Source organism: Peribacillus sp. FSL E2-0218 (assembly GCF_037992945.1).
In the GTDB taxonomy this organism is placed as follows: domain Bacteria; phylum Bacillota; class Bacilli; order Bacillales; family DSM-1321; genus Peribacillus; species Peribacillus simplex_B.
This window is the reverse complement of sequence record NZ_CP150304.1, coordinates 35,001-92,671: the sequence shown is the minus strand read 5'-3', so window position 1 is coordinate 92,671 and position 57,671 is coordinate 35,001. Positions and strand designations below refer to the sequence as shown.

Annotated in this window: 58 protein-coding genes, 2 tRNA genes and 3 rRNA genes (2 of these 63 cut by a window edge); 3 read left to right on the top strand and 60 right to left on the bottom strand. The window is 43.9% G+C overall.

The genetic code is table 11. The features are described 5' to 3' along the window. From MHI53_RS00475 to spoIIE, 17 genes are all read right to left on the bottom strand, one after another. A 16S ribosomal RNA gene (locus MHI53_RS00475) occupies positions 1–91 on the bottom strand (it extends 1,460 nt beyond the left edge of the window). Positions 92–515: 424 nt separating this feature from the next. Then, positions 516–2,000 carry a lysine--tRNA ligase gene (gene lysS, locus MHI53_RS00470; protein WP_061144002.1) on the bottom strand — a complete coding sequence of 495 codons (1,485 nt, stop codon included), beginning with the start codon at positions 1,998–2,000 and terminating at the stop codon, positions 516–518. Between the two features lie 202 nt (positions 2,001–2,202). After that, positions 2,203–3,201 carry a tRNA dihydrouridine synthase DusB gene (gene dusB, locus MHI53_RS00465; protein WP_061144003.1) on the bottom strand — a complete coding sequence of 333 codons (999 nt, stop codon included), beginning with the start codon at positions 3,199–3,201 and terminating at the stop codon, positions 2,203–2,205. A gap of 23 nt (positions 3,202–3,224) precedes the next feature. After that, positions 3,225–3,437 (bottom strand): helix-turn-helix transcriptional regulator, encoded by a 213-nt coding sequence (locus tag MHI53_RS00460; RefSeq protein ID WP_061144004.1) that lies wholly within the window; start codon positions 3,435–3,437, stop codon positions 3,225–3,227. After that, a complete protein-coding gene (folK, locus tag MHI53_RS00455) occupies positions 3,389–3,916 on the bottom strand; it encodes a 2-amino-4-hydroxy-6-hydroxymethyldihydropteridine diphosphokinase (RefSeq protein WP_061144005.1) in 528 nt (175 codons plus the stop codon). Before folK ends, MHI53_RS00460 begins: the two co-directional genes overlap by 49 nt. Before the next feature lie 2 nt (positions 3,917–3,918). Next, positions 3,919–4,278 carry a dihydroneopterin aldolase gene (folB, locus tag MHI53_RS00450; protein WP_061144006.1) on the bottom strand — a complete coding sequence of 120 codons (360 nt, stop codon included), beginning with the start codon at positions 4,276–4,278 and terminating at the stop codon, positions 3,919–3,921. A 1-nt stretch (position 4,279) separates the two neighbouring features. Next, complete coding sequence (folP, locus tag MHI53_RS00445) at positions 4,280–5,116, bottom strand: dihydropteroate synthase (RefSeq protein WP_061144007.1); 837 nt, start codon at positions 5,114–5,116, stop codon at positions 4,280–4,282. Between the two features lie 161 nt (positions 5,117–5,277). After that, on the bottom strand, positions 5,278–6,204 hold the full coding sequence (cysK, locus tag MHI53_RS00440; protein WP_061144008.1) for a cysteine synthase A: 927 nt from the start codon (positions 6,202–6,204) through the stop codon (positions 5,278–5,280). A 129-nt stretch (positions 6,205–6,333) separates the two neighbouring features. Next, positions 6,334–7,230, bottom strand: a complete 897-nt coding sequence (locus tag MHI53_RS00435; RefSeq protein ID WP_081092551.1) for a peptidyl-prolyl cis-trans isomerase — start codon at positions 7,228–7,230, stop codon at positions 6,334–6,336. Positions 7,231–7,248: 18 nt separating this feature from the next. Beyond that, positions 7,249–8,130: an Hsp33 family molecular chaperone HslO gene (gene hslO, locus MHI53_RS00430; RefSeq protein WP_340372565.1), complete on the bottom strand. Its 882-nt coding sequence runs from the start codon at positions 8,128–8,130 to the stop codon at positions 7,249–7,251. Positions 8,131–8,166: 36 nt separating this feature from the next. After that, positions 8,167–8,946, bottom strand: a complete 780-nt coding sequence (locus tag MHI53_RS00425; RefSeq protein WP_061144011.1) for a type III pantothenate kinase — start codon at positions 8,944–8,946, stop codon at positions 8,167–8,169. Between the two features lie 170 nt (positions 8,947–9,116). Further along, a complete protein-coding gene (gene ftsH, locus MHI53_RS00420) occupies positions 9,117–11,177 on the bottom strand; it encodes an ATP-dependent zinc metalloprotease FtsH (RefSeq protein WP_081092548.1) in 2,061 nt (686 codons plus the stop codon). A gap of 117 nt (positions 11,178–11,294) precedes the next feature. Further along, positions 11,295–11,834 carry a hypoxanthine phosphoribosyltransferase gene (hpt, locus tag MHI53_RS00415; protein ID WP_061144052.1) on the bottom strand — a complete coding sequence of 180 codons (540 nt, stop codon included), beginning with the start codon at positions 11,832–11,834 and terminating at the stop codon, positions 11,295–11,297. A gap of 32 nt (positions 11,835–11,866) precedes the next feature. After that, positions 11,867–13,261: a tRNA lysidine(34) synthetase TilS gene (gene tilS, locus MHI53_RS00410; protein WP_061144012.1), complete on the bottom strand. Its 1,395-nt coding sequence runs from the start codon at positions 13,259–13,261 to the stop codon at positions 11,867–11,869. 93 nt (positions 13,262–13,354) lie between these two features. Continuing rightward, positions 13,355–14,338 (bottom strand): protein kinase family protein, encoded by a 984-nt coding sequence (locus MHI53_RS00405; RefSeq protein WP_340372564.1) that lies wholly within the window; start codon positions 14,336–14,338, stop codon positions 13,355–13,357. Then, positions 14,304–15,041, bottom strand: coding sequence for a VWA domain-containing protein (locus MHI53_RS00400; protein WP_061144013.1), 738 nt, complete (start codon positions 15,039–15,041; stop codon positions 14,304–14,306). Before MHI53_RS00400 ends, MHI53_RS00405 begins: the two co-directional genes overlap by 35 nt. Before the next feature lie 196 nt (positions 15,042–15,237). Then, a complete protein-coding gene (spoIIE, locus tag MHI53_RS00395) occupies positions 15,238–17,712 on the bottom strand; it encodes a stage II sporulation protein E (RefSeq protein ID WP_061144014.1) in 2,475 nt (824 codons plus the stop codon). Positions 17,713–18,040: 328 nt separating this feature from the next. Between spoIIE and MHI53_RS00390 the strand changes: the two genes are divergently transcribed. Beyond that, a tRNA-Met gene (locus MHI53_RS00390) sits at positions 18,041–18,114 on the top strand. A 17-nt stretch (positions 18,115–18,131) separates the two neighbouring features. Further along, positions 18,132–18,203: transfer RNA gene (locus MHI53_RS00385), tRNA-Glu, on the top strand. Positions 18,204–18,377: 174 nt separating this feature from the next. Here the strand turns inward: MHI53_RS00385 and MHI53_RS00380 are convergent. The 30 genes from MHI53_RS00380 to metG form a co-directional block, all read right to left on the bottom strand. Next, positions 18,378–18,836: a S1 domain-containing RNA-binding protein gene (locus tag MHI53_RS00380; protein ID WP_061144015.1), complete on the bottom strand. Its 459-nt coding sequence runs from the start codon at positions 18,834–18,836 to the stop codon at positions 18,378–18,380. An 80-nt stretch (positions 18,837–18,916) separates the two neighbouring features. Then, the gene (locus MHI53_RS00375) at positions 18,917–19,303 is read right to left on the bottom strand and encodes a septum formation initiator family protein (RefSeq protein ID WP_061144016.1); all 387 of its coding nucleotides are present in this window, start codon (positions 19,301–19,303) and stop codon (positions 18,917–18,919) included. Between the two features lie 18 nt (positions 19,304–19,321). Next, positions 19,322–19,954: a spore cortex biosynthesis protein YabQ gene (gene yabQ / locus MHI53_RS00370; protein WP_061144017.1), complete on the bottom strand. Its 633-nt coding sequence runs from the start codon at positions 19,952–19,954 to the stop codon at positions 19,322–19,324. After that, on the bottom strand, positions 19,951–20,259 hold the full coding sequence (gene yabP / locus MHI53_RS00365) for a sporulation protein YabP (protein ID WP_061144018.1): 309 nt from the start codon (positions 20,257–20,259) through the stop codon (positions 19,951–19,953). The genes yabQ and yabP overlap by 4 nt, the downstream gene beginning before the upstream one ends. Positions 20,260–20,335: 76 nt before the next feature. Continuing rightward, positions 20,336–20,599, bottom strand: coding sequence for an RNA-binding S4 domain-containing protein (locus MHI53_RS00360; RefSeq protein ID WP_061144054.1), 264 nt, complete (start codon positions 20,597–20,599; stop codon positions 20,336–20,338). Positions 20,600–20,623: 24 nt separating this feature from the next. Continuing rightward, complete coding sequence (gene mazG, locus MHI53_RS00355) at positions 20,624–22,096, bottom strand: nucleoside triphosphate pyrophosphohydrolase (protein ID WP_061144019.1); 1,473 nt, start codon at positions 22,094–22,096, stop codon at positions 20,624–20,626. Positions 22,097–22,102: 6 nt separating this feature from the next. After that, the gene (locus tag MHI53_RS00350; RefSeq protein WP_340372563.1) at positions 22,103–23,710 is read right to left on the bottom strand and encodes a polysaccharide biosynthesis protein; all 1,608 of its coding nucleotides are present in this window, start codon (positions 23,708–23,710) and stop codon (positions 22,103–22,105) included. A 201-nt stretch (positions 23,711–23,911) separates the two neighbouring features. Continuing rightward, positions 23,912–24,448: a stage V sporulation protein T gene (gene spoVT, locus MHI53_RS00345; RefSeq protein ID WP_061144055.1), complete on the bottom strand. Its 537-nt coding sequence runs from the start codon at positions 24,446–24,448 to the stop codon at positions 23,912–23,914. Between the two features lie 191 nt (positions 24,449–24,639). Then, complete coding sequence (mfd, locus tag MHI53_RS00340; RefSeq protein WP_061144021.1) at positions 24,640–28,176, bottom strand: transcription-repair coupling factor; 3,537 nt, start codon at positions 28,174–28,176, stop codon at positions 24,640–24,642. 158 nt (positions 28,177–28,334) lie between these two features. Next, positions 28,335–28,565 (bottom strand): anti-sigma-F factor Fin family protein, encoded by a 231-nt coding sequence (locus tag MHI53_RS00335; RefSeq protein ID WP_061144022.1) that lies wholly within the window; start codon positions 28,563–28,565, stop codon positions 28,335–28,337. A gap of 104 nt (positions 28,566–28,669) precedes the next feature. Continuing rightward, positions 28,670–29,230 (bottom strand): aminoacyl-tRNA hydrolase, encoded by a 561-nt coding sequence (gene pth / locus MHI53_RS00330; RefSeq protein WP_061144023.1) that lies wholly within the window; start codon positions 29,228–29,230, stop codon positions 28,670–28,672. A 248-nt stretch (positions 29,231–29,478) separates the two neighbouring features. Further along, on the bottom strand, positions 29,479–30,117 hold the full coding sequence (locus MHI53_RS00325; RefSeq protein WP_061144024.1) for a 50S ribosomal protein L25/general stress protein Ctc: 639 nt from the start codon (positions 30,115–30,117) through the stop codon (positions 29,479–29,481). 173 nt (positions 30,118–30,290) lie between these two features. Further along, positions 30,291–31,046 (bottom strand): ATP-binding cassette domain-containing protein, encoded by a 756-nt coding sequence (locus MHI53_RS00320; RefSeq protein WP_061144025.1) that lies wholly within the window; start codon positions 31,044–31,046, stop codon positions 30,291–30,293. A 10-nt stretch (positions 31,047–31,056) separates the two neighbouring features. Further along, positions 31,057–31,836: an aliphatic sulfonate ABC transporter permease SsuC gene (ssuC, locus tag MHI53_RS00315; RefSeq protein WP_061144026.1), complete on the bottom strand. Its 780-nt coding sequence runs from the start codon at positions 31,834–31,836 to the stop codon at positions 31,057–31,059. Further along, the gene (ssuD, locus tag MHI53_RS00310) at positions 31,805–32,977 is read right to left on the bottom strand and encodes an FMNH2-dependent alkanesulfonate monooxygenase (RefSeq protein ID WP_340372562.1); all 1,173 of its coding nucleotides are present in this window, start codon (positions 32,975–32,977) and stop codon (positions 31,805–31,807) included. Before ssuD ends, ssuC begins: the two co-directional genes overlap by 32 nt. Next, entirely contained in the window at positions 32,974–33,963 is a 990-nt protein-coding gene (locus MHI53_RS00305) for a sulfonate ABC transporter substrate-binding protein (protein ID WP_340372561.1), read from the bottom strand. The genes ssuD and MHI53_RS00305 overlap by 4 nt, the downstream gene beginning before the upstream one ends. A gap of 304 nt (positions 33,964–34,267) precedes the next feature. After that, the gene (locus MHI53_RS00300) at positions 34,268–35,221 is read right to left on the bottom strand and encodes a ribose-phosphate diphosphokinase (RefSeq protein ID WP_061144029.1); all 954 of its coding nucleotides are present in this window, start codon (positions 35,219–35,221) and stop codon (positions 34,268–34,270) included. A 15-nt stretch (positions 35,222–35,236) separates the two neighbouring features. Then, on the bottom strand, positions 35,237–36,610 hold the full coding sequence (gene glmU, locus MHI53_RS00295) for a bifunctional UDP-N-acetylglucosamine diphosphorylase/glucosamine-1-phosphate N-acetyltransferase GlmU (protein WP_061144030.1): 1,374 nt from the start codon (positions 36,608–36,610) through the stop codon (positions 35,237–35,239). Between the two features lie 623 nt (positions 36,611–37,233). Then, positions 37,234–37,530: a septation regulator SpoVG gene (gene spoVG / locus MHI53_RS00290; protein ID WP_034316332.1), complete on the bottom strand. Its 297-nt coding sequence runs from the start codon at positions 37,528–37,530 to the stop codon at positions 37,234–37,236. Positions 37,531–37,720: 190 nt separating this feature from the next. Then, the gene (locus tag MHI53_RS00285; protein WP_061144032.1) at positions 37,721–38,095 is read right to left on the bottom strand and encodes a RidA family protein; all 375 of its coding nucleotides are present in this window, start codon (positions 38,093–38,095) and stop codon (positions 37,721–37,723) included. Positions 38,096–38,108: 13 nt separating this feature from the next. Beyond that, positions 38,109–38,933: a pur operon repressor gene (gene purR, locus MHI53_RS00280; protein ID WP_061144033.1), complete on the bottom strand. Its 825-nt coding sequence runs from the start codon at positions 38,931–38,933 to the stop codon at positions 38,109–38,111. Between the two features lie 61 nt (positions 38,934–38,994). After that, positions 38,995–39,864 carry a 4-(cytidine 5'-diphospho)-2-C-methyl-D-erythritol kinase gene (ispE, locus tag MHI53_RS00275; protein WP_061144034.1) on the bottom strand — a complete coding sequence of 290 codons (870 nt, stop codon included), beginning with the start codon at positions 39,862–39,864 and terminating at the stop codon, positions 38,995–38,997. Positions 39,865–40,174: 310 nt separating this feature from the next. Beyond that, positions 40,175–40,351 (bottom strand): protein sspF, encoded by a 177-nt coding sequence (locus MHI53_RS00270; RefSeq protein ID WP_155645575.1) that lies wholly within the window; start codon positions 40,349–40,351, stop codon positions 40,175–40,177. A 139-nt stretch (positions 40,352–40,490) separates the two neighbouring features. Further along, entirely contained in the window at positions 40,491–40,742 is a 252-nt protein-coding gene (locus tag MHI53_RS00265) for a Veg family protein (RefSeq protein ID WP_061144036.1), read from the bottom strand. Positions 40,743–41,056: 314 nt separating this feature from the next. Continuing rightward, positions 41,057–41,935 carry a sporulation peptidase YabG gene (gene yabG, locus MHI53_RS00260; RefSeq protein WP_061144037.1) on the bottom strand — a complete coding sequence of 293 codons (879 nt, stop codon included), beginning with the start codon at positions 41,933–41,935 and terminating at the stop codon, positions 41,057–41,059. A 196-nt stretch (positions 41,936–42,131) separates the two neighbouring features. Further along, positions 42,132–43,010 (bottom strand): 16S rRNA (adenine(1518)-N(6)/adenine(1519)-N(6))-dimethyltransferase RsmA, encoded by an 879-nt coding sequence (gene rsmA / locus MHI53_RS00255; RefSeq protein ID WP_061144038.1) that lies wholly within the window; start codon positions 43,008–43,010, stop codon positions 42,132–42,134. Then, the gene (rnmV, locus tag MHI53_RS00250) at positions 43,003–43,566 is read right to left on the bottom strand and encodes a ribonuclease M5 (protein WP_061144039.1); all 564 of its coding nucleotides are present in this window, start codon (positions 43,564–43,566) and stop codon (positions 43,003–43,005) included. The genes rsmA and rnmV overlap by 8 nt, the downstream gene beginning before the upstream one ends. Before the next feature lie 283 nt (positions 43,567–43,849). Next, complete coding sequence (locus MHI53_RS00245; protein ID WP_340372560.1) at positions 43,850–45,004, bottom strand: ubiquitin-like domain-containing protein; 1,155 nt, start codon at positions 45,002–45,004, stop codon at positions 43,850–43,852. A 278-nt stretch (positions 45,005–45,282) separates the two neighbouring features. After that, a complete protein-coding gene (locus MHI53_RS00240; RefSeq protein WP_061144041.1) occupies positions 45,283–46,050 on the bottom strand; it encodes a TatD family hydrolase in 768 nt (255 codons plus the stop codon). A gap of 173 nt (positions 46,051–46,223) precedes the next feature. Next, entirely contained in the window at positions 46,224–48,185 is a 1,962-nt protein-coding gene (gene metG / locus MHI53_RS00235) for a methionine--tRNA ligase (protein WP_340372559.1), read from the bottom strand. Positions 48,186–48,801: 616 nt separating this feature from the next. Between metG and MHI53_RS00230 the strand changes: the two genes are divergently transcribed. Next, positions 48,802–49,086: an AbrB/MazE/SpoVT family DNA-binding domain-containing protein gene (locus tag MHI53_RS00230; RefSeq protein WP_057915383.1), complete on the top strand. Its 285-nt coding sequence runs from the start codon at positions 48,802–48,804 to the stop codon at positions 49,084–49,086. 44 nt (positions 49,087–49,130) lie between these two features. On the opposite strand, the gene rsmI is transcribed toward MHI53_RS00230, so the two are convergent. The 13 genes from rsmI to MHI53_RS00165 all read right to left on the bottom strand — a co-directional run. Next, the gene (gene rsmI / locus MHI53_RS00225; protein ID WP_061144043.1) at positions 49,131–50,018 is read right to left on the bottom strand and encodes a 16S rRNA (cytidine(1402)-2'-O)-methyltransferase; all 888 of its coding nucleotides are present in this window, start codon (positions 50,016–50,018) and stop codon (positions 49,131–49,133) included. A gap of 1 nt (position 50,019) precedes the next feature. Further along, positions 50,020–50,280, bottom strand: coding sequence for a GIY-YIG nuclease family protein (locus tag MHI53_RS00220; protein ID WP_340372558.1), 261 nt, complete (start codon positions 50,278–50,280; stop codon positions 50,020–50,022). Beyond that, complete coding sequence (locus tag MHI53_RS00215) at positions 50,267–51,010, bottom strand: tRNA1(Val) (adenine(37)-N6)-methyltransferase (RefSeq protein WP_340372557.1); 744 nt, start codon at positions 51,008–51,010, stop codon at positions 50,267–50,269. The genes MHI53_RS00220 and MHI53_RS00215 overlap by 14 nt, the downstream gene beginning before the upstream one ends. A gap of 182 nt (positions 51,011–51,192) precedes the next feature. Continuing rightward, positions 51,193–51,567, bottom strand: coding sequence for a DNA replication initiation control protein YabA (gene yabA / locus MHI53_RS00210; protein ID WP_061144046.1), 375 nt, complete (start codon positions 51,565–51,567; stop codon positions 51,193–51,195). Positions 51,568–51,581: 14 nt separating this feature from the next. Continuing rightward, on the bottom strand, positions 51,582–52,412 hold the full coding sequence (locus tag MHI53_RS00205; RefSeq protein ID WP_061144047.1) for a stage 0 sporulation family protein: 831 nt from the start codon (positions 52,410–52,412) through the stop codon (positions 51,582–51,584). Position 52,413: 1 nt separating this feature from the next. Further along, entirely contained in the window at positions 52,414–53,412 is a 999-nt protein-coding gene (gene holB, locus MHI53_RS00200; RefSeq protein WP_340372556.1) for a DNA polymerase III subunit delta', read from the bottom strand. A 14-nt stretch (positions 53,413–53,426) separates the two neighbouring features. Beyond that, positions 53,427–53,867, bottom strand: a complete 441-nt coding sequence (locus MHI53_RS00195; protein WP_061144048.1) for a YaaR family protein — start codon at positions 53,865–53,867, stop codon at positions 53,427–53,429. A gap of 24 nt (positions 53,868–53,891) precedes the next feature. After that, a complete protein-coding gene (locus MHI53_RS00190; protein WP_061144049.1) occupies positions 53,892–54,221 on the bottom strand; it encodes a cyclic-di-AMP receptor in 330 nt (109 codons plus the stop codon). A gap of 102 nt (positions 54,222–54,323) precedes the next feature. Beyond that, positions 54,324–54,965 (bottom strand): dTMP kinase, encoded by a 642-nt coding sequence (gene tmk / locus MHI53_RS00185; protein ID WP_061144050.1) that lies wholly within the window; start codon positions 54,963–54,965, stop codon positions 54,324–54,326. 39 nt (positions 54,966–55,004) lie between these two features. After that, a complete protein-coding gene (locus MHI53_RS00180) occupies positions 55,005–56,459 on the bottom strand; it encodes an aminotransferase class I/II-fold pyridoxal phosphate-dependent enzyme (protein ID WP_340372555.1) in 1,455 nt (484 codons plus the stop codon). A gap of 213 nt (positions 56,460–56,672) precedes the next feature. After that, the gene (locus tag MHI53_RS00175) at positions 56,673–56,891 is read right to left on the bottom strand and encodes a sigma factor G inhibitor Gin (RefSeq protein ID WP_081092550.1); all 219 of its coding nucleotides are present in this window, start codon (positions 56,889–56,891) and stop codon (positions 56,673–56,675) included. Between the two features lie 192 nt (positions 56,892–57,083). After that, positions 57,084–57,199 (bottom strand): 5S ribosomal RNA (rrf, locus tag MHI53_RS00170). Positions 57,200–57,261: 62 nt separating this feature from the next. Continuing rightward, positions 57,262–57,671, bottom strand: a 23S ribosomal RNA gene (locus MHI53_RS00165); it runs 2,523 nt beyond the window's last position.

Below are 57,671 nucleotides of genomic sequence, written 5' to 3'. Positions count from 1 at the left end.
CAGGGAGCAAGCTCCCATCGATTCGCTCGACTTGCATGTATTAGGCACGCCGCCAGCGTTCGTCCTGAGCCAGGATCAAACTCTCCGAAGAAATGTTTGACTTGCTCATTTGCTTTTTTGATAGTGTGTGCTCACTTAAAATTTAACGTTGGCGCTTTGTTTTGTTCAGTTTTCAAAGAGCAATATCTTTCGAAACAGCTTATTTATAATACCATTTTTCATTACTACAAGTCAACAAATTTTTAAAACTTTTTTAAAGTTTGTCATTCGTTTGTAACTCGTTCGTAAGGACAGATATAAATATAACACCATTACGTTAACTGCGCAATACCTTTTATTAAGTTTTTTCGAAATAATAATGTTTTTCTTTTCACCCTGGATATCAAATTAATTAAATGATACGAAACTATAATTAAAAAACAAAAACCGAACTCATTTGCCGAAATCCACGGGCTGCACCCAATCGATTCCAGCATTCCGAATCCGGTCCTGTAATCATCGCTTCTTCTTGCTTATTAGCGGTGTCTCATTAATGGGAATAACAGAACATCACGTATGGAAGGTGAATTGGTCAATAACATAACCAGACGGTCAACACCAATTCCTAATCCGCCAGTTGGCGGCATTCCGTATTCTAATGCTTCCAAGAAATCCTCGTCCATTTCATGAGCTTCGTCATTGCCTTGCTCGCGTTCTTTCAATTGAGATTCAAAACGTTGACGTTGATCAATAGGGTCATTAAGTTCCGTGAAGGCATTCGCATGCTCCCTGCCCACTATGAATAGCTCAAACCGATCGGTGAAACGGGCATCTTCCGGATTTTTCTTTGCCAATGGCGAAATTTCCACCGGATGTCCGTAAATGAAAGTAGGCTGTATCAACTTATCTTCCACTTTCTGCTCGAAGAACTCATTCACGATATGACCAAACTCCATGGAGTCCTTAATTTCGATCCCGTTCTCTTTGGCAAGCCGTTGCGCTTCTTCTTTACTCATGTGAGCCCAGAAGTCCACACCCGTATATTCCTTTACAGCATCGACCATGTGAAGTCGTTTCCACTCCGGCTTTAACTCGATCTCATATTCCCCGTATTGAATGGTAGTCGTCCCCAATACCTCTTGAGCTATATGCGCAATCAAGTTTTCCGTTAAACTCATGATATCCTTATAATCAGCATAGGCCTCGTATAACTCAATCAAAGTGAATTCCGGATTATGTCTTGTTGATACTCCTTCATTACGGAAAACCCGGCCAATCTCATAAACCTTTTCTAATCCGCCGACGATCAGTCGCTTCAGATGAAGCTCGATGGCTATCCTTAAATTCAAAGGCATATCCAAAGCGTTATGGTGAGTAAGGAAAGGACGTGCGGCAGCTCCGCCAGCAACGGAGTGCAATAGCGGCGTTTCCACTTCCAGGTACCCTTGATCATCCAAATATCGTCTCATTGCTTGCACAATACGGCTGCGCATGATCAAAGTGTTCTTACTTTCCTCATTCGTGATCAGGTCCACATAACGTTTCCGATAGCGTTCTTCCACATCCTTAAGACCATGGAATTTATCAGGTAGCGGACGAAGCGCTTTAGAAAGAAATACATAGTCATTCGCTTTAATGGAAAGCTCCCCAACCTTCGTCTTGAAAATCACGCCAGTGACCCCTACGATATCGCCAAGGTCCGTTTGATTAAAAATCTGGTAAGATTCTTCACCTATATTGTCTAAACGAACGTAGATTTGGATTTGGCCGCTAATATCCTGGATATGGGCAAATCCCGCTTTCCCTTTGCCACGCTTGGTCATGACGCGGCCAGCGATGGTAACCTCGATTTCTTTTTGCTCAAGATCTTCTTTTTCCATTTCTCCATAAGCACGAACTAAATCCTGGGCACTATGAGTGCGCTCGAATCTGCTCCCGAAAGGATCCTGTCCGTTATCAATCATTGCCTGCATTTTATCGCGCCTTACTTGCAATTGATCATTCAATTCTTCATGACTCACGAAAATCATCTCCATCTTTATTAATAAAAGCTTTATATAATTAATCAATATTTATTTTGCATACGTATTTATTCTTACATAAAGTACAGGAATTCAACAGCTTTTTATCTTAAAAACTTCTTTATGTATATATAAAAACTGCCAGATTTACTGGCAGTTTAAGATATGCGTATTATAGGAAAACAGGAAGGCGAAGTCAACATCAGACCATTTGGATGTTCATTTCCTTCGCTTCGATTTCATCGACCATCCCATAAAGGAGTCTCACGACATCTTCTCTCGTTTCACAATCGTTGATCCCTTTACGCGCCTTGCCATTCCCTTTCACACCTTTCAGGTACCAAGAAGCATGCTTGCGCATTTCACGAACGGCGACGTACTCATTTTTCAATGCAATCAGACGATCCATGTGAAGGACACATACATCCATCTTTTCTCGAACTGTAGGTTCTTCCATCAATTGACCCGATTCCAAATACTTCACGGTCCGGTATATCATCCATGGGTTGCCTAGAGCTGCACGGCCGATCATGACCCCGTCGACTCCGGTTTCCTTCAACATGCGTTCAGCATCCTGTGGCGTTTCCACATCTCCATTCCCGATAAGGGGAATATTGATGGATTTCTTCACTTCACGAATGATGTCCCAGTTAGCTTTACCTTCATACATTTGAACCCGGGTTCTCCCATGCATGGAAACGGCTTTACCACCCGCCCGTTCAACCGCCTGGGCATTTTCAATCGCAAATACATGCTCTTCATCCCAGCCAATGCGCATTTTCACGGTTACCGGCTTGTCGACAGCATCAACCACGGCGGAAACCATCTCATAAATTTTATTCGGATCGAGAAGCCACTTCGCCCCTGCATCACATTTCGTGATTTTCGGGACCGGGCAGCCCATATTGATATCAATGATGTCGGCATTTGTATTCTTATCTACAAATTGAGCAGCTTCGACCAAGGATTTCTTTTCACCGCCAAAGATTTGCAAGCTTAACGGCTTCTCCCTTTCATCTATATAAAGCATATTCATCGTTTTGGCATTTTGAAGGACGATGCCTTTGTCACTGACCATCTCCGCACAAACCAGACCAGCGCCAAACTCCTTGACGGTCAAGCGGAATGCCGAGTTGCAGACTCCTGCCATCGGTGCCAGCACTACCGGATTCTTCATTTCTATATCGCCTATTTTTAACACGTGTGACCTCCTATAACAACCGTTCATTTATCCTCAGGTGGTTGAAGCTCCTCAATGGACACATGAAGGATATCCGCCACTTCCATTAAAAATGCTTCTGAAGGGTTGCGGTTCCCTCTTTCAACTTCACCAAGCAAGGAAACGGAAACTCCTACTTCTTTCGCAAAGCCTTCCTGTGTATAACCCTTTAACTTTCGAAAAGCGCGAATGCGCCTTCCCCATTTTTCACCTTCCATAATCGAACTCCTTCTTTATCCGGAATCTGTTCAAGCAGGTCGCTCAAAGGTGCATGCATGTGCGGAAGCCTTATATCAGGGTCCACTTCCATTAAAGGCACGATGACAAACGCCCTCTCGTGCATACGAGGGTGTGGGACCGAAAGAATCTCTGTCTCAATATTTTCATGATTATATAACAAAATGTCAAGGTCCAAAGTACGGGGACCCCACCTTATTTCCCTTTTTCTTCCTAACGTTTGCTCGATTTGCATACAAACGTGAAGCAATTCCTCGGGATGCAAGTCGGTTTCCACCTTTAGCACAGCATTTAAAAAACAGTCCTGATCGGCATATCCTACCGGATCCGTTTCATAAAAAGAAGAAGTTGCAACCAACATGATATGCGGGTTTTCAGTCAATAATTGGAAGGCCTTGCGGAAAATATCGAGTCGGTCGCCCAAGTTCGATCCAATTGAGAGGTAAGCAATATTCACCATAATCAGCGTCCTCTTACAATCTCTATAGCTACCGAGTCATAATGCCCCGCTATAGGAGGATCTGGTTTATATACCTTGACCGTGCAGCTATCAATTGAAGGATATCCGCGAAGAAGGTCGGAAGCGATCTTTTCAGCAACTGCCTCCACTAACTTAAAAGGTTTCCCTTCTACAACGCCTTTACACAATTGATATAATTCGCCGTAGTTAATCGAGTCCTTTAGATCGTCACTCTTCCCCGCCTTGGCTAAATCGGTTTCGACAGTAAGGTCGACTTTAAACCGCTGACCAAGCTTCGTTTCTTCTGGGAATACTCCATGATACCCATAAAACTCCATTTTATTCACAAATATTTTATCCATTTCATTCACCTTTTCCTAAAAGCGCATCCATCATTTTTGCAGTTCGCGCCATTTCCTTTACATCATGCACCCGAACCATTTGGCAGCCCTGCTGAATTCCATGGCAGATTGTAGCGGCGGTTCCTTCCATTCGCTCACCTGGAGGCAAATCAAGAACATGCCCGATCATGGACTTTCTCGATGTTGCAAGCAGTACTGGGTAGCCTATTGCTACAAGCTTATCAAGATTCCGCATCATTTCCAAATTAAACTTCAAGTCTTTTGCAAAGCCTATGCCAGGATCGAGGATGATGTTTTCTTCCTTGACGCCAGCCTGCTTTACGATCATGACGCTTTCGAATAAGTCCTCAAAGACATCGCGAACGAAATGACCATAATCCATATTATCCCTATTATGCATCAATATAATCGGCACACCAAATTCCGCTGCAACTTTTGCCATCAAGGAATCGGCTTTGCCTCCCCAAATGTCGTTTACTATATGGGCCCCTGCCTTAACAGCTTCCTTGGCCACCTTTGATTTATAGGTATCAATCGATATCGGAATTTCTATGTTCCGGGAAATTGCATCGATGATCGGAGCGACCCTTTCTATCTCCTGATCATCCGATATCCTCTCATAATTAGGACGGGTTGACTCACCGCCTATGTCGAGAATATCCGCACCGTCGTTCACCATCCGTTCCGCATGCTTCAAAGCAGCATCTACCCGATTATATTTCCCGCCATCCGAGAAAGAGTCAGGCGTAACATTCAAAATCCCCATAATTAAGGTTTTCTTGCTGTAATCCAATTCAAATGAGCCGCATGTAAGTTTTGTCGCTCCAGCTAATGACATCTAACGTTCTCCTCCGCCTATATAAATCTATATTAAGAGTTTACCCATTTACACACGCATAGTGCAAGCCAACGGCGAAGATTAGCAATGGCCCGGACCTTTTTTCTACAAAAATAAGAGCAAAGCCCACCGGGGACTTTGCTTCTCATTAAACGAAAGTATTACTCAAAGTTATATAGCGGTGTACTTAAGTACCGTTCGCCATTACTCGGGATGATGGCCAGGACCTTTTTGCCTTTTCCCAGTTTTTCAGCAACTTTAATGGCTGCTGCAATGGCGCCTCCAGAAGAAATCCCTCCAAGGATTCCCTCCTCTTTAGCTGCACGGCGGGCATAATCGAATGATTCCTCAGTATTGACTTGAATGATTTCGTCATATAAGTCCGTATTGAGGATACTAGGTACGAAGCCCGCACCTATCCCTTGGATTTTATGCGGTCCAGGGTTCCCTCCGGATAATACAGGGGAATCCGCTGGCTCGACAGCATAAATTTTGATGTCAGGATATTTCTCACGCAGAACCTCACCCGCACCAGTGATCGTCCCCCCCGTACCGATACCGGCTACGAAAGCATCCAGGCCTTCATCACCAAAGGCTTCGACGATTTCAGGACCTGTAGTGTTGCGATGAACTTCAGGATTGGCGACATTCTCGAATTGCTGGGGAATGAAGTACCCTTTTTCCTTAGACAGCTCAGTAGCCTTAGCGATGGCACCCTTCATTCCTTCAGGTCCAGGCGTAAGGACTAACTCCGCTCCATAAGCACGAAGTAAATTGCGGCGTTCCAGACTCATCGTTTCCGGCATGACGAGGATTGATTTATAGCCCTTCGCTGCCGCTACCATCGCAAGTCCGATACCCGTGTTTCCGCTAGTAGGTTCAATGATCGTGTCACCTGGCTTAAGGGTGCCATTTTTTTCTGCGGCCTCGATCATCGCAAGGGCGATGCGATCTTTTACACTGCTGCCTGGGTTAAAGTACTCAAGTTTCAAATAGATATCTGCACTGTTTTCAGGTTGAAGCTTGTTCAGCTTCACGATAGGTGTTTGCCCAATCAAATCGATTACAGAATTAGCTATACGTGCCATTTTCTCCACTCCTCATCATTTCAATACCGAGTATTTTTGTAGGTTTTATTATTTTAAAGTTACCAGTTTCATTAGTTCGTTGTCAATGATTATCTATTATATTCTAAATTTTCTTACACATCCAATGAACTACTTTTGTTCCTTCAATCCATAAAACCATTCCACATCAAATTCATCCCAGAAAATCTTTCCGGATACCGGTGCCTGAATCTGTTCAAGAGCTATTTGGCGATGTATCTTATCTTTAACTTCATCGTATTCATACTGCTTGCCTTTAATTTTTTCGTGCAGATAGAGAACGGCCCAGCCATCTTCCGTCTTGACCGCCTCACTCCACTTATTGACTTGTAATTTTTCTGCCACTTCAATGTATTCCTTAGGGACCTGCTCGTTATCCTGTGATATATACCCCATGTCGCCCCCCTGATTGGCCGTGAATTCATCCAGGGATTTTTCCATCGCCAAAACCTCAAAGGAGACACCTTTAGCCAATTCACGCCTGATTTTTTCAGCTTGCTTTTTCGTAGACGTGGTAATGTGGGATATATGATACGTGGTGGGAATCCGATAGATGTCCTTATTATCATCATAATACTTCTCCATGACGGCCCCGGAGACAGAGACGTCCTTGGTGAGCAGCTTTTCAAGCAGGAGGCTCGACTGAACTTCCTTGCTCAATTGATCGGTGCTTTTATTAAGAGTCTGACCTGCAGCTCCATACATCGTCTTCATCATTTTAAGTTCCCGGTCAACCTCTTTATTCGAAATTTTCACTTTGTATTTTTCTGCTGCCTGTTTCACGACCTCTTTATCCACCATTTCCTCAAGTACGTCTTCTCCATATCTCTTTTCGAGCTCATTAATCCATGCTTCCCGGGAAATATCCTTGGATCCAACCCTGGCGGCTGTCTCCTCTCCTATTACGGATTTAGAAGTGATTAATGGTTTTATGACAAAGATAATGATAGTCAAAAGGTTCAGCACGGCAAGGCCGGCAATGATCGCCCGAAGCTTTTGTTTAGGCAAGACCTTTTCCTCCGTCAATTATTTTTCTGTTTCTGCTTCCAGTTCTTCAAGATCTTCTTTCGAGAATTGGTAGGTTTCATTGCAAAAATGGCATTGCGCCTCCGCTTTTCCTTCTGTCTCGATAATATCCCGAATTTCATCTTTCCCAAGGCTGATCAATGCATTGGCAATTCTCTCCCTTGAGCATTGGCAGGAGAATTCGACATCCATTTTTTCTAAAATGTTCACATTGCCTTCACCCAAAATTTCCGTTAGGATTTCTTCCGGCGTCAAGCCTCTTTGAATCATTTTCGAGACAGGGTCGATTGTGCTCAGGCGACTCTCGATTTTGGAGATCGTTTCATCGGATGTTCCAGGCAGCAATTGAATGATGAATCCACCCGCAGCTAGGATCGAATTATCCGGATTCACCAAAACACCAACACCCACTGAAGAAGGCACTTGTTCGGACGTGGCAAAATAGTAAGTGAAATCCTCGCCTAATTCCCCTGAAACAAGCGGAACTTGTCCTGAAAAGTAATCACGCAGGCCAATATCCTTCACGACGGTCATCAGCCCTTCCGTACCCACCGCTTTCCTGACATCAAGCTTTCCGTGTTCGTTCAAATCAAAATGAGTTTGGGGGTGCGTTACATATCCGCGAACTTCTCCCCTTGCATTGCTATCGACCAGGATCGACCCGATCGGACCTCCGCCCTCAATTTTAATCGTCAGTTTTTCTTCACCTTTCAACATGCCGCCCATCATCACGCCGGCCGTCATTGCACGTCCGAGGGCTGCCGAGGCAGTAGGCCATGTATAATGGCGTCTTTGTGCCTCTCCTACAGTATCCGTTGTTGAAACAGCATATGCACGAACTTGACCCTCATAGCCTAACGCTTTCACTAGATAATCCTTCATTTATAGTGCTCCTTCCATGTTGTGCACACATATTCTTTATTTCTTCACTTGCTCACGATTGCGTTTATAGATGAGCTGTAACCCCTTCAAGGTCAAAAATGGTTCAACGACATCAATCACGGTAGACTCATTGGCAATCAAGGTCGCCAATCCGCCCGTAGCGATTACTGTCGGTTCAAGATTACTTTGCTCCTTTATTCGGTTGACGATTCCTTCGACCTGTCCAACATATCCATATAATATCCCAGCCTGCATGGCCGATACGGTATTCTTCCCAATGATGCCGTCTGGCCGGCTGATTTCTATCCTCGGAAGCTTGGCAGCTTTTGAATAAAGCGCCTCTGTAGATATGTTAATGCCAGGGGCGATGGCTCCGCCCATGTATTGTTTATCCTCATTTATATAGCAATATGTTGTTGCCGTGCCAAAATCCACGATGATGAGAGGACTTCCATACTCCTGTATGCCTGCAACGGCATTCACGATCCGGTCTGCACCCACTTCACGGGGATTTTCATATTTAATATTCAATCCAGTTTTGATTCCCGGTCCCACTATTAGCGGTTTTATGCCAAAGTACTTCTTGCACATGCGTTCCAGCGCAAACATGATTGGCGGAACTACCGAAGAGATTATGATTCCGTCAAATTGGTCAAACGAAAGGCCTTCATGCTGCAGCAAAGACTTTATGACCATTCCATATTCATCTTCCGTCTTATGGCGGCTAGTCTCGATTCGCCAATGATATTTTAAAATATCTTCATCGTATACGCCTAATACTATATTCGTATTTCCAACATCCAATACAAAAATCATCGTTTCATCACTCCGGTAAATTATTCTCCAACATCATACCACACTGGTTTTTCATACGCTATTAGTCACACTTTTCGAAAGCCAATAAAACTCCAGACCCGATCCTTTACGTTTTAACGGTTAAGAAAAGGGTATTTCCGAGGCGGAAATACCCTTTTCTGTTAGTCGAATTAAGACTTTTTATTGTCATCTTCGTTAGGGAAGGAAAGCGGCTTATCTTGAGGGGCCCCTTCATTAATCGGAGGTGTATTAAGCCCTTCCTCCGTTATTTCAAGGTCCTCAGGTCCCCTTTTATCCAATGGATCCAAAAGGGCCTCTTTTTCTTCCTTTTTCGTATTGATGTTCACCTTGACATTCTCATCAGTGGTCAAATTGCCATTCAGAGCGGTATAATCCCGGTCTGGCAATTTTCCATTGTGGAATAAACTTCTGATTTGTTCTGCATCGAGTGTTTCCACTTCAAGCAAGGTTTTAGCAACCAAATCAAGTTTTTCACGATTTTCAGTAAGGATTTTCTTACATCTTTCGTACGCTTCCCTGATGATGCGTTGAATTTCAAGATCGATTTCATAGGCTATGGCATCTGAATAATTTTGATCATTATTGAAATCGCGGCCTAGGAAAACCTGACCTTGGGAGTTACCGAACTGAAGCGGTCCAAGTTTGCTCATGCCATATTCCATGACCATGCTGCGAGCTATGCCCGTTGCACGTTGGAAGTCATTATGCGCCCCAGTACTCACTTCTCCGAATGTTACTTCCTCGGATACACGTCCACCCAACAGTCCGACGATTTTATCTTTCAATTCCGGCTCCGTCATGAAGAAACGATCTTCTTTTGGAAGCATCACTGCATAACCGCCAGCTTGACCACGAGGGACAATCGTAACCTTATGAACGACTTCGGCATCATCCAGAACCAGACCGATGATGGTATGGCCCGCTTCATGCCATGCTACAATATTCCGTTCCTTCTTGGAAATGACACGGTTTTTCTTGGCAGGTCCGGCAATGACGCGATCCGAAGCTTCATCCAGATCCGACATGTCAATCTTCTTCTTATCTTGACGGGCAGCCACAAGTGCCGCTTCATTAAGCAAGTTTTCAAGATCGGCACCAGAAAATCCTGGTGTACGCTGGGCAATCGCCTTCAAATCGACGGTTTCCGCCAAAGGTTTATTGCGAGCATGCACCTTCAGCACTTCTTCACGGCCTTTGACATCCGGGCGGCCAACCGTAATTTGACGGTCAAAACGACCTGGACGCAATAATGCCGGATCCAATACATCAGCACGGTTAGTCGCAGCTATGATGATGATGCCCTCATTGCCGCCGAATCCATCCATTTCAACGAGCAATTGGTTCAGCGTTTGTTCACGTTCATCATGTCCGCCACCAAGGCCTGCGCCACGCTGACGTCCGACTGCATCAATTTCATCGATGAAGATGATACATGGTGCATTTTTCTTAGCATTCTCAAATAAATCACGAACACGGGATGCACCGACACCCACGAACATCTCAACGAAATCTGAACCGCTGATCGAGAAGAAAGGAGTTCCTGCTTCACCGGCCACTGCCCGTGCAAGTAATGTTTTACCTGTACCAGGAGGCCCCACTAATAGTACCCCTTTAGGAATGCGGGCTCCTAGCTCGGCGAATTTGCGAGGGTCTTTCAAGAATTCGACGACCTCGACAAGTTCCTGCTTTTCTTCGTCCGCTCCGGCAACATCATTGAAGCGTACCTTTTTCTTATCATCATTATACAATTTCGCCTTACTTTTCCCGAAATTCATGACACGGCCGCCACCGCCGCCTTGAGCTTGGTTAAGTAAAAAGAAGAAGAGGATAAAAATGATTACAAATGGAATGATGGAAGTGAAAAATGTCACCCAGCCACTTGTCTTTTCTGGAGGCTCGACAGTGATGATGTCTTTATCCAGCTTGTTTGCAGCGTCATTGATCCGGCTTTGCGAATATTCACTGAATGGCACGTAAGTCACGAAGTTCTTGTTATCATCATAACCTTTGAGCTTACCAGTGATTTCAAAGACACTGCTTTCGGGCTGCATCGTAAGTGATGTAACGTCCCCACTCTCCAAATGCTTATAGAATTCATCTTGGGTCATTTTTACGTTTGGTTCATTGTTATTATTAAAGATGCTTACAATCCCAATGATGACCAAAAAGATCAGTAAATAAAATATCGTATTACGGAAGATCCGATTCATCCCTTACCTCCTCCCACGGGTAAACAAACTATAGTAAATACTATCATACAAAATTAAAGAATTACAATAATTTAACACCGCTGTTTTAATCTGGTCTTTTCTTTCAAACAGGTACGATCAATTCGAGTAAATTTCAGGCTTCAATATGCCAATATACGGGAGATTGCGATATTTTTCGGCAAAATCCAGACCGTATCCGACAACGAATGCATCAGGAACGATAAATCCGGCATAATCGGGAGTGATATCCGCTTTCCGGCCTGTCGGTTTATCCAATAAGGTGACGATTTTAATCGATTTTGCTTTTCTATAGCGGAACAGTTCCGCAAGATAGCTAAGTGTTAAACCGCTGTCGATAATATCTTCGATGATTAAGATGTCACGGCCTTCCACTGATGTATCTAGATCCTTGATGATTTTCACTTCACCGGAAGATACAGTTGAGTTACCATAGCTTGAAACATCCATGAAATCCATTTCAAGATGTGTATCAACACGCTTCAGCAAGTCAGACATAAATGGCATCGCGCCTTTCAACACCCCGATGGCCAACGGGAACTTGCCTTGGTAATCAGCTTCTAGCTGTGCACCCAGTTCCTTGATTTTCGTTTGAAGTTCTTCCTCTGTGATTAACACTTTTTCAATGTCGTTTTGCATGGTCATTGTAATTGATTGCCCCCCATGAAGAATTAAGCTTTTTTATATTCTAAGTAGATTAAAGATGTTTCATCAGAAAACATTTCCGGCTCAACATCCGATTTCTTTAAACCGGGCAGCCAGATGGCCTTCCCCGCTTGATCGATGATGACCGGCCACACATTTCTTTCCTGCATCGGGATTTTTTCATTAATGAAAATATCCTTCAACTTTTTAGTGCCGCCCAATCCCTTGACTGCCATCCGTTCGCCTTCCTTCCTTGTTCGGACGGTAAGCGGAAGCCGAACAGCGGATTCGGGAAGTATAAAAGAATGGTTTCCACTGACTGTCGGAATTTCTTCTTTTATATAGTGCGCTTTAATCTTATATCCATTCGGAAGAATAGTCTCACCGGGAATTTGTAATATAAGGGAATATCCTTGGCTTTTTGGGCGAAAAAATCGAAAGGTGCAAGTTTGATATGATTTTTCCGCAATCAAGCCCTCCGGAAGATGCAATTCTGCAGATGGTTGAGGATTAAAAAACAAAACTAAAAGTTGATCAATATGTAATGCTGAAAGCGATGAAGGTCTCTCCAAATAAAGATAGTTTAATATTAGTTGAATCGCTCTTCTTTGTAAAGGTTTAGGCATCGCGAGGACCTCATCAATCTTAATAACCGCTTGATTTTCATCCTGCTTGATCCAAACCTCGGACATTTTACCTGAAACGAGGTTCTGCAAAAATGCCTCATCTTCATAAAGCTCTTCACTGAAACGCTGGAAGTGCTCATGAACTTTTCCATTTTCCTGCTTTAAAAACGGAAGGACTTCGTGCCTAAAGCGGTTCCTTACATAGGTATCTTGATCATTGCTCGGGTCGAACCTCGGTTCAATCCCATGAAGATCGGCATACTCCATGATTTGCGACTTCGTGATTTCAAGTAAAGGCCTGATCAGCTGGCCGGAGTGAAAGCGCCGCTTCATAGGGATGCCTGCCCGCGCCTGCCCCGTCGCCCCCCTTGTTAAACGCATGAGCATCGTTTCGATTTGATCGTCTCCATGATGCCCCAGCACGAGTGTATCGGCCTGGTGCTTATCCATCACTTCTTCATAGAAAGCAAAGCGTAACTTCCTTGACGTTATTTGGGAGCTTTCCCCTGTATGCTTCATCCCGGCAGGAACATCGATCCTTTTCCCTTCAAAGGCGATGCCCCATCGTGCGCATATTCGCTCGACATACCGATAATCCTCATATGATTCTTCTCCACGGAACATATGGTCAACACTTGCAACGATCATCCCGTATTGAAAAAGCGGTTGGATTTCCTTCAGGATATGGAGAAGCACCATCGAGTCCGGTCCCCCGGAAACACCTATGACCAATTTCGTCTTTTCCTGGATCAATTCATTTCTATAGATAGTGTCGAGAATTTTTTCCTTTAACATACAATCTTCCTTCTTTATGGACAGGTAATAGTTAATACGGTTCAAAACATGAAATGGTACCAACTATTTCATGATATTCATTAATTAACTATATCATAACAACTGTTCATATATGTAAAGAACATAGAGCATCGATATGATCGCAACAAGTAAAAAAGTCTCAAACAGTCCTCCCCGCTTCTTGTTGGAATGGTTTTGGGACCTTCTTGCCTGCCTTGTCGCAGGCTTGCTTGCCGCCGCCTGGACGGTCCCCGTTTTCTTCTGGTGGCTTTGCTTACTCAACACAGCAACTAAATCCTCCCTCATTTGAAGCGCTGAATCGTACTTCCCGTGCAGCGCTTTATCCAGCATTTTTCTATAGGGGAGCAGTTCCTTTTTCTGCTTAATCAAGTCGTTTAGCTGACTATACCCCTCCCCTTTCTTATGGAAACGTCCCGGGTAGGCTGAATTGATGATGATCATCGCCACAGCGAACAAGTCATATTGCGGATCGGCCTTCCTCGAACCAAGCCCCCAGTAACCTCTATCAAAGAACTCCGTGAATTCCTTGACTGAACGGCCGATCAGGGTCGTTCCCCCTACATCGACGCAGCGCACCTTATAGGCGGGAGAAGTCACGATCAAATTCTCGGGCTTTAAATCACCGAACACCCATCCATTTGCATGCAGGGCCGATAAACTCGTTAACAGCTGAAGCATCAAGACACCGATCCACGATGCTCCCTTTTTTTCGATAAAACGCAAAAAATCGTGTCCATGGATATATTCCATGACATAAAAGGGGAGCTGCTTTCCTGATTTGATGAAATCGTCCGCTTCCAAAAAGGAAGGTCCAAGGGTAGACCCCTGGACCTTTGAAAAGGATTTTAGGATATTCATCTCCGATATAATGGACGTCCCATTATCACTGAGCTTTAGAGCATAATGACGATTTCCGTTTTCCACCAAATAGACGATGCCGTTGGCGCCACACCCCAATTCCTTCAAGATTTTGTACTGGTTTTTATTCCATTTCCCAATGACGGAACTTCCAGGCAGGAGTTTACATTGATTCCTCAAAGTATTGTTCATCATCATGTGATAACAATCCCCTCAATGAACGTTTTTTATTGAAATAGGTCAACGCTTCGCGAATGGCCGGACCTGTCGGAGTGAGTCCGCCCGTACTGAGCTTAGGAAAGGTTGCCGTCAGGGCTTCAAGGTTGGGGGTCCAATCCAGCAACTTTTCTACATCCTTTCTTTTCCCAGGAAATACGAATACGGAAAAACGGCTGTCACCCATTCTTGCGTTCATACTGAGGGAAAGGTCCAATAAAGAATCTTTTACGGTAGGAAGCTTATGTTTCATGCTTGCGCTGGTATCTACAAGGATCAACACTTCAAGCTTGCTTGTTTCCCCAAGCTCGTCGACCACCTCCATCACTTCGCCTCGTTTTTCCGGGGGGAGATCCTCCATCGTGCTTGAATCTCCCAGTATTTGTTGAAGTTCACGATTGATTACTCCCTGTATGGTTTGAGTCATTGCCTTTTGGGTGACCATTTGCACGGTTTGGGACAGCTGCTGGGCATAGACGATTTGGCTTACACCGCCTCCCGAGCCGGCAATCTTCTCGATTTCCTTCAGTCCCTTTTCATCTATCACATCATTTTCCATGACGCCTATGACATTGATGGTTATGCCTTGCTCCCTTGCTAGTTCAGCCATGGCAGATGGCTCCTCACCATGATTCGAACATCCGTCGGTAATAAGCAAAATCTGTCTTAATGTTCCCGCTTTCATGTTTTGCTCTCCCTTCTTTTCAATCTGTTACCATAATTGACTAAAAAAAGGGAATTTATACGCAAGCGGCATACGCAATCAAGTCACATTAACAAGAGTCTCGGGAATTTCCTTTGGCGTTCAACCTTTTTACCTTTTACCCGTCCACCATTCCATCACCTCATTCATGAATTCGTATATTTTTTATATAAATGTCCTACTGGGCCTTTTTGTTTTTCGAGGAAACGGGAATGGAAGCCCATTTCGGCGTATTATGTTTTATTTTTGAAGTTACCACTGTCATATCATCATCTATGATCCCTTTCGTCCGGATGACTTCTTCCAATATTAAATCGGAAATTTCCTGTGGATCGTCCGTCTCCATTTCCTTGATTTTTCGTTTGAGCCAGAACTCGATATTTTCCACATGTGACGGTCCATCGAACACCCCATCGCTCATCATGATCAATATGTCTCCCGCCTTCAATTCTTCCGATACAACATCAACATCAAAATCCTGGATGATTCCCATCGGAAGGTTACTCGATTCAATTTTTATGATTCTATCCCCCCTTTTTATGAAGCTCGGTATCGAACAGATTTTCAAAAACTTAGCCTTTGCGTCCTGAAGATCAATCATTGCTAAATCAAGAGTTGAAAATATTTCATCGGTAGTGCGTAGTGATAAAACGGAGTTTACGGATTTAATGGCTATTTTTTCTTCTATTCCCGATTGTAAGAATTTTTGCAGCAGCTTCAATGTTTCCGTGCTTTCAAAATGGGCCCTTTCCCCATTTCCCATGCCATCACTGATGGCTATCGCAAATTTACCGCAGCCGATTTCCATCGTCGTATAACTATCTCCTGATACAAGCCCTCCCCCCTTGGCAGCGTGAGCCACACCCGTTTCGACCGTGAATTTTTTTGCTGACCTAAATATCACCTCACATTGCCCGTTTGGATATGTTGCACATTCTTCTGAATGAACGACGATCGTTTCTCCCAATATGTCCGAAAGCATCGGCGCGATCAGTTTTTCACATTCGCCCCTGCCCTGGCAGTATGGGACACTCATCTCTATATCCACGTTGCCTTGCTCCAGGCTGTATATTTCAACATAACCGATATGCAGGCCAAAATCCTGAATGGCCTCCATAATGGATTCCTCATGTAAATGGTGGTTTTTCCTTTCCCTTTGAATTTCTTTTGCGAAATCATCCATCACTGCAGAAACGCCGCGCAGCTGGTCCGCCACTAGTTTCCTGCTTTCCTTCACCTGCCTTTTCAGTTTTTGGTTTGCCTCGAAGTAGGTGAGCTCCTGGGCTATAGCCCCGATGACCTGAGGCCCGCGAGTACAGTATTTCCCCCATTCCTTCGCAGTTTTTTGCGGGATCTGTCCATTATTTTCACTTAATTGAAGCATGATTTCCTGCATGCCGTCATAGGTTGTATTAAAGTTTTTGGCCCAGCATTGTTCCTTTTTAAAACAGAGCTGGCATGTCTTTTCCGTCACATTACTTAAAAAATAATCGAATTCCTTCTCATCTTCCTCCAATCTCCCCCTTTCATCCACTTGGGAGAAGCTATTCGAGAGCGCCTCGAATACATGTGAGAACTGCTCAACCCTTTGAGCGGTAACATCCCTCACCTTGCGGGCATACTGCTGTTGTTCATCGGAATTCTCAACAGTTCCCGGTATATGCTTCGCTATTTTGTTGATGATCGATGATGGCGTCAATATAAATAACGCAACGGCAACAAGTGATTCATAAAGTGTGACCATTATATTATTGGTGCCCTCGCCATATAGACCTATCAGTAATGTGGCGATCAAGAGGCCGCTAGCGACCCCTATTTTCCGTCCCTCCTTCAGCAGCCCCCCAAGCAGGCCGGAAAAAGCAAGCAGGCTCATTTGATAAAGGCTGGAAATACTTGCAAGGGAAAATATCAGTCCGGTTACTACACCTACAGTGGAGCCTATGGCGGCCCCTCCTGCCAGCCCGAAGAGAAGTACCAAGTATCGCGAGAATATATGGTCGAGTGATAGATCATATATCATCCAGCCAATCGTTCCGGTCATCACCGACGCCAGCAAGATGATGATACTGACGATTTCCTCCGTCTTCAATGATTGGGATCTTGTCCGGATCGTCAGCAGCGGAATCGACTGGATGAAGATCAAGGTCAATATCATGGCAAGTCCCGCCTCCACCCCTATCATCATAAGGTCGTACAGCTGAATCGTTCGGAACACCAGATATTGCTCGGCCAGGTTGACCAGGAACATTGAAGCGAATACGTACATCGACATCGTCTTGAATTGTCCTTCGACGGCGGGCTTCTTGATCTTATGAAAAAGCAGGAGCAGGAACGCCGACGCGAATATGATTAAACTATTGGAATAGTGAACGGTGAGCCCCCCTGCAATCAATCCGAATAATGCCAGCGGAGCCCTGTCACGTCTCATAAGGAATACGGCTGCGAAAAACGGAAGTCCAAATGGTGCCAGTTGCGAGAGGATTAATGCCCGTCCTAATAAAAAACCGATAATGGCTAAAGAAATGCCTTTCTTTATGAATATATCCTCCGATTTCATTTGCAGCTGCTGGATCCAATTGATGGCCCCTGCCTTCGCTTCTTTTAATTGAACATCTCCAAGAGGTTCCAACATTGGTCTTTCTACTTTTTCCATTTCAACACCCCATTCGTATTAGTGATTTTTATTATAAAGAGGCCATTGTCATTTTTTTGTCAGAATTTTAAAAGCGTATTGGAAAAACGTTCGACGAAATTCTTCTTGAACAATCATTTGTATACAGGTTTTTGTCCGGTTTTTCCCAATACAGAAACGGGCGTTCCTTTTTTTTTGAAGAAAAGCAAAGTTTTTAGGTTATTTTTGCGGAAAATAACATGAATAAATCATCAGGAAAATGGATATAGATAATCTTTATTTTTTTTGTTGACATTCTTTGCTCACGAATGTAAGATATAACTTGTGCTTCAGTAGCACTTACCATTATGGCGGCGTAGCTCAGCTGGCTAGAGCGTACGGTTCATACCCGTGAGGTCGGGGGTTCGATCCCCTCTGCCGCTATCCTTACTTTCTTTCCTGGCCCGTTGGTCAAGCGGTTAAGACACCGCCCTTTCACGGCGGTAACACGGGTTCGAATCCCGTACGGGTCATCCCAAAAAACAAGAAAAAGCGCTTCTGCACACTAGTGTACAGGAGCGCTTTTTTTGGCGTGATTCACGGAAACTTAGATACAATTAAAAGAAGACAAGCAAGCTGCCTGCCTTTATCTACACTATGAAAGTATTCACAGGAAAAGTTGCTAATCTATTATTTCAGCAGCAGTTTTATCCGCGTCTTCCTCCTCGACCTCCCCGTTTCGTTTCGGTGCTACGTTTGAGGGTCGTTAAGCGGTCTTCGCTATCTTTTAAGAATTTTGCCATTTTTTGCTCAAAGTTTTCCTTTGGCTGAAAACTGTTACCTTTTGAGCGGAAGTCTTTGGAACGGCTGTCATTCCCTCTTCCTTGGCGCGGACGTGGTGTGTATGCAGGTTTTTGCTCTCCTTCAGGACGGTCTATCGCTTTTTTTATGGACAAGCCAATCTTGCCATCTTTTTCCACATTGATGACTTTCACCTCAACTGTATCGCCCACTTTTAAATGGTCATTGATATCCTTGACATAATTATCAGCCACTTCACTGATATGGACAAGACCAGTGGAACCTTGAGGGAGCTCTACAAATGCACCAAAATTAGTAATGCCTGTTACTTTACCTTGTAACTTGCTGCCTACTTCGATTGACATAAAAAAAATGTTCCTCCTTAGAAATGTTAAAAAATCTCTTCATACTATATTATAACGAAAGTAAAAAAACAGTGTCAATATTAGTCACTATCTTCCTTACCTTTTGGAAGCGTAAAAAGGATCTCGCCATTGTCCGATAGGAAATAATCCCGTCTGGCTATTTTCGCAATATAATCGTCATCATTAAGTTTGACGATTTCTTCCTTAAGAAGGGTTTCGTCTTTTTCCAATTTAGCCAGCTTAACTTGCATTTCCTTCTTCTGTTGAACTTTCTCATCAAGTGCAGCATTTTGCGTAACGAGGGTGGTAACAGCCAAAATTAAAAAGAGAGCCGCAAAAACTGAATAAAGAGTTAGTCTACGCATTAGACCGCGCCTCTTTTTTTCTACTGTTTGTACTTTTTTCTCTTGTTGGGCGACGTAGGCATTTTCTATTTTTGCCACTTTCCTTTTACGAAGGCTACTCATATTTTATCACTCCTCTCATCATTTCTTTTTATTTCTCCATCCATTGAGCGTTCTACTTATAGAATTCTTTATTTTCAATAAAATCCCTTTTCCTTTATTATAAAACTTCCCGACGTTTTTCGTAACAAAAACCGGCAATAAATTCCACATATAGGTCAACATCCATTTTATTGGCTTCCAGAATACATTTAAAATAAAGAGAACGATTTTCCCTGCCCATTTCAATAATGCGAAGGCGAATTTGCCTAGCCCCATCACGATGGCTATTATGGATACTATTACCCATTTTATCGGAAGAAATATCAGCATGTGAACAGAATTGGTGATAAATCTTGCCAACTTTATCACCAGATGTATCAATAACTCCAACAACCGCTGATAGAACCCTTTGAACAATGCTTGATATGCAGCGAAACCGCAAAATAAGGCCAAAAATAAATAGAAGCGAAACTCTCCCTCGTTCACTAAAAATAAAACATAAAAGATAAGCAGACCTTGAATGATCCAGAAAAGGAAATCGTGGATGAACACAATCCACCTTTTCCTCTCGGAACGCTTTAGAAACCGGCTATACGTATCCAGGGCAGCTCCAAAACCACTGCCCATGCCAATCATCGCTAGCAACGTATAAAATTGGATCGTTAAGGTCATTTGAACAATTTGCCAAAGAAGCCTTTAGCCTTCTCCCCTGATTGCTCATCCAGATAAACAAGGTCGAAAATCTTCCCTTTAATGGATACGATGCCTTTATCAACGTCCAAATTCTTCATTTGCAGGTTTTGCCCCCGTATCGATAGGAATCCCATTGACGTTTCGAGCAGGAACTCTTCATTATCAAAGCTTTCCACTTGCTTGACACCGGTAATTTCCAGTAAACGGCGGCCTTTCATCGTTACATCATGCTCTTGGATCGTTCCCTTTGTATAACCAGCATTCGGTTCAATAAATTGGCTCATTTTTTCATCCCTCACAGTACCACTGATTTTGTACAAGTGTATGTCCGTAAGAAGGGAAATAGAACCAAGCTTGTCCTTACTCCTCTGCCAGCTTTTCTTCCTTAACGATCGTATACATTTCTGCTGCCGCATCTTTTTTCGTCGTTTCCTGGATTTTATCGACTCGTACCGTCACCAGCTTTTGACCGAAACGTACAGTCAATTCGTCGCCATCCTTCACATTCGAGCTCGCTTTTGCCTGTTGCCCGTTAATCGTGATCCGCCCTTTGTCCGCAACTTCCTTCGCAAGTGTGCGGCGCTTGATCAACCTTGATACTTTCAGGAATTTATCCAATCTCATCGACATTCTTATTCTCCCCCTTGATTAAAGTCCTTTAGCCTTTGCCTCATCCCAGTATGAATCCAGCTCTTCCAAAGAATGATGCTCAAACTTTTTGCCTGTCTTTAGGATGCATTGTTCTATATATGTAAAACGCTGATGAAATTTCCGGTTCGCTTGGTAGACGGCTTCCTCCGCTTGTATGTCATAATAACGTGAAATGTTGACAAGCGCAAAAAAGAGGTCGCCCAGCTCCGATTGAATTCTTTCCACATCACAATCCGGAGATACCATTTCTTCTTCTAATTCATGCACTTCCTCTATAACCTTTTTCCATGCTTCGGAAACCTCGTCCCAATCAAAGCCAACCTTTGCAGCTCTTTTCTGATATTCTTCGGCGCGAAGTAAGTTGGGCAAGGATTTCTCGATTCCATCCAATATGGAAGGCTGGAGCGTTATTTCGCTGCCTTTCTCCTCCGCTTTGATTTTCTGCCAGTTCACCATTACGTCTTCCTCGTCATTCACTTCAACATCGCCGAATACGTGGGGATGGCGTCGAATCATTTTGGCCGTAATGCCCTCGATCACATCATCTATCGTGAACATGCCCTCATCTTCACCGATTTGCGAATGGAGCATCACTTGAAGCAAGACATCCCCAAGCTCGCCGACCATGCCCTCATCATCTTCTTCATCAATGGAATCAATAAGCTCGTATGCCTCTTCTATCAGGTATTTCTTCAAGCTTTCATGCGTTTGTTTCTTATCCCAAGGACAACCGTCAGGTCCCCTAAGCTGGGCAATGATTTGCCGCAGCTTGAAAAACTCGCGGTATTGCAGCGCTTCTTCTCTGACAGGAGGGACATATACACTCGTCAAGTTACTTAATTCCAACTGACGATCAAGCTCGAACAGAGCGCATTTTGTCACTTTTTCCTTGCTGCTGCCTGCCGCTGTTACGATGAAGACCTCATAGTCATCCGGGAGCTTCTCCATTAAAGTAAGCTTCACATTCGAAGCGCTGAATGCATCATACACCTGGCCGATTATCATATGCTGGGTGATATGCAGGTCATTGGCCGAAAGATCCGTCCCATCCAATAGCTGGAACCCCTCGATCGGATCGATGCGAACAGCTTGGAACAAGGGATCAAGGAAGCTTTGTCCACCTTCCAGCTTTATGTCCACTCCAAGCGCAGGCCCTTTTTCAAGCAAAAGCTGGACCGTTTTTTCCGCAACCATCGGATGACCCGGAACCGCATATAAAACGGACTGGTTCAAAGCCGCTTGTAATAATGTTTCGGCAATTTCTTCATATACCGCTTCAAATTGGTCGTGCTTTTCATATATCCAATCAAAAGCCGTGAAACGGATGCCCTCCGCTTTCAATTCCTCGATCACAGGATGATCGATCGTCCTTAAGAAGCATTGTTGGACTTGTGTCAATTTTTTATAAATCCCTAGCGGAAGCTGGTCCAAGTCCCCTGCACCAAGGCCGATTATCGTTATCTCATTCATGGGTATTTACCCCCTACTCGTTTTTATGAATCGTTTTAGCTTCGATACTAAAGGTATAAGCGAAAGTTCTTCTTCCTCAAACAAACCTGCACGTATGGCGGTCCCCACAAAGACGGCTGCCCCGATCGCCACTCCGATCAGCGCCTGGATCGTGGCAAGCAACCGGCCCTCTCCTGAGGACATCAAGTGAAACGAGGCATTATATAACAGAACCACCGCACTCATGAAGACCGCACTCTTTACGATGATGAATATGTATCTCTTCTCCATTAGTGGCTTTTTGATATGCACCCTCAATACCGCATAAAATAATGCAGACATGATCATAAAGGCCAGTACCGTGGCCGAGGCCGCCCCGGCAATTTGGTATTGGGGCACTAAAACAAGGTTCAACGCCCACTTGCAGCACACCCCTATAATCGTAATGACGACCGGCATGACCGTATAACCGAGGCTTTGGATCACAGCTGCAGCGGTCATGATGAGGGAGGAGAATAATATCGATATTGAAAAAATGGCTAATGTAACCGTCCCTTTGTCATCCGTGAACAGCATATGATTGACCGGACTCATCATGACTGCCAGGCCGACCGCTGCCGCTAGTCCAAGCGAAGCACTTACCCGCAGCGCCAATTTGATTTTATTGAATAATTCTTGTTCATCACGCTTTTGGACAAATCCGGATATGACAGGTACAAGCGCCAATGCAAAAGAATTGGCCGCAACCGTCCCTAGCTGAAGCAAGGGCTGCCCACGGTCATAAACCCCTTTCCAGCCTTTGGCTTCATTTTCCCCCATTCCCGTTTCCCTTAATAAGGAATAGAGGTGCAGCGAGTCGACAAACTGAAACAAGATAAGGATCAGCCCCGTTATACAGAACGCCAGCCCTTGAAAGACCAAGGCTTTGGATATCTTGATGAAATTTGCCGGTTTAAGATCCATTCGTAAAAAAATCTGCCATTCTTCTTTCAGGATCACAAAAACCAGGAGCAAGGCAAGCCCCGTAATGCCGCCGGCGATAGACCCGAAGACAGCCCCCTTGCCGACCACATAATGTGAGTAGCCCTGGTGCATGAATAATGTGGAAAGCACCAATATCGTCAACACCCGGATAAATTGTTCAGCCACTTGCGAACTTGCCGTGGGAAACATGTCGTTCATCCCTTGGAAATAGCCCCTCAAAACGGACGATACCGGCATTAGTAAATAGGAAAAGGCTATTATTTTCAGCAGGCTGCTTAATTTCGGGTCTTCCATCAAGCCGGCAACCCAATCGGCGCCGAGGAACAAGGCAGCAAACATCACGATTCCTATCGAGCTAAGGACAAGGAAGGAAGACACCAGGATGTCCTTGACTGCAAAATCATTTCTTGAAGACTCCCGTTCTGCAATCAGTTTGGATATGACGACAGGGAATCCAAGTGTCGATAACGTTAAAGCAACGCCGTAGAAGGGATATACCTGTTGATAGATATAAAATCCGATGTCACCGGCAATATTTTGATACGGTATGCGGTAGGCCGCGCTCAGAACTTTTACGATGATTGCCGCTGCGCTCAGAATCAACGCACCCCGAAAAAGCTCATTTGAAGTTTTATAAGGCTTTTCAGCCATTCTCTTTCCCCTTTTCACTCATATGTGGTAGTTATTATAGCATAATTTTAGAGGTTATTTTTCATTCAGGCCGATCCTGTAAACGTTTTTCCATTTCCCATGGCCCCATCTCCTAGATTACATTCCGCCTTCAAGGAAAACAAAAAGGACAGCGATAGCTGCCCTTTATTGCATCTTAAAAATATGATGGCATGTCCAAGCTTACTGTTCCATTTGTCTGGCTAGGAAACTTGCTGCTGTTTCGACAGATTTCTGTTCCACTTCACCGATTGTGCCTTCTTTTGAAAAAATCAGGACTGCACCGATCGGGTCGCCGCTCGCAATGATTGGAGCTGCTGTATACGATTGGACCTCTTCATCATTTGAATCGACGAAGGAAATTTGCCCGTTCGGCGATTCCAAGACTGGATTTCTTTCTTCCATGATCTTTTCGACTAGTTCACTAACACTTTTATTTAAGTATTCTTTTTTGGAGCCGCCTGCGACTGCAATGTAAGTATCCCGATCACATATCATAACTGGGTTTCCAAGGCTATCATAAAGGGCTTCTGCATACTCCCTTGCAAAATCGCCTAGTTCACTAATGGGAGAGTATTTCTTTAAGATTACTTCACCATCTCTGTCGACAAAGATTTCCAATGGATCCCCTTCACGAATACGAAGGGTCCTTCGAATTTCCTTCGGGATGACGACTCTTCCTAAATCATCAATTCGGCGAACGATACCAGTTGCTTTCATCAAATGTTGCCTCACTTTCATCTAATTGATTTGATAAATCCTCTTTTTGTAACATAATCATCACCAGCTATTGTACATAGTATTTTTCTAATGGTAAGTTCTATGCACTTTGAAAAAATTTTTCTTTTTCATGCATTTTATTACCATGGTATCTTAAAAACGTTTTCTGATAAGAGGACCATCAATCACGATTAGTTTTTGGTTGCTTGTGTCTCTTTTTTAACAAACTGTAAACCCTTGGTCATCTCAAATAGGATATTGAGCCATTTGCTTTGCTCGACGCCTTTTATATGCAAGACTAGCTTCATTCGGTTGCCATCCATGCCGAAGCCGACCATCCGGCCATATTTCGAGCCGAGTTCAAACACTTTTTGACCATCCACGTCGCTGCTTACCTTTTCCCTAAGAAGAATGCTGATTTCCTGCTTCAATTGTTTAATGCTCTCGATACCGGCATTTTCAGCATATACCTTCATTTCGGCAATCTGGAACAGATAGGCGACTTCCTGAGGATACTCTCCAAACCGATCGAGCATTTCATCTTGCAGCTCTTCGACTTCTTCAAGAGAGGCGATCCCTCTGAACCTTTTATACATTTCAATTTTCTGATGCCCATCCATTATATAAGCATCAGGGATATACGCATCTAATTCAATGTCGATCTCAAGGGTATTCTTCACTTCGGCAGGCTGGTCATTGCGTTTCGCATCTACCGCCTCTTTAAGCATTTGGGAGTACAAGTCGAAGCCGACGGAATCGATGAACCCATGCTGTTGGGCCCCAAGAATGTTTCCTGCTCCCCTGATCGATAAATCACGCATCGCAATTTTGAACCCTGACCCCAATTCGGTGAATTCCTTAATGGATTGAAGCCTTTTTTCTGCCACTTCGGTCAAGACCTTATCTTTCCTATAAGTGAAGAATGCATAAGCCACCCGGTTGGAACGCCCTACACGACCGCGGAGTTGATAGAGCTGGGAAAGTCCCATGCGATCCGCTTCATTCACGATTAAAGTATTGACATTCGGGATATCTACACCCGTTTCGATAATGGTCGTGCTTACCAGCACATCATACTCGCCTTCTAAAAAGCCGAACATGACAGCTTCCAGTTCTTGTTCGGTCATTTGCCCGTGAGCGAAGGTGACTCGGGCGTCAGGTACCAACATGGAAATTTCTTCTGCTTTTCTTGCTATATCTTCTACCCGGTTGTATAGGAAATAAACCTGTCCGCCTCTGGCCAACTCCCTTTCTATCGCTTCCGTCACCAACGAGCCATTATACTCCATAACATACGTTTGGATCGGGAAACGATTCTCAGGCGGTGTTTCGATGACGGATAAATCCCTCACACCGAGCATAGACATGTGAAGGGTCCTCGGAATAGGGGTTGCGGTCAGTGTCAGTACGTCGACATTGGTTTTTAGCCGCTTGATCTTTTCCTTATGCGTGACCCCGAAGCGCTGCTCTTCATCAATGATGAGCAAGCCCAAGTCACGATAGACGATATCCTTGGATAAAATCCTGTGCGTCCCTACGACTATATCCACCGTTCCAGCCTTCAAACCCTTAATCGTTTCCGTTTGCTGTTTTTTCGTCCGGAAACGGCTCATATGACCAATTGAAATGGGATAATCTTGAAAACGCTCCCTCAGAGTTTCATAATGCTGCTGGGCGAGGATGGTTGTCGGGACAAGAAAGGCAACTTGCTTCCCATCCATAATCGCTTTGAAGGCAGCACGAATTGCCACCTCCGTCTTCCCATAACCGACATCCCCGCATAGTAAACGATCCATCGGCCTTTCTCGTTCCATATCTTTTTTGATTTCGACAATCGAACGCAGTTGATCTTCCGTTTCGTTATAGGCGAATGAGGTTTCGAATTCCCTCTGCATATCGCCATCAGGAGAAAATGCGTAGCCTTTTGCCGCCTCCCGTTCCGCGTATAGCTTGATCAAATCATCGGCAATATTCTCCACGGATGATTGAACCTTGCTTTTGACGCGCTTCCATTCCGTTCCGCCAAGCTTATAGAGCTTCGGTTCCTTCCCTTCGGAACCGACATATTTTTGGACAAGGTCGATTTGGTCAACAGGAACATACAATTTGTCATCAGCTTGATAACGAATATGTAAGTAATCTTTATGAACGCCGTTTATGGTGAGCGTTTCAATTCCTAAATACTTACCGATACCATGGTTGACATGGACGACATAGTCACCGATTTTCAGTTCGGAATAACTTTTGATTCGCTCTGCATTCGATAGTTTCTGTCTTCGTATCGATTTCTTGGACTTCTTATTAAATAACTCCGTTTCCGTGATGATGCTGAATTTCTGCATAGGCAATTCAAATCCGCTATTAAGACTGCCTCTTAAAATCTGCACTTTACCAGGAAGGATGCTGTTCGCATCAAAAAGCTCGGCGGCCTCTATATCATAATCGGCTAACACCGCATGCAGCTTTTTAACCCGCTCGTCATCCTGCCCCAGTATGACGATTGTATATTTCCCCTTTTTCCACCGCTCCAGTTCAGATTTGAACACATTCATCTGTCCGTGGAAATTCTGCATTTGCTTACTGGCAAAATTCAGGATATTCTGAGGATTCGTATGCGGTACATGCCGTAAAAACAAGGAAAGGTATACAAACGGCCTGCTGGATTTCATGATCAATTCCTGCATAGGATGCGCCAATTTCACGTCATGGATGATCTGCCCCTGGCTTAAAAGGTCCGTGTACCAGCCCGCCTCTTCTTTTTCCAGGGAATCATTGATTTCCTGGATTCTACTTATTTCATCCAAGAAAACTAACCCATTTACAGGTAAATAATCTATTAAACTAGCTGGATCTTCATAAGCCAAGCTTAAGTATTTAAATATCTGGTCGGGTTTATTTCCCATTTTTAGCTGTTCAAGCTCATAGCCAATCGTTTGAACCAGCTGTTCCTTCGCTTTCTCGTCTTTAAGCTTCTTCAAGCTTTTACTTAAACCGCTTTCAAGCTTTGTGATGATTCTATCAATATGCTCCGGCTCGAGCAACGCTTCGCTTACCGGTCCGATCATCACCTTGTTGAGTTTTTCGATGGAGCGCTGATCTTCACTTGAAAATGTCCTGATCGAATCTATTTCCGTATCGAACAATTCAATACGGATCGGATTAGGCTCCGTGATTGGATAAATATCGATTATACCGCCGCGAATGCTGAATTCACCGGGGGACGCCACCATTTCAGACCGGTTATACCCCATGGATATAAAGTTATTCAACGTTGGTTCGAGATCGATGTCTTCACCAAGCTTAAACGTAAGCTGATGCCGCTTCCAAATATCCTTTGAAGGAAGCACTCGGCGAACCCCTGGAATGGGCGCGATGACGATCCCTTTCCTTCCTTCAGCCCAAAAATTCAATGCCTCCACACGCTGGGCCCTTAATTCCGGGCTGGCTACACTCAAATCAGCAGCAATCAATTCATTGGCAGGATATATATATAATTCTTCCTCGGGAATGAAACTTGATAAGTCCTCATGGAATTTTTGAGCTTGCAATAAATTATGGGTGACCAATAAAATCGGCCTATTCGTCTTTTCATATACTGAAGCCAGCAATAGCGATCTCGATGATCCTGTCAAACCAGAAACGATTTGTTCTTTAAGCCCTTCATCGATACCCGCTATTAACGAATGAACATCATCTTGTTTGGAGAACAAGTTTTGTAATCCATTCATTTTCTTTCCCCCCTCTCTATAACTTGCGAAAACCAAATGAAATCTTTTATTAAAACTTGGCCCGATCGACCAAGCGGGTTTTTGTTGTATATTTTACGAGTTGCAGCAATTTGGACAAACGGAAAAATGCTTTGGATTTTGTCCAAAGCCCTCTTCCGCTAATGAATAATATAATCGTTTTCATATAATTCAGGGTATCTTTGCAGCGACTCATGACAATCTTCACATATTGCCTTTACATGCATATCTCCCTCGGAATCATAAACGATCATCTCTTGTCGCTCTTCATCAGTAAGTTGATTAAAACCTAACTGCTCCGTGCTCAGTGAGTATGCCTCGATTGAGCCCAGCTTAGTTCCGCAATGTCGGCATCGATAATGGAGAGCCATTTCGTAACCCCCTATTTTGTAATAGTGTTAGTATGTACAAAAACAGAGGGATTTTATTCAGCGAAACAGGAAGATATTATTCTTTACTTATATCTACTCATAGCTTATTGATTATATTCATTCATGACCTGTATAAATGGTTTTTCCAACCAGGCTTCACAGGAAGCTGCACTTTTTTCGATTGTCGCCCCTACATGATCCCATTCTTCAGGCGTAAACCGCCCTAAAACGTAATCTGATACCGGGATGCGGCCAATCGGGCGCCCTATCCCGATTCTGATCCGATTGAATTCCTGTGTGCCCATATGAGCGATTGAGGATTTAATTCCATTATGACCGCCTGCACTTCCTTTTTGGCGAAGACGAAGCTTCCCCGGAGGCAAATCGAGGTCATCATAGATAATGACCACATCCTCGACATCCACCTTAAAGAAATGCATGACTGCCGATATGGACTCTCCTGATAAATTCATGTATGTCAAAGGCTTAAGCAATAATACTTTTTCTCCTTTAACCATGCCTACACCATAGATCCCCTTATGTTTTGCCTGATCGAGCGGAATCGACCACTTACTGGATAACTCATCTATTACTTCAAAACCGACGTTATGCCGGGTTTTTTCATATTGTTTACCTGGGTTTCCTAACCCTACAATAATTTTCATGATTCACACTCCGTCGTTACGGTTATTTATGGAGTTACATTGGGACGAAGTTTCCCAAGGGTCATTGACCTTAGAAAAATAGTACCCTAATTTCAAGCTGGCTTGCAAGCGACGGGAGAACTAATTAGAAAAAATTCTATTTATAGGGATTAATTGCCATCCACATCTCTGTACCCAAAGCTTGAAAAGACGTAACTCCAGTAAGAGCTACGCCTATTATATCACGATTCAATTGTTTAATCTCGGCATCATGACTCTGAAGAGGGCTTGGTTTCCCTTCCTTCTTCATTTTCCGGGATCCCTCCATCTTGCTGTTCACCTGTATTGATTTCCTCTTCCTGACGAGGGGCCAAAACGGATGCCACCACTTCTTCACCATCGTTATCGATCGTAACATGCTGCTTCGATTGGATATCGCCTATGTAGATTGTATCGCCTACCTGAAGCTCCGTAACATCGACGTCGATGGCCTCAGGAATGTCATTCGGCTTGGCCGTAACCGTCACTTCATGAAGGGATTGCTGAAGGACCCCGCCATCTTTCACGCCTTTAGAAGTACCCACGATGTTAATGCGGACTTGGGCCTGCAATTGAGCGGACATATCGACGATTAAAAAATCCGCATGATAGATGAAGTTCTTTATCGGGTCTTTTTGGTAGTCAGAGAGCATGACCTTGTAACTCTTTCCTTCCAGGTCCAAGGAAATGATACCATTGCGGCCTATTTCCTTAATTGTCTTCTGAAGCTCACCGTTATTGACCGAAATGGCCGTACTGCCGTTTTGATTGCCATATACGACGGCCGGAATTTCTCCGCTTTCGCGCAAATTTCTTAAATTCGAATGTTTTAAATTTGTACGTTCTTTTGCAGCTAATAAGTTACTCATACATCCTCCGCCTTCCTATATTATAATTATAAGTTTCTCTATATTTAACATTTCCCTAAATCGGCACGCATTAAACATGAAAGGTAAAAACCGGAAGACTTCAGTGGAGGTATGGACATACTGGTAATAAAGGATTCGACTTAAAAAATCACCATTAAACTTTTTCTCGGCATCTATGCGTGTATCGCCTTGCTCTCCATTGCTCCGTCAACCTGCATGACCCTGTTTAAGATTTGGGAAGCTAAGGATACATATTGGATATTATCCTTTTGCCTTGGTCTCGGAAGATTGATTTCCTTGTTCATGACGACTTTGCCTTCCTCGATCAATAGGACCCGATCAGCCAAGGTAACCGCCTCTTCGACATCATGTGTAACGAGCAAGGCAGTAAAGTCCCTTTTCCGCCACAGCTCTTCGATCAAACGCTGCATTTCGACCCTTGTCAAGGCATCCAATGCCCCTAATGGCTCATCAAGGAGCAGAATGTCAGGTTGATTCACCAATGCCCTCGCTAAGGCTACCCTTTGTTTTTGTCCTCCTGATAAAACGGAGGGCCAATCATGTGCACGGTCGGCAAGGCCCACCTGCTCCAGCAACTCCATGGCATTTCGCTTCCAATCGCCATTTAAACCTATCCCAACGTTTTGAAGGATTTTTTTCCAAGGAAATAGCCGCCCATCCTGAAACATCGTGCGTGATGATTTATTCAATCCGTTCAGGGACTTTCCATTCACAAAAATCTTGCCGCCAGTCGGTTCATCCAGACCTGCGACAAGACGAAGCAAGGTACTCTTGCCACATCCGCTCTTACCGACGACAGCTACGAACTCCCCTTTTTTAAAAGAAAGGTCCACCCCCTTTAGCACTTCATGATCACCAAAACGCTTTGCTACGTCCTGCAACTCCAACGAATTTACATTCTTCATCATAAAGGCCTCCTCATTGGTATGATGGATGCCACTTCAAGCATCTTTTTTCGACCATTTTGGCAAACACATCCGATATTTTCCCCAGTAAAGCATATAAGAGAATGCTCAGCACGACGACGTCCATCCTCATGAATTCCCGTGCATTCATCGCCATATAGCCAATCCCTGAATTGGCGGATATCGTTTCTGCGACAATCAACGTCACCCACATGATTCCAAGCGAGAAGCGGATACCTACCAAAATGGAGGGAAGGGCTGCCGGAAGAATCACATTCCAGAATAGAGAAAATCCATGAAGCCCATAAACCCTCGCTGCCTCAATCAAATCTTTATCCACCGACTTCACGCCATGAAAGGTGTTTAAATAGATAGGGAAAAGGACCCCTAAGGCTACAAGAAAGATTTTGGCCTCTTCTTCTATCCCGAACCAAAGAATCACGAGCGGTATTAAAGCTAAATGCGGTATGTTGCGCAACATCTGCAAGGACGTGTCGAATAATGTTTCCGCAATGTTGGATATCCCATTTAACAACCCTAGGGCAAAACCAATGATCCCGCCTATTAAAAAGCCGATGAAAGCCCGCTTTGCACTGATGCCGATATATTCCGCAAGATCTCCCGTTTCCAATAAAGCGGCACCTGCTTGAAGCACCTCTGTCGGGGCAGGCAATATTCGCTCCGACAGAATTCCCCACAAGGACAGCAGCTGCCAGATCACCAATAGGAGAAGGGGGACGAGCCATGAGATGAAATGTGATTTATTGAACGTTTTGTTTAACTTTGCTTGCATCTTCACTTTCACTTCCTTTTGTAGGGTAGTGGTCATTTGCCAGTATTTCCCCGAATGGGCTCGTCGCCTTTGAAACGGGTGCTTGCTGTTGTTCAATCGGAAGCAAAGGGAATAATAATTCCGCCACACGGTACGCTTCTTCCAGGTGGGGGTAACCGGATAAAACAAAGGATTCTATCCCGATTTCTTCATATTCCTTCATTCGGGCGGCAACATTCGCCGCACTTCCGACTAGTGCCGTCCCAGCCCCGCCGCGCACAAGGCCGACGCCTGCCCATAAGTTAGGGCTGATTTCCAGCGAATCCCTGCTTCCATTATGAAGTTGTGACATCCTTTTCTGTCCCACTGAATCGAAACGCCCGAATATTTTTTGTGAATTTTCAATCATTTCATCATCGACGTATTGGATGAGTTCTTCCGCCGCCTGCCAAGCTTCCGCTTCCGTTTCCCTTACGATGACATGCATCCTTATGCCGAATTTGACCTGGCGTCCATACTCTGCTGCCTTCTTACGAACCTTCTCGATTTTCTCCGCTACTTGCCCTGGTGGCTCACCCCACGTCAAGTACACGTCAATATGCTTTCCGGCTATATCGATGGCCGGCTCCGACGAACCGCCGAAATAGAGTGGAGGATACGGCTTTTGTACAGGTGGCAACAGGATATTTCCACCTTTAACTTTCAAGTGCTCGCCTTCAAAATCCACTTTTCCGCCATCCAAAGCCTCTCTCCAGATATCCAGGAATTCATCCGTCTGCCCATAGCGTTCTTTATGATCAAGAAAGACGCCGTCGCCCGCCAATTCGACTGGGTCCCCGCCGGTGACTACATTGATCAAGAGCCTGCCGTCCGATAGCCTATCGAAGCTTGAAGCCATCCGGGCAGCCAAGGTCGGTGACATTAACCCCGGACGTATCGCCACTAAAAATTTCATCCTTTCGGTTGCTAAAATCAATGAAGAACCCACTACCCATGCATCCTCACATGAACGGCCCGTCGGCAGCAAAGCTCCTTCAAAACCTAAATGGTCGACCGCCTGTGCGATTTGCTTTAAATACGGAAGTGTAATCGCCCTCCCGCCCTTTGTCGTTCCTAAATAGCGACTTTCCCCATGTGATGGCAAAAACCAAAAAATTTTCATTTTCCATTTCCCCCTTCATTATTTTTTATGGATGCATCCAACACGTTAATTTTGCTTGGAATTAATTTAAGATTGTAAAATGTATCGGCTATTTTTTGCTGATCATCCAAAACGGAATCGGAAATATCCTCAAGACCGTATTTCTTTCTTTTTAATGTTTTTTCTAATACTTCAACACTCATTCCTATTTCCGGTGATAAAAACTCGGCGACATCGCTTGGGTTTTCTTCTATCCATTTATCCACCTTTATCAGTTCTTCTTTTATGATGTTCAAAGCCTCTTCATTCCCGGCAAAGGTATCGGTAGCCAAGAAGAATTCCCGATTCGAAACAAGCCCTTCTCCATTCTGGATCGTTTTCGTTTTCAGTTCCAATTCCGCTGCCGATAAGAAAGGGTCCCATATTACCCATGCATCAATTTGGTTCCCTTCAAAGGCCGCCCTTGCATCAGCCGGCGGTAAGTAGACAGGTTTAATATCATCCAATGTAAGGCCCGCCTCCTCCAAAGCCTTGACCAAAAGGTAGTGCACATTGGAGCCTTTATTCAAGCCGACCTTCTTGCCTTTCAATTCCTTCACACTTTTAATGGGGGAATCCTTTTGTACGACAATAGCCTCCCCAGCAGGATTTGCCGGCTGATTGGCAACATAGACAAGCGGAGCATTGGCTGCCTGGGCAAAAATCGGCGGCGCTTCCCCTGTGTGCCCAAAGTCAATGCTGCCGACATTCAAGGCTTCAAGCAGCTGAGGGCCTGCGGGGAATTCTGTCCAATCGACGGTATAACCCGCATCTTTTAAACGTCTTTCCAGATCTCCCTTCGATTTTAAAATATTTAATGTCCCGAATTTTTGATAACCGATTTGAATGGTTTTAGCCGATTCTTTTGCATCGTTACGTTTGGAGCTGGTTTTCTCCTGTCCGCATCCACCTATGATCAGCAAGAAGACGCAAAGAATGGCCAGCAGCCATATTTGCTTTTTTTTCATACTCTGCACACCCTTCCCCCACTTTTTATATAAAATAAAAAGCTCCTTTCCTCACCATGGGATAAGGCACAGAAAAATGCCTCATGATTCAATGGTGAGTAAAAAGGAGCCTTCGGTAGCCCGATCGGCGTACTTTCGTTATATTCCATTCCATTTAAATGGATGGAAATTGTATGTTCATTTTATTACTAGTATTCACACCTGTCAACTAAGAATTAGGCAATTCCCCATGTTGGTTCCATTAACCTAAAACATGGTGAGCCTAAGGGCCCACCATGTTTTTTAGTATGCGTATTTATTTTCATCAATCGAATAATGTGCTGACTGATTGTTCCTCGTGAACACGAATGATGGCCTCGGCAATCAAAGGTGCTACGGAAAGTCCGACTATCTTATCGATTTTCTTATCTTCAGACAGGACGATTGAGTTGGTCACGACCAATTCCTTGATCGTTGAATTTTGAATCCTTTCGATGGCAGGACCTGAAAGGACCGGGTGAGTACAACAAGCATAAACCTCTTTAGCGCCATTTTCCACAAGTGCATTTGCAGCCAGTGTAATCGTGCCTGCCGTATCGATGATGTCATCGATCAGGATTGCTGTTTTCCCTTCAATATTACCAATGATGTTCATGACTTCCGCCACGTTCGGTCTTGGACGGCGCTTATCGATAATGGCAATAGGCGCTTTTAGGCGATCTGCCATTTTACGGGCGCGCGTAACACCGCCATGATCAGGAGAAACGATGACAATATCACTTAGATCTTTTTCTTTGAAGTGATCCGCTAAAATCGGAACGGCAACAAGGTGATCGATTAAAATATCGAAGAAACCTTGGATTTGCGGCGCGTGAAGATCCAGGGTGATGACACGATGGGCACCAGCCGTTTCCAAAAGGTTCGCCACAAGTTTGGCAGTAATCGGTTCACGTGCGCGTGCTTTACGGTCTTGCCGTGCATAACCATAGTATGGCATAACAATATTGATCGTCTTAGCTGAAGCACGTTTAAGAGCATCGATCATAATTAAAAGTTCCATTAAATTTTCATTAACTGGTTGACTTGTTGATTGAATCACATATACGTCACAGCCACGAATGCTTTCTTCAATATTAATCTGAACTTCACCGTCACTGAAACTGGTTACGCTACATTTTCCAAGTTCAACACCGATTGCAGCTGCAATTTCTTGAGCTAAATCAAAGTTTGAATTCAACGAGAATACTTTTAAATTAGGATCTAAATACTGATTTGACATGATGACCTCCGTCGGTTATTTATTGAATTTTAAATTCTTCACATAATCTTCTTTGTTGACTTGACGAGCCCGGGCAACTGACAAGGCTTCCTGCGGTACATCTTGCGTAATGGTTGACCCTGCAGCCACATATGCCCCTTCTCCAATTGTCACAGGTGCAACAAGATTAGAGTTGCAGCCTATGAAGACGTTGTCCTCAATCTTCGTCAAATGTTTATTTTTGCCGTCGTAGTTCACGGTAATAGATCCGCAGCCGATATTAACATTCTCTCCAACCTCTGCATCACCGATATAACTCAAATGCGAGGCTTTGCTTCCATTGCCGAAAACGGCCTTTTTAATTTCGACAAAATTTCCGATTTTAACGGAATCGTGAATATCCGAATGAGGTCTAACATGAGCGAAAGGCCCGATTTTAACGGCACTTCCGATTCTGCTTTCATGCACGACCGATTGAAAGATCTCCGTTCCATCACCAATTTCACAATCACTGATTTCCGTATTCGGACCGATCAAGCAATCTTGGCCAATCACACTGTTTCCCTTGATGCATGATCCAGGGTTAATGACCGTATCCTGTCCGATTTGCACATTAGCTTCAATGAAAGTCGTCAATGGGTCGATGATCGTTACACCATTTCGCATATGCGATTCATTGATGCGTTTCCGTAAAATCTGCTCGGCCTGCGATAAAGCCACACGGTCATTTACCCCTAATGTCTCCTCGAAATCGCTGGATTGGAATGCCGTCACTGTTTCGCCTTCTTGTTTTAAAATTTCAATAACATCCGGCAGGTAATATTCGCCCTGGACATTTTCATTTGAAACCTTTTTCAATGCGCTAAACAATGCTTGGTTGTCGAAGCAATATGTACCGGTATTTATTTCCTTAACATATCTTTCTTCATCAGAGGCATCCTTATGCTCGACGATTTTTTCTACAAGTCCGCCTTCACCGCGAAGGACCCTTCCGTAGCCAGTCGGATTATCTGCATATGCCGTTAAGATTGTTGCTTTCGCCTGACTCCGCTCATGCAATGCTATGAGCTCTTCCATCGTTTCTGCTTTGATCAAGGGCGTATCACCGCAAATTACAAGGGTCGTTCCGCTTTTACCGGATAAAACGCTCTCCGCTTGCATGACGGCATGTGCCGTACCTAATTGCTGGTCTTGCAGGGCATACTTGCATGAATCGCCAAGCTGATCTTGAACTTTTTCAGCTCCATGGCCGATGACTGTTACAATATCCTCTATTTGAAGTTGATTGACATGATCGATAACATGTTGTACCATTGGTTTCCCGCAAACAGGGTGCAAAACCTTATAAAGCTTAGATTTCATCCTTGTACCTTGCCCAGCGGCCAAAATTATTGCATAGCGATTACTCATAACAGGCCTCCATTTTCACCTTTTTATCCACTAAAAATATTATCTCAAATAGTGATTCATTTCAAGGCAACAATTAAAAGTACATATTATTGTCAACCGCTTGAAAATAAAAAATTCAATTTCCGATAACCAATCAGCTTTTCGATATTCCGTTTAGCAGCCTTGAAATCTTTGAAAAAAGGTTAAATTCCTGTCGGACGCCGATTTTCATGACCATAATCATGCAGAAACCGAGCCTTCCCCTTCCGGAAAGCCCTTCCCAACCCATTATTGCCAAAAAAGGCCCGTTCGCCATCTTGCCCTATAAGGGCATCTTTAAGCGGCACCGCATCTTCTGTCATCCACATGACGATATGAGGCTGCTCGGCTCATTTTTATGAAAGGGATAGGCCCTATCCCCAATAAAATGGGATCATTAAAAAGGTTTGAAAAATAAAAAATTGGGTATATGAATGGTGAAGAACCACCGCAAATATCTCGAAACAAATCCAATCAACACAGAACTTTGCGGACGAATGGACGGTTCTGGATTTCCCGCTTTGGAATAAACTAAAAAAGAGCACTACTTATGAAGTAGGCTCTAGATGCACGAGTTTACATTTCAATGTTAAAAGTAAGGTTGATTAAGAAGCCCCAGCTCCAGCTTCCTCTAGTTCAGTTTCAAGTTCTCCCAATCGATGATATTCTGTCAAGACAGCTTCTTGAATTTTACCGCGTGTCGAGGAATTGATTGGATGAGCGATATCCCGGAATTCTCCATCAGGAGTTCGTTTACTTGGCATTGCTACAAATAAACCATTGTTTCCGTCGATTACACGAATATCATGAACCACAAATTCATTATCCAATGTAATTGATGCGATAGCTCTCATACGACCATCCGTATTCACACGGCGTAATCTTACGTCAGTTACTTCCATTTAAGCTCACCATCCCTTTTTGTTGTTGTTAAAACTTAAAGTACATATTCAACAAAAAAACGTGAACTCCTTCTATTATCTGTAAGTTTTTTAGAAAATTCAGCCTAGTTTTCAAAAATTACAGAAACTTCCCTGATATTACAGGAAAAATACCCATTACGTATGCCCCTTAAAAGCAAAAAAACGCCCGTTATTTAACGAGCGCAACCACTTCTATCTCCACCAGTGCATCTTTAGGGAGGCGTGCAACCTCTACACAAGAACGGGCAGGTTTGTGACTTGAAAAATATTCTCCGTATACTTCATTGATCGAACCGAAATCGTCCATGCTTTTAATGAATACAGTGGCCTTGATGACCGTTTCCAAGGATGCCCCCGCTTCTTTCAACACGGCTTGAAGGTTTTTGAACACTTGATGAGTTTGTTCCTTGACATCACCCGTCACCATTTCACCAGTAGCAGTAAGCGGAATTTGCCCTGAACTGAAAAATAACTTATCGACGATCACGCCTTGTGAATATGGGCCGATTGCTGCCGGTGCTTCATTCGTATGTATCGTTTTCATGAAATGATTCCCCCTATCCCTTTTTAGAAAAATAATTTCCACGGCTGACATTGATTTTTTTGTCTCTTTCTACTACCTGTGTCAATTTGATTAAGGATACATAATCCTCGACAAGGCATTCCTCGGTATGCTCCGATTCAACCAGCACGGCAATTCCGGCCACTGTTGCCTTGAATTCATCCAATAAACTGACCATACCATTAATGGTGCCTCCAGCCTTCATGAAATCATCCACAATCAATACATTCGAACCCTCAACCAAACTTCGTTTCGAAAGTACCATCGTCTGAATTCTCTTCGAAGAGCCTGAAACATAATTGATGCTCACTGTAGAACCTTCCGTCACTTTATTGTTCCTTCTAACGATGACGACCGGCACGTTCAAATAATTTGCCACGGCATAGGCCAATGATATCCCTTTGGTTGCCATGGTCATAATGACCGAAACATTTTTCCTGGCATACATGGAAGCGATGATCCTGCCAACCTTATTCACGGTTTGCGGATGCCCTAATATATCTGTCATATACAGATAGCCGCCGGGAAGAAGCCTTTCAGGGCTGGCAATCGTTTCGCATAATTCGTCAATGAAGGCATTTGCTTCGCCTTCCTTGATGGATACGATATATTTCACGCCGCCTGCCGCACCCGGAACGGTCGTTAAAGATCCGATCCCACGCTGTTCAAAGGTATCCTTGATGATTGTCAAATCTTCACTGATCGAGGATTTTGCCGAACTATACCTTTCAGCAAAATAAGTAAGCGAGACAAGTTCTCCTGGATGTTCTAATAAATAATTGGTCATATCGACCAGCCTCTCGCTGCGACGAAATTTCATTGAGACACCCCCTTTGTGAATTCCGAATATTATATAGCAACTATACCACTAATGTACGTTTCTATTCAAGATTGTTTCGATCGCCCAATAAACGGACCGCATAGACTTGATCACAGAATCCCCGCAGCCCGTTATATATTCTTTGCATGCGCGAGTCATGTTCCACCAAACCAAAAACGGTAGGGCCGCTTCCGCTCATCAAGACCGAATCTGCTCCGAATGTTTTCATTTGATCTTTAATATTTGCAACTTCCGGATATAACTGCAATGTCACTTGCTCGAGAACATTGCCCAACCCATCGCATACATCCTGATAACTGTTTGCCTTGATCGCCGAGATCATTCCAGGCACATCCGGATGATCCATTTTTGAAATTTGGAGCCTTTTGTATATATCAGCCGTGGAAACGCCAATTGTCGGCTTGGCTAAAATGACCCAGCATTTCGGCGGTGCCGGCAGATGCGTGATTTTTTCCCCGCGCCCTCTGGCCAGAGCCGTTCCCCCATAGACACAAAAGGATACATCAGAGCCAATTTCCGCTCCTATTTCCGCAAGCTCGTCCATGGATAGCCCAAGCTTCCACAGTCTATTTAAGCCTCTCAGGGTAGCTGCGGCATCACTGCTTCCCCCGGCAAGTCCAGCTGCTACAGGAATATTTTTCTCTATAGTTATAGAAACACCTTTATTGATTCCAAAACGTTCCTTTAGAATAAATGCGGCTTGGTAAGCTAAATTCCGATGATCATCCGGAACGAATCGATTATGGGATAGAATCTGTATATGGTTTCCCTTTATTTCCTTCAGTTCAATTCTATCGGCAAGGTCGACTGTCGTCATGATCATTTCCACCTCATGATACCCGTCAGGCCGTTTGAAAAGCACATCCAAAGCCAAGTTAATCTTAGCCGGGGCTTTTTCCATAAGCTTCAATATGTCCACCTACTTTAACGTTCTTAAAAGTTCTTGTCCTATTCTATCATATTTGTTTATATTCTAAAGGTTTTTTCATCGTAATTTCAATGTATTGAAGCGAAGATCGACCTTCAGAGGCGAATGGACACATGCAGTAGGCATATGGGCGAGCAGCTTCTCCCTGCTTACAATATTCATACAGCCCTTACGATACATAAAAAACCGGACTCCTTATCTACAATGTAAGCAAAAATGAATCGTGCTATACATTGTAACGGGAGCCCGGCTTCTTTAAAGGGTGACAGCATGTTGCAATTTAGTGTTCAATTTATTCTTTGTTCACCAATTGACGTTGTGCTTTTTCGATAGCAAGCTTCACCATGTTCCCTGCGTCCTTGGCCCGGATTCCTCCCCAGCCTTCTTTCTGGACCACATCGTAAAATCCAAGTTCTTTTGCCAATTCTTCTTTAAGACCATCTGACATAATCCCTTTTCTCCTGCTCAAGCGAAACGACCCCTTTCACATGCTGTCACATGCCTAGTGTTTGCATCATACGTTATTTCATTACACCTTTTATGAAAATCGATTGTCCTTCCAGGCCAAAACAAAAAGCAGCAAACTCATGTTCGCTGCTTCGTCTAAGTTACATCTCTTGTTGTTTGTTTAAAAATGTTAGTTCTACGGTTTCCGTTAAAACATCCGCATAGCTGTAAGATACTCTTTCAAACGCATTTTCATCTTGGTCGAGCTCAATTACAAAAACAGCCGGATAAGTTTCCGCCAAAATTCCAAAACGTTCTACAGTCTTTCTTCTTCCACCATTTGCTTTTAAGAGCAATCTTTTGCCTAGGTTTGAATCAAGTGCAGTTTTAATATCAGCTAGAGTTTTTGGCATTTTCGGTCCACCTCACTAAGTTAAGTATATCACAATTTACATATATACGCAAACAAAATAATAAATTATATCAGCACTTAAAAATGTAGTCAATATATTTTTACCTGAAATTCGGCAAAATCCTGAACAATTTTATTATATCCTGGGAAATGAAAAATTATGTAAACGAACTATCACCTTATTCAATCAGCCGAATTTTCGTAATTATAACCGTATATTTTGTCGACCTATCGCTAAATCACCGATTCCAAAGGAGGATATCCGAATCCTGATACGATGAAAGCAAGCTGCATTCTTTTAAAAATGCAGCTCGCTCATTCTTCCTGAAATGGCTTGAAAGGCAGTCCGGTCCGTAACACCCCTCTTGTCTCTACCCCGCCTAAGCCTTTCTCGCCCGTTAACGTATTCCTTAGTACATCCCATACATGAATATTCTCGGTAAAAGGAGAGAAGCTCACCTTTCCGACAATATACACAGGATCAAGAGCATGAATGTTAACACGCGATGGAGAGCTTGCAAAATTCGCCCCAGCTTGGATGAGTGATTCAAAATGAGATTGACACGCCCCGGCAAATATAATCAGCTGGTCTAAATGTGAAACCTTCCTTCTTGCTTCCCTAACTGTCTGGACAAAGTCCTTTGAGTGACGGTATGCATTGATATCGGACATCGGCCCTTTTGATTTTGAATAGGCGTCATGCCCGGTGACAACAAGGATATCCGGCCTGTAATGGTCCAGCAGTCCCCCGATCCTTTGGGGCATTTCCTTTTCATTGCAATAAACGCCATTGACCGGGATACCGAATTTTTGATATAGATCGAGGCATTTCCTTAAGTAAGAAGCATCTCCATCAACATGGAGGACCCTGCCTGGTATTTGAAAGTATTCACCGCTATAGCGATAGCCATTACTGGACTGATAGCCGTTTTTTTGCTGCTGCAGCTCAAGATCTTGTGTTAATAAACGGTAAGATTGCTCTTGAAGTGCCTCATTCGACCTTTGTCGATCATTTCTTTCATGATCATTAATGATCATTAAATCTTGAAAAGGTGCATCTGCGATCAGCCGGATATCTTCCCCATAAAGGACTGCTTCCCGTCTTCCGGCAATCTCACGAATATCGATTACCCGGAACAGCACGTCGCATTTATAGGAAACCCGACCGACAATATCGTTAATTTGAATATTCATGGCCCCACCCCATGAGAAGACTTATTTTCAGCCCGCCCTAGTTTATTTTCATTCTTAAGTTATGCAAGCCAATCTTGAATGGTGAAAGTTGGGGATTGACCATCTTCATCGTCAGGTTTTTCATATCGCGCGGGCCACCGGTCAAAACAAAAAAACCGGAAGCTGGGAGTGACCCCATTCCGGTTTTCCAATATCCTTATTTGAAGTTTGGCAATAGTGCATCGCTCAAGCGGCCAAATTCTTCTATGCTCAATGTTTCACCACGTCTGGTCGGATCGACTTCCGCTGCTTCTAGAGCAGCAAGTATGAGTTCCTTTTTCGCTTTTCCATCTTGCAGCTGGCTCGTTAAGTTGTTTAAAATCGTTTTCCGGCGCTGTGCGAAGCTGGCCCTCGTGACAATGAAGAAGAAATCCTCATCAAGAACCTCAACGATCGGCTGAACCCGCTTAGTAAGACGAATGACAGCTGAATCGACATTAGGCTGAGGCATGAATACCGTTTTGGGAACGATCATCACGGTCTCCGCTTCCGTATAATATTGAATCGCAATCGATAAGGAACCGTATTCCTTTGTACCAGGTTTAGCGGCAATTCGATCAGCCACTTCCTTTTGCAGCATGCACACGATACCCCTGATCGGAAGATTCTCGGACAATAGCTTTAAAATGATTGGCGTCGTCACATAGTACGGCAAATTGGCCACAACCATCAAATCCGAGAAGCCAGCGAATTCTTCCTCAATGACCTTCTTCACGTCTGCCTTTAAAACATCTCCGTGAATGATGTTCACATTGTCATAAGGAGAAAGTGTATCAGATAAGATTGGCAGCAAACGCTGATCGATCTCGAATGCCGTAACCTTTTTACTGCTTTTCGCAAGTTGTTCCGTCAAAGCGCCGATTCCCGGGCCGATTTCAATGGCACCGCTTTCCTCTGTCAAATTGGCATGATCGACGATGCGCTTCAAGATATTCGTATCGATTAAAAAGTTTTGGCCTAAGCTCTTTTTAAAGGAGAATCCGTACTTTTTCAATATATCCTTGGTCCTGACGGGTGTTGCTATATCCTTATTCATGGTTTTCCTCCTGATTGATCTGTACCATTGCTTCAGCAAAAGCCTCGGTTGATATTTGGAACATTTTCAGTCGCTTATATAGCTGCTTTCCATTCGTGAATCCGATTTTCAAGATGGTTCCAAGTCTTTCCCTTCGTTCCTTGGCGCCGGAACCTCCTATTAAACCTGCATCTATCAAATCCTGCTGTGAAATTTCTTCCGAAGCCTCTTCATCCATTAATTGTGCATCTTTCAAAGCATGACGGATCGCCTCAGGCGATGCATGCTCCACGCCTATTCCCCTGCCTGACTTAGGGAGGGCCTCCTTCTTCGTTAAAAAGGCATGTTTACACCCTTTTACCTGTTCCGAAATGATATTCCTGATTTTTTGACCAGGAAAATCAGGATCTGTGAAAATGATCGCACCTCGCGTCTTTTGTGCAAGCCTGACCTGCTCAATACACGCTTCATCCACAGCCGAGCCGTTCGTTTCTATTGTATCGGCATTAACGGCCCTTTTTATCGCTACCGTATCGTCCTTACCTTCTACAACAATGATTTCTTTAATTTTTTTCATGTTATCCTTATCCTCCATACAGAAAAGCGCATGCGCTTTGGATCGCTATTGATACATGCATCTGGGCCACCTGTGATGCCTCCCCATTTGCAGAAGAAATTTTACGGAACAATGACAATGATTCCAGCCAGCATCATTTATGAAATAAACACACATATTACATCTTAAGCAATTTTTGCTACGTCTATCTTATTAAAACAGTTTTACATGAGGTTTTTCAACAAATGGAAAATAAAACGTCAAAAAACAGGAGACGAATTCATCTCCTGCGAGAGAAACCTTATTAGTCCAATACGCGAATCTTAACTTGCTTTACACCCCAACGGTAGGCGTCATTTTTTGAAGAAAAGAAAACGTCGATCTTATTCCCCTTGATAGCGCCGCCTTTGTCAGCAGCCACTGCATAGCCATAGCCCTCTACATAGACTTTCGACCCTAAGGGGATTACGCTTGGATCGACAGCAATGATTTTCGCACCGGGATTACTCTTGAGATTCACGCCTGTGGACGTGACACCTGAACAACCCTTGCAACTGGCTGTATAAGCGGTTGATGAAACGTATATTTCTTTCCCATTGGGCGAACTGACGTTGGTTACGCCGCGTGATGCTTGGGCAACGGTCGTTTTCGTTCCGACCGTTACAACCTTATCCTGCTTTTTATTCACGACTTTTTCTGAAAGTAATTCTCTTTTGACCTCTTTGCCATTTTCTTTAATGACTTCAAATTTCTTGGAAATGAGTCCGTCTTTTCCCTCTTTGACAATTTTCTCTTTCCCTTTTGATAAGGAGTCATCTTTTTTCGTAATGACAGCAAAGTCAACTGGTTCTTCCACTACATCGGTGACTTTTTCAATTCGAATTACGTTTACCGTATTCTTAGCTTCAACTTTCTCGGCTAGTTCTGGCTCAACTCGATCCAAATCATTGAGTTTTACTCCTTGTTGCTTTAAAAAGTCAGCGACAGTAGTCGAAGTTGACCATACCTTTTTTTCATCACCGCCCACCACTAACTTCAGTGCAAAGGCTTTGTCTATGGCAACTTCCATATTCCCTTTTAGCTTCGTACCTTTTGAGGGTGTGATCTTATCCTGTTCCTTCACATCCAAATCTTGTTCTTTCAAGAACTCGTCTACCGTATCAGCGGTTGACCAAACTTCCTCGGTTTCACCATCCTGGTTCATGACGATTTTTTGCGCCGGCTTGTAGACAACCTCTAAATTGTCGCCCACCTTGCTGTCCCTTGATGGGTGGACATAGTCCGCGGCTTGAACGGTAATCTCTAAATCTTTCAAAATATCATTGACAGTAGATGCGTGTGTCCGCACTACCTCTTTTTTTCCGTCTAGCATGATCGTGACTGTATGCTTTGTTCCTTGATGGATTAGTAATCCCAATGCTGCGGAAACAAGAATTGCACTGCATATGGCCATTGCCATTCTCTTCTTCCCAAGCTGTTTGGGGATAAGGCTTTTCATAGTATTTAATAGAATGAAAAACTCCTCCTTCCTCCCGGTGATTATATAGACTTAGTTATCAAGCTGTCAACCCATTCACTTCTCATTCAGGAAATTACTACCTATTATGCATAGTCCGGAATCAAAAGGAAAGGGCGACTTCTCGACATAATAAGCCCATTGTGGGAGTGAGATTTGTTGAAATCTCGAAAATCGCGATTTTCGCTAGCGAACCCCGATGGAAATTGTCAAAAATACTGTCAGTTAATGCCGAATAATTTCTTGGCATTTTCCGTCGTTGCCTTGGAAACTTCCTCTATCGTTAGCTGTTTGATTTCCGCAATCTGCTCGGCGACCAGCTTCACATAAGAGGGTTCATTACGTTTTCCCCTAAAAGGATGAGGTGCCAGATAGGGACAATCCGTTTCAACCAACAAACGGTCCAAAGGCACGGCAGCTGCTACCTCTTTTGGTTTTTTGGCATTTTTAAAGGTCACGGGGCCGCCCAACGAAATATAGAAATTCATCTCTATGCATTCCAACGCCGTTTCAGCGCTCCCGCTAAAGCAATGCATGATGCCGCCCACACTGGAGGCCTCTTCTTCCTTCAAGATGTTCACGATATCCGCCGTCGCTTCGCGATTATGAATGATGATGGGCAGCCCCACTTTTTTCGCCAATCGGATTTGCTTCCTGAATACCTCTTTTTGTACATCCTTAGGCGATTTATCCCAATGGTAATCAAGCCCCATTTCTCCAATCGCCACTACCTTTGGATGACTGGATAGCTCCTCGATCCATTGTAAGTCGTCTTCGGTCATATCTATGGCATCCACAGGGTGCCATCCGACTGCGGCATACATGAAATCATAAGCTTCCACCAATTCCATCGCCCTTTTGATGGTTGGCCTGTCAAAGCCAACCACTACCATATGATTCACTCCAGCTTCCTTGGCTCTTTCAATGACTTCTTCGAGATCCTCGTTGAATTGTTCCGCATTTACATGAACGTGTGTATCAAATAACATTTTTACTCTTCCTTTCTAGCACTATTTTATTTAAGAATGAATGTATTATGTTTCACAATTAGATAACAAAAAGATTACAACGGGTACATGCAGGCCTATTTACTTTTTCCAAAACCATAAAGAAAAAAACATAAAAATGTTTCATATGAAACACCTTTATGTTTTTTGAGGGTTTATTTCACCTTTGAACCATTTGGAATCGATGAATCTATTGTCGCGACCGAGAGCTTGCCTTCCTGACTGCCAGCCAAAATCATCCCTTGAGAGAGCTCGCCACGAAGCTTAACAGGCTTTAAATTCGTTACGCATATCACTTTTTTACCTACTAAATCTTCAGGTTTATAGTGCTGGGCAATGCCAGATACGACTTGGCGCTTCTCATAGCCTAAATCAAGCTGCAGCTTCAGAAGCTTATCCGCCTTCTTCACCGGTTCTACTTCGATGACCTGGGCCACACGAAGCTCCACTTTCGTAAAGTCATCTATCGTGATTTCATCAACCTCCGGAATGGGCTCTTCCGCTTTTTCAGGCGCTTTCTCGGCACCGCCTTGCATTTGCTCTTTAATATATGAAACTTCCTCTTCCATGTCCAAACGAGGGAAGATCGGGTCGCCCTTCAACACTTTCGTGTCCGCAGGGATTTGGCCGAACTCCGCTAAGCTATCCCATGAAGTTAACACTTCATCCTGGATGCTAAGCTGGGCAAAGATTTTTTCCGGCGTCTGCGTCAAGAAAGGCTTCAAAAGGATAGCCGTCCTACGTAAGGATTCCGCTAAATGAACCATAACACTGGCAAGCTCTTCTTTTCTTGCTTCATCTTTGGCAAGCGACCATGGCTGTGTTTCATCAATGAATTTGTTCGTCCTGCTCACAAGCTGCCAAATGGACGTTAGCGCAACTGAAAACTCCATTTTCTCCATCGCTTCCTCATACTTGCCAACCGTATCATGATTCATTTCAAGCAAGGCTTTTTCAAATTCACGATTCGATCCTTGATAGCTCGGGATCACACCATCAAAATACTTGTTGACCATTGCCACCGTTCGGTTTAACAAATTGCCTAGATCATTAGCCAGGTCGAAGTTGATTCGTTCCACAAACCCCTCAGGAGTGAACACACCGTCAGAACCAAAGGGAACTTCACGCAATAGGTAATAGCGTAAGGAATCCAGGCCGTAACGATCAATCAAGGTAACGGGATCGACCACATTCCCTTTTGATTTGGACATCTTCCCATCTTTCATGAGCAGCCAGCCATGGGCAAAGACTTTCTTAGGAAGCGGTACATCAAGGGCCATCAGCATGATTGGCCAATAAATGGTATGGAAACGAACGATTTCCTTTCCGACCAGATGTACATCAGCAGGCCAATAATTCAAGTATTTAGAATCCTTGTCCGTTCCATATCCTAAGGCCGTTATATAATTGGTCAAGGCATCGATCCATACATAAATGACGTGCTTTGGATCTCCTGGCACCTTGATGCCCCAATCGAAGGTAGTGCGCGAAACGGCCAGATCTTCCAAGCCTGGTTTAATGAAATTATTGATCATTTCGTTCTTACGCGATTCCGGTTGGATGAAATCAGGGTTTTCCTCGTAGAACTTCAATAATCGATCTGCATATTTACTCATCTTAAAGAAGTATGATTCTTCTTTCACTTTTTCGACAGGTCTGCCGCAGTCCGGACAGTTCCCATTGCTCTCCTCTACCTGACGTTCCGTGAAGAAGGATTCACAAGGTGTACAATACCAGCCTTCATATTGGTCCAAGTAGATATCGCCCTGGTCAAGGAGCCTTTTGAAGATTTTGGCTACAACCGCTTTATGGCGATCCTCCGTCGTCCGAATGAAATCATCATATGAAATATCAAGCTTTTCCCATAGCTCTTTAATCCCCGTTACGATGTTATCCACGTATTGCTGCGGGGTGATTCCTTCTTCAGCTGCTTTACGCTGGATTTTTTGGCCGTGTTCATCAGTCCCTGTCAGATACATCACATCAAAGCCCCGCATCCTTTTATAACGGGCCATGGCATCACCTGCCACTGTCGTGTACGCGTGCCCTATATGTAAATTACCGCTCGGGTAATATATGGGTGTCGTGATATAAAATGTTTTTAGTTTATCTTTCACTTGGTTCCCTCCTCATCTTTTGGAAAACTGGCGATGCGACTTGCCAAAGCCATCAGACTATATTAAAAGTAATTATCTCTATTTTAACGCTATATGCGATTCTGCGCGACAATAATCACAAATCAAATCCTCATGATGGTGGAATTATAATCGTTTGAATCGGTGTCTTTAAAAATAATGTTAAGGGGGTAACTTCCTTTTTGTCAGCATTACCTCTTACCTCCACAAAATATACCTAAAAATCTTTTTTTGTGCAACATATCACATATTTGAAAGCTTTCTCTGGAAATTATCCTTAACTGAGAACTTATGCTTTGAAACTAAAATGCATTTAATCATATAATAAAGAAGTCTTTTGTCGAATTGTGGTGACATGCGTAATTTTTTGTAGCTGATGAACATCTAAATGATGAGGACATATCCAGTTTTTGCTCATTAAAACCATTTTTGAACCCTGGAAATGCAGTCATGCTCTTTTCTTACAAAAAAATGAAAATAAATCATTGACGAATATGGGAATGGCTGGTATTATAAGTTTATAAAAAAATTTGTCGAATAATGGCGAAAAAAATAGAAATAGGGTACTAGATTGTAATCTGAGAGGAGAAATTCTAAAATGAAATCTACAGGTATTGTTCGTAAAGTTGATGAATTAGGCCGGGTCGTTATTCCAATCGAGCTTCGTCGTACATTGGGAATCGCTGAGAAAGATGCTCTTGAAATCTACGTTGATGACGAGCGCATCATCTTGAAAAAATACAAACCAAACATGACTTGCCAAGTTACAGGTGAAGTTTCCGATAACAACCTTACACTTGCAAACGGTAAATTGATCCTTAGCCGTGAAGGCGCTGAATTGCTTATCCAAGAAATTCAACAAAATTTCACGACTTCTAAATAATTGCCTAACAAAAAAACTTCCGGACCCCGGAAGTTTTTTTTTGCTCATTTATCCTCGCCATCAATGTGATACGCTTGATATACATCTCGTTTTTGGATATCGCGATCCTTTGCGACTTGCTTGATGGCGTCCTTTGAAGTGTACTGCTCGGCTTCTATATAGTGATTGACATGCCCGACTAAATCAAGTTCCGCCCACCAGGCTTCGGAAGCCTCTTCGTCCGGAAATTGCCCGCCTTCGATTATTAAACAGAACTCACCGCGGATTTCGGACTCCGTCGCCCAAGTCAGCGCTTCACTTATCGTCCCCCGAATGAATTCTTCGAATTTCTTGGTTAATTCACGACACAATACAATCCGACGGTCACCGAGTACTTCCTGCATATGCTTCAAAGTTTCTTTTAAGCGGTGCGGTGATTCATATATGATCCAAGTCGATTCCATCTTTTTTAACTTTTCCAGCTCCCGCTTCTTTTCTTTGGCTCCGCGCTGTAAAAATCCATAAAAGTAAAAGGGCTGCGGCGTGAGCCCTGATGCAATCAATGCCGTTAATGCAGCGTTTGCACCCGGGAGCGGGATGACTTTAAACCGCTCGGCTATTGCATCCTTGACCAGTTCGTATCCGGGATCAGAAATCGTAGGTAAACCGGCATCACTTACCAAAGCGATGACCTCTCCTGACCGCAGCCTCTCTAGCATCTGCTTCCCGCTATATTCCTTATTATGTTCATGGTAGCTGACGATAGGTGTCGTAATTTCGAAGTAATTGCATAATTTCTTCGTATTCCTTGTGTCTTCGGCAGCAATGACATTCGCTTCCTTTAAGATCCTTAAAGCCCGGAAACTCATATCCTCAAGGTTCCCTATCGGTGTAGGGACCAGATACAGGGCTGGCTCCAATCCTTCTTTTTCAAAACTCTTTTGCTGCCACATATCATATATCTCCCTTCGCCATCCACATTTGTTTTTGCTTTCTTGACAATTGCTTGAATTTATATTCGGCCTGCATGGCCAATGTCTGTGTTTCGAATATTTCATGATGAATCAGTTCAACCGGGGTGCGTCCTCGTGTATACTTTGCCCCCTTGCCTTGATTATGGGCAGCGATCCTTCGCTCCAAGTCATTTGTATAACCAGCATAATAGCTGCCGTCCCTGCACTTTACGACATAAAAATAATGTTCATTCTTCTCCATATAAAATCCTTCTGATTTCCGGATTATACTCATTTTCGTCATTATATACAACGAGCGGAGGCAGAATCTTCAAATCAGGGTTCCCATCCTTTATCCCCTCAATAAGAATCGTATTGGCTTCCTTTGAGCTTTTGGGATAAACGAATTGAAGCCGTTTCGGTTCGATCCTGTACTTCCTCATGAAATGCAGGATATCCATCAAGCGCCCCGGCCGATGAACAAAAGCGGCTTTGCCCCCTTGACGCAGCAATTGACTGGAAACGCGCATGACGTCTTCAAGATTACACATGATTTCATGCCGGGCAATGGCAAAATGTTCATTTTTATTGATTTCCTCAATCAATGGCGTCGGAAAATAAGGGGGATTGCAAGTAACCACGTCATATTTGCTATAACCGATCTGTTCCGGCATTTCCTTGATGTCCCCATGGATCATCTCGATCCGGGAGGATAAGCCATTATGGTCCATGCTTCGCTGGGCCATGTCATATAACCGCTCTTGAATCTCGACGCCTGTAATTGCCGCTTTCGTCCTTGTGCTCAGCAATAAGGGCACGACGCCATTCCCCGAACAAAGGTCGACAATTTTCCCTTTTTGGATCGGGACATTCACGAACCTTGATAATAAAACGGCATCCAATGAAAAAGAGAACACCGATGGACTCTGGATGATCCTTAAATTCTCAGCCAATAGATAATCGAGGCGCTCATCGCCTTTAAGTTCCACCATTGCTGTTACCCTCCTAATTATGTATGGAAAAAGCATGTCCAGGATCCATGCTTCGACTTTCATCTCGTACAAAAAGGGGCCTGACCCATAGTATGCGTCAGACCCCGAATCACTATATATTGTAAACGGTCTATCTATCACTTTAAAAGAGATGGAGCATTCTTTTATATATTATTCCATTATCACTTCTTGTTTAAAAACGATAAACAGAACAGGCAATCTCCTTCTTTTCGTAAACTGCCAAAATGCAGATTACAAATATGGAAGCCCTCTTGATAGATACGGGCTAAATTATCATAGCCTTCCCCGATATCCATAACCTTGTCCGTACTAGCGGTGCGATTTTTCACTTTTTGCTTCATCTTTACCGCAGCAGGCGCAGTTTCGACTTCCGCAAGGCCTAACCGATGACGCAAGTGCTCGTTTTCCAGCTTGAGCGACTGGTTTTCCTCAAGGATTTCAGCCAGGTTCTGCTTCAATTCCCCAAGCTGTTTATACAATTGGCCTATCTGGGTTTCCATATTGGTCACCGACTCAAATATAGCTTTCTTATCCACGCTCTCCCACCACCTTAATAATCTGTGGCTTGAATAGAAACGGCTCCCTCTTTTAGAATCTCATCTAGAGTATACTCTAATACTCTTTCCTGCTCGATTAGTTCAATCTGAAGTACGCGTTCTAGAATATTAAGCCCCACTACCTTGCCTTTGCCACCAGGCGTATTAATCATTTCACCTAAATCAGGAAGCATTTCCTTCGCACTTTCATACTCGTCATTTTCATATTTCAGACAGCACATCAACCGACCGCATAATCCTGAGATTTTTGTAGGGTTTAATGATAAATTTTGATCCTTCGCCATTTTGATCGAAACTGGTTCAAAATCCCCAAGAAATGTGGAGCAGCAAAGCATCCTGCCACAAGGCCCGATGCCGCCAAGCATTTTTGCTTCATCCCTAACCCCAATTTGGCGCAGCTCTATCCGAGTTCTGAATATGGCAGCTAAATCTTTGACTAAATCACGGAAATCCACGCGGCCATCCGCTGTAAAATAAAACACGACTTTATTTCTATCGAATGTATAGGAGACATCGACTAGCTTCATATCCAGCTTATGCTCAATGACCTTCTGACAACATATTGAGTAAGCCTCTTCTGCAGCAGCCTTGTTCTCATCGACAATCAGCTTATCTTTCGCGTCAGCTACCCGAAGTACTTTTTTCAATGGCAGGACAACATCGTTTTCATCTACTTGCTTACGGGCTGTAACAACTTTACCGAATTCAACGCCGCGGACAGTCTCCACTATTACAAAATCGTCCTTAGGAATAGCGAATTCACCCGGATCAAAGTAGTATATTTTGCCCGCTTTTTTAAAACGGACACCTACAACATCATACAAATCATGATCCCTCCTGCAAATTCAGCACAAGCTGTTCCATCAACAGCTGTGGATTCGTGTTGGACATCAGCTTTCTTTTTGCTTCCAAGATACACGCCATATGCTCGGCAAGGCGTCTTGAGGAAAGATGAAGAGCGTGAGTTTCAAATTCCTTCAGTTTATTTTGAAATGCAACAAGGTGCTTTTTATCCAACTGAATGTATAATAAATCCTTATATATAAGAAGTAACAAATCAAGACCTCTGTCAACCTGTTCTCTTTCTTTAAAGTGTGTGAACCAATCCGTTTGAAGGTACAACAATGCCTTCAAGGAATTAAGTTTTAGCACTTCATACAATTTTACCACTATTTTTTGAGCTTGTACAAACCATTCATCACGGCTAAGCTCGATTCCCGCTTCCACATTCTGTGTTATATGTGCAATAACCGAGGCGAGCTGCGGCTCCAAATCCTGTTCCATCAGCTTCCGTTTCACATTCTCCGGGGATAATGGCTTGAACGAAATCACTTGGCATCTTGATAATATCGTCGGCAAAATTCTTTGAATCTGTTCGGTCATCAATATCGCAACGGTGTCGGCCGAGGGCTCCTCCAAGAATTTCAATAGACTATTGGCGGCACTCACCGACATTTTGTCCGCATCGGCAATCATATAAACCTTGCGATCTGCCTCGACGCTCTTTTTCGAGAATTCCTCTTGAAGCCCCTTGATTTGTTCCTTCTTGATGGAGAGGCCATCTTTTTCTATTAAATGGACGTCTGGATGATTGCCGCTTGAAATCCGTTTGCAATTCCGGCAAGTTTCGCATGGCTCGTAACCTGCTGTGGGGGCTTCACAAAGTAAGCTTTTGGCAAATGTATTGCTTATATCCTGTTTACCCGTGCCTTTTTCCCCTTCAAATAAATACGCATGCGCCACTCTGTCCTTCATTATGCTATTCTGCAGCATGGTCATCACCTGCGGCTGAATTCGGCTCATATCCTGCCATGTTTTATCCAAAACCATCAACTCACTTAAGTATATAGATTAATCAGAAGACCTTTAATTTCACCTATCATTTCCAATATTTCAAGCGAGCCTTTCTCTTTATTGAGAATTTCCTCACTTAGCTCAACTAATCTTGCATCTATCGTTTCCACGGTTTTCAATGGCCGGCTTTGACCATATTGGTTCCAACTAGTGGATTGCTTCAGCTCCAATCCATATTCAACCGCTTCTTTTACAAACCGTTTAACCAACGCCTTATATTTTGCCAATTCCCTAAAGGTACGTGACCGGACTAAACGCTGCCCCGCCCCTTCAATATCACCTATCAAACGGTTCAAGGTTTGGATTTGCATCTTTTGATCCTGTGTCTGGACCATTTGCTGAAACCTTCCATTTGCAGACTGAAACTGTTTGGCATCTTGGCGTGTCTTATCCAGCTTAATAGGGATTTCATGGTTGATTTTCATTATGAACCTCCATGCATCTACCCATTAAAACTGTAAAAAGTTTTCAACAGGCAAAATGAATATGGTCGCACCGCCTACCTGTATCTCCACTGGGTAAGGTACATAGGACTCGGCGTTGCCGCCCATCGGTGAAACCGGTGATACTAATTGGGAGCGTGACTGGCAGTTCTGCTTGATGATCTGAATGGCCTGATCAACCCGTTCATCCTCCGTGCCGATCATGAAAGTCGTATTGCCCGATTTTAAAAACCCGCCAGTGCTGGCAAGCTTGGTCGTTCCGAAATTATTTTCCACTAATTCATTCAGCAGCCGATGGCTATCTTTGTCTTGAACGACAGCAATGATCATTTTCATTCTTATCACCCTCCGGTTACTCTGAATTTTTTCTACCTCTATTATAGCAACTAGTCATTGACTGGAATAGTATTCCGTTGAATAATCTGAAAACGAATATGATTACCTTCCCGACTCTTTCAGGAGGTTTAATAAGCCGGCTTTCGTTTCTTCAAAAACTTCTTCGATTGTCCGTCCTGCATCCACGATGATGAAGCGATCTTGCCATCTATTCATGATGAGCTGGTAGCCTTCGCAAACCTTCTTATGAAAATCCAACGCTTCAAGGTCAAGCCTATTCACTTCGCGCTCCCCATTGGATTGAATGCGCCTCAATCCCTCTCCTGGGTCAATATCGAAAAAGAACGTGGCGTCGGGCATCATGCCTCCGATTGCGAATTTATTGATACTGTAAACCTCTTCTATATCCAAGCCCCTTGCATGCCCCTGATAGGCCAGAGAGCTATCGATAAATCGGTCACAGAGGACGATGCCGCCTCGATCCAGCTCCGGCATGACCACCTCCACTAAATGCTGGCGTCTTGCCGCTGCATATAATAAAGCCTCTGTTCGAGGATCCATAGCTGTATTTTCTTTATTGAGAATGACTTCCCTGATTTGCTCCGCAATGGGGACCCCGCCTGGCTCGCGCGTTAACAGGACTTGATAGCCTTCTTCTTGCAGGGCCTTGCCAAGCATGTGGGTAATCGTCGTTTTCCCAGCACCCTCGGGCCCTTCCATTGTTATAAAAATGCCACGCTTCATCGATGTACCTCCAAGGTTCTTTGTTTGTAGTATATCATTTTAACCTGATTGTCCGCTTTCATAAACGAATAATTCACCATTTGCCAGAGAGAAACCGCCATGGAACCTCGCTCCTAGCGACAGCAGTCCCTTCAAGCTCGATACATGCTCGGCAGTGATCATTTCCCCGGACATAATTAAAGGGATCCCCGGAGGGTACGGAATGACCATCTCAGCCGACACTTTCCCTATGGACTTCCTGAACTCAACCGATTTCGGTTTTCTTTGTTTCATGAGCGAGTATGGCATTTCAAGACCTGTCATTGACTTTCCAGCATGCCGACTATCCATTTGAATGGGCATGCTCTTGCCCGTTCTGCCTATGGTCGCGTTGTTTATATTTTCAATGATTTCATGAAAAGGAAATTCGGCACCCATCTTCAATAAAGGTAAAATCAGCAGCAAATTATTAGGATCAGCCAATTCGGCAAAAATTCCTTTTGCTTCACATAACCGCTGCAATTCAAAACCGCTTAAACCATTTTTTGATTGGATGACCACTTTCAATGGGTCGCAAAAAGTCCCCTTTGGCGCCTCCATCACTTTAATTGATGGCAGGGCGTCCAATCCCCCCCTGAACTCCCCAATTTTTCTATTCAGCTCTTTTTTATCATCTGGGGTGAAAGAGGCGAGGTAGGCCCTGGATAAATCAAGCGACCCCATGATGGGGTAGGATGGGCTGCTCGACTGGAGCATCTGCAAATAGAAGGATACTTGATCGGCATCAATGTAAGCTGAATGGAGGTGCAGATATGACCCCATGGTCATGGCCGGCAATGTTTTATGTGCAGAATGAACGACGGCATCTGCGCCGGCCTTAAGAGCCGTATCGGGAAACGGATCTCCTAACTGAAAGTGAGCGCCATGGGCCTCATCCACAAGCACCGGTATCCCCCTTTGATGGGCAAGCTTTACCATTTCGCCCATATCCTCGCCTAGACCATAATAATTCGGATAAGTTAAAACGATTGCCTTGGCATCCGGGTGGACACGCAAAGCTTCTGCAATCAATTCTGGTGCTATGCCTCCAGCGACCCCCCACTCCTCATAAAAAACCGGCCGCAGAAAAATCGGCTGAACATTGGCTAGCATCAGGCCATGTAAAATCGACTTATGACAGTTCCTTTGGACAAGCACCTTATCTCCTTCGCGGCATGCCGCAAGGATCATTGCCATGTTACCCACGGTAGACCCGTTGACCAGAAAATGACTCTTCTTCACTCCATATAAATCGGCAAGCAGCTGCTCGGCCTCTAAAATGGCGCCCTCAGGAGCATGCAGGTCATCTAAACCGTTTAGCTCCGTAGCATCGATCCCGAGCACGGGGCTATATAACGCTTGTCCCTTTTCACTATATACCCGTCCATTTTTATGTCCGGGGACATGGAGGGAAATTGGTTCATTTTTATAAAAAGCACTCATTGCATCGAACAATGGTGTCTGTGATTGATTCATTTATTATCTTCCCTCAAATCATATTATTTTTTCATTTTATCAAATAAGTTCAAATTTATCTCCTCTGGCGATTAAACGGGAAATCCCTGGCCCTTACCTGCGGCCAGGTCAAGTCATCAAGCATTCTGCTAAAGTACTATAAAAAGAGTCAGAGAATGAAGAGACAGTCCATTTCTTCATTCTCTGACTCTTCAACTTTCCATACCTAGCCTCTCATGAAAATATTTCAGGATTGGTGATTTTTCTTAATTGCTTTAAGTAATATTTATACCTCGGATCATTTGTATCGGTACCGATCATATCCCTTTCGCATTCCTCACAAATGAAAGTCGTATATACGTGTATCCCCATTCCTTTTATTTGTTCACACACCACGCACGTTTCCCCTGCCGTCGTTTTGGTTTTTGTTGTCCCCAACATCTCCACCTCCATACCTGCATTCTCCCCAAAAACCATCGTTCACATACTTCGATTTTAAATAGTTTAAGAGAACCGGGGCTGCTTTTAACAATGTATGATGGAGATTTTCAATACGTGTATGTCTCTATATAAAAGTTTCCATAAACGCTGAATCGTCGATTAACGAAAAAAGACCAGCCGAGGTGGCTGATCTTTTTTCTAATGGCTTGGCGGCGTCCTACTCTCACAGGGGGAGACCCCCAACTACCATCGGCGCTGAAGAGCTTAACTGCCGTGTTCGGAATGGGAACGGGTGTGACCTCTTCGCTATCGCCACCAAACATATGAGGAACGTTGTTCCTTCAAAACTAGATAATAAGAAGGCCTTTCATTTTTTAAAGCGTTGGTTAAGTCCTCGATCTATTAGTATCAGTCAGCTCCACATGTCGCCACGCTTCCACCTCTGACCTATCAACCTGATCATCTTTCAGGGATCTTACTAGCTTGCGCCATGGGAAATCTCATCTTGAGGGGGGCTTCATGCTTAGATGCTTTCAGCACTTATCCCGTCCGCACGTAGCTACCCAGCTATGCCTTTGGCAAGACAACTGGTACACCAGCGGTGCGTCCATCCCGGTCCTCTCGTACTAAGGACAGCTCCTCTCAAATTTCCTGCGCCCGCGACGGATAGGGACCGAACTGTCTCACGACGTTCTGAACCCAGCTCGCGTACCGCTTTAATGGGCGAACAGCCCAACCCTTGGGACCGACTACAGCCCCAGGATGCGATGAGCCGACATCGAGGTGCCAAAC

Coding starts and splice junctions, on each gene's coding strand:
- mfd (WP_061144021.1), bottom strand. CDS start 28,176: ATGAATGGATTACAAAACTTGTTCTCCAAACAAGATGATGTTCATTCG.
- MHI53_RS00195 (WP_061144048.1), bottom strand. CDS start 53,867: ATGAAAATCAACCATGAAATCCCTATTAAGCTGGATAAGACACGCCAA.
- yabG (WP_061144037.1), bottom strand. CDS start 41,935: ATGAATATTCAAATTAACGATATTGTCGGTCGGGTTTCCTATAAATGC.
- MHI53_RS00180 (WP_340372555.1), bottom strand. CDS start 56,459: ATGAATCAATCACAGACACCATTGTTCGATGCAATGAGTGCTTTTTAT.
- MHI53_RS00300 (WP_061144029.1), bottom strand. CDS start 35,221: ATGTCAAATCAGTATTTAGATCCTAATTTAAAAGTATTCTCGTTGAAT.
- mazG (WP_061144019.1), bottom strand. CDS start 22,096: ATGAATGAGATAACGATAATCGGCCTTGGTGCAGGGGACTTGGACCAG.
- MHI53_RS00375 (WP_061144016.1), bottom strand. CDS start 19,303: ATGAGTAGCCTTCGTAAAAGGAAAGTGGCAAAAATAGAAAATGCCTAC.
- folB (WP_061144006.1), bottom strand. CDS start 4,278: ATGGATAAAATATTTGTGAATAAAATGGAGTTTTATGGGTATCATGGA.
- rsmI (WP_061144043.1), bottom strand. CDS start 50,018: ATGTGGCAGCAAAAGAGTTTTGAAAAAGAAGGATTGGAGCCAGCCCTG.
- spoVG (WP_034316332.1), bottom strand. CDS start 37,530: ATGGAAGTAACTGACGTAAGATTACGCCGTGTGAATACGGATGGTCGT.
- tmk (WP_061144050.1), bottom strand. CDS start 54,965: ATGAAGCGTGGCATTTTTATAACAATGGAAGGGCCCGAGGGTGCTGGG.
- MHI53_RS00265 (WP_061144036.1), bottom strand. CDS start 40,742: ATGCCAAAAACTCTAGCTGATATTAAAACTGCACTTGATTCAAACCTA.
- MHI53_RS00360 (WP_061144054.1), bottom strand. CDS start 20,599: ATGAGATTGGATAAATTCCTGAAAGTATCAAGGTTGATCAAGCGCCGC.
- MHI53_RS00175 (WP_081092550.1), bottom strand. CDS start 56,891: ATGGAGGTGGAGATGTTGGGGACAACAAAAACCAAAACGACGGCAGGG.
- pth (WP_061144023.1), bottom strand. CDS start 29,230: ATGAAAATTATTGTAGGGTTAGGAAACCCAGGTAAACAATATGAAAAA.
- purR (WP_061144033.1), bottom strand. CDS start 38,933: ATGAAATTTCGTCGCAGCGAGAGGCTGGTCGATATGACCAATTATTTA.
- MHI53_RS00460 (WP_061144004.1), bottom strand. CDS start 3,437: ATGGAAGGTGAAAAATGGGGAAGGCGCATTCGCGCTTTTCGAAAGTTA.
- MHI53_RS00240 (WP_061144041.1), bottom strand. CDS start 46,050: ATGTTATTTGATACACACGTTCATGTAAATGCGGAACAATTCAACGAG.
- MHI53_RS00405 (WP_340372564.1), bottom strand. CDS start 14,338: ATGATGATGAACAATACTTTGAGGAATCAATGTAAACTCCTGCCTGGA.
- MHI53_RS00325 (WP_061144024.1), bottom strand. CDS start 30,117: ATGAGTAACTTATTAGCTGCAAAAGAACGTACAAATTTAAAACATTCG.
- folK (WP_061144005.1), bottom strand. CDS start 3,916: ATGGTGAATATTGCTTACCTCTCAATTGGATCGAACTTGGGCGACCGA.
- MHI53_RS00305 (WP_340372561.1), bottom strand. CDS start 33,963: ATGAAAAAAAAGCAAATATGGCTGCTGGCCATTCTTTGCGTCTTCTTG.
- yabP (WP_061144018.1), bottom strand. CDS start 20,259: ATGAGCCAATTTATTGAACCGAATGCTGGTTATACAAAGGGAACGATC.
- MHI53_RS00215 (WP_340372557.1), bottom strand. CDS start 51,010: ATGGTGGAACTTAAAGGCGATGAGCGCCTCGATTATCTATTGGCTGAG.
- glmU (WP_061144030.1), bottom strand. CDS start 36,610: ATGAGTAATCGCTATGCAATAATTTTGGCCGCTGGGCAAGGTACAAGG.
- rnmV (WP_061144039.1), bottom strand. CDS start 43,566: ATGAAAAAAATTAAAGAAATCATTGTTGTAGAAGGTAAGGACGATACG.
- rsmA (WP_061144038.1), bottom strand. CDS start 43,010: ATGAATAAGGATATAGCAACACCCGTCAGGACCAAGGATATATTGAAA.
- tilS (WP_061144012.1), bottom strand. CDS start 13,261: ATGTTAAAGGAAAAAATTCTCGACACTATCTATAGAAATGAATTGATC.
- hpt (WP_061144052.1), bottom strand. CDS start 11,834: ATGCAAAACGACATTGAAAAAGTGTTAATCACAGAGGAAGAACTTCAA.
- yabQ (WP_061144017.1), bottom strand. CDS start 19,954: ATGACCTTAACGATCCAATTTTATACGTTGCTAGCGATGATTGGCATG.
- ssuD (WP_340372562.1), bottom strand. CDS start 32,977: ATGAAAATTTTTTGGTTTTTGCCATCACATGGGGAAAGTCGCTATTTA.
- hslO (WP_340372565.1), bottom strand. CDS start 8,130: ATGAAGGATTATCTAGTGAAAGCGTTAGGCTATGAGGGTCAAGTTCGT.
- folP (WP_061144007.1), bottom strand. CDS start 5,116: ATGTCATTAGCTGGAGCGACAAAACTTACATGCGGCTCATTTGAATTG.
- MHI53_RS00245 (WP_340372560.1), bottom strand. CDS start 45,004: ATGGCAATGGCCATATGCAGTGCAATTCTTGTTTCCGCAGCATTGGGA.
- MHI53_RS00400 (WP_061144013.1), bottom strand. CDS start 15,041: ATGAAAGCGGGAACATTAAGACAGATTTTGCTTATTACCGACGGATGT.
- MHI53_RS00350 (WP_340372563.1), bottom strand. CDS start 23,710: ATGGCTGAAAAGCCTTATAAAACTTCAAATGAGCTTTTTCGGGGTGCG.
- MHI53_RS00320 (WP_061144025.1), bottom strand. CDS start 31,046: ATGATGAAGAATGTAAATTCGTTGGAGTTGCAGGACGTAGCAAAGCGT.
- cysK (WP_061144008.1), bottom strand. CDS start 6,204: ATGGCACGTATAGCTAATTCTGTAATCGATTTGATTGGGCAAACACCT.
- MHI53_RS00425 (WP_061144011.1), bottom strand. CDS start 8,946: ATGATTTTTGTATTGGATGTTGGAAATACGAATATAGTATTAGGCGTA.
- MHI53_RS00285 (WP_061144032.1), bottom strand. CDS start 38,095: ATGAAAACGATACATACGAATGAAGCACCGGCAGCAATCGGCCCATAT.
- spoVT (WP_061144055.1), bottom strand. CDS start 24,448: ATGAAAGCAACTGGTATCGTTCGCCGAATTGATGATTTAGGAAGAGTC.
- MHI53_RS00220 (WP_340372558.1), bottom strand. CDS start 50,280: ATGGAGAAGAATGAACATTATTTTTATGTCGTAAAGTGCAGGGACGGC.
- MHI53_RS00335 (WP_061144022.1), bottom strand. CDS start 28,565: ATGGCTCTCCATTATCGATGCCGACATTGCGGAACTAAGCTGGGCTCA.
- ssuC (WP_061144026.1), bottom strand. CDS start 31,836: ATGCAAGCAAAGTTAAACAAAACGTTCAATAAATCACATTTCATCTCA.
- MHI53_RS00230 (WP_057915383.1), top strand. CDS start 48,802: ATGAAATCTACAGGTATTGTTCGTAAAGTTGATGAATTAGGCCGGGTC.
- spoIIE (WP_061144014.1), bottom strand. CDS start 17,712: ATGGAAAAAGTAGAAAGACCAATGTTGGAACCTCTTGGAGATGTTCAA.
- ftsH (WP_081092548.1), bottom strand. CDS start 11,177: ATGAATCGGATCTTCCGTAATACGATATTTTATTTACTGATCTTTTTG.
- MHI53_RS00190 (WP_061144049.1), bottom strand. CDS start 54,221: ATGAAAATGATCATTGCTGTCGTTCAAGACAAAGATAGCCATCGGCTG.
- MHI53_RS00380 (WP_061144015.1), bottom strand. CDS start 18,836: ATGTCAATCGAAGTAGGCAGCAAGTTACAAGGTAAAGTAACAGGCATT.